This window comes from Nonomuraea wenchangensis (assembly GCF_900111685.1).
In the GTDB taxonomy this organism is placed as follows: Bacteria; Actinomycetota; Actinomycetes; order Streptosporangiales; family Streptosporangiaceae; genus Nonomuraea; species Nonomuraea wenchangensis.
On the sequence record NZ_FOHX01000001.1, the window covers coordinates 729,676 to 785,578 of the forward strand.

At 71.6% G+C, this 55,903-nt stretch carries 57 protein-coding genes and 1 tRNA gene (2 of these 58 running past the window's edge); 30 read left to right on the plus strand and 28 right to left on the minus strand.

All coding sequences use genetic code 11. The features are described from left to right. Together BMW85_RS03535 and BMW85_RS03540 are read left to right on the plus strand one after the other, a co-directional pair. Positions 1–573: the 3' portion of a sensor histidine kinase gene (locus BMW85_RS03535; RefSeq protein WP_177240467.1), read on the plus strand. 411 nt of this gene lie to the left of the window's left edge; only the last 573 of its 984 coding nucleotides appear in the window; its start codon lies beyond the left edge, outside the window; the stop codon is at positions 571–573. Beyond that, positions 570–1,247, plus strand: coding sequence for a response regulator transcription factor (locus BMW85_RS03540; RefSeq protein WP_091076694.1), 678 nt, complete (start codon positions 570–572; stop codon positions 1,245–1,247). Before BMW85_RS03535 ends, BMW85_RS03540 begins: the two co-directional genes overlap by 4 nt. On the opposite strand, the gene secY is transcribed toward BMW85_RS03540, so the two are convergent. Then, the gene (gene secY / locus BMW85_RS03545) at positions 1,228–2,538 is read right to left on the minus strand and encodes a preprotein translocase subunit SecY (protein ID WP_091077195.1); all 1,311 of its coding nucleotides are present in this window, start codon (positions 2,536–2,538) and stop codon (positions 1,228–1,230) included. The genes BMW85_RS03540 and secY overlap by 20 nt on opposite strands. A 94-nt stretch (positions 2,539–2,632) precedes the next feature. Between secY and BMW85_RS03550 the strand changes: the two genes are divergently transcribed. Next, complete coding sequence (locus BMW85_RS03550; RefSeq protein ID WP_091076697.1) at positions 2,633–3,223, plus strand: P-loop nucleotide/nucleoside kinase family protein; 591 nt, start codon at positions 2,633–2,635, stop codon at positions 3,221–3,223. Here BMW85_RS03550 and BMW85_RS03555 read toward each other — a convergent pair. After that, positions 3,208–3,987, minus strand: a complete 780-nt coding sequence (locus BMW85_RS03555) for a putative hydro-lyase (protein WP_218155634.1) — start codon at positions 3,985–3,987, stop codon at positions 3,208–3,210. The genes BMW85_RS03550 and BMW85_RS03555 overlap by 16 nt on opposite strands. An 86-nt stretch (positions 3,988–4,073) precedes the next feature. Here BMW85_RS03555 and BMW85_RS03560 point away from each other — a divergent pair, with 86 nt between their 5' ends. Beyond that, positions 4,074–5,705: a sodium:solute symporter family protein gene (locus BMW85_RS03560; RefSeq protein WP_245774586.1), complete on the plus strand. Its 1,632-nt coding sequence runs from the start codon at positions 4,074–4,076 to the stop codon at positions 5,703–5,705. Further along, a complete protein-coding gene (locus BMW85_RS49210) occupies positions 5,702–5,863 on the plus strand; it encodes a hypothetical protein (RefSeq protein ID WP_177240431.1) in 162 nt (53 codons plus the stop codon). The genes BMW85_RS03560 and BMW85_RS49210 overlap by 4 nt, the downstream gene beginning before the upstream one ends. A gap of 31 nt (positions 5,864–5,894) precedes the next feature. Here the strand turns inward: BMW85_RS49210 and BMW85_RS03565 are convergent, their stop codons facing one another. Then, positions 5,895–6,131: a helix-turn-helix domain-containing protein gene (locus BMW85_RS03565; RefSeq protein WP_091076701.1), complete on the minus strand. Its 237-nt coding sequence runs from the start codon at positions 6,129–6,131 to the stop codon at positions 5,895–5,897. After that, positions 6,128–6,355, minus strand: coding sequence for a DUF6158 family protein (locus BMW85_RS03570; protein ID WP_091076703.1), 228 nt, complete (start codon positions 6,353–6,355; stop codon positions 6,128–6,130). Before BMW85_RS03570 ends, BMW85_RS03565 begins: the two co-directional genes overlap by 4 nt. A 96-nt stretch (positions 6,356–6,451) precedes the next feature. On the opposite strand from BMW85_RS03570, the gene BMW85_RS03575 reads away from it, so the two are divergent. Continuing rightward, positions 6,452–7,384 carry a LysR family transcriptional regulator gene (locus BMW85_RS03575; RefSeq protein WP_091076706.1) on the plus strand — a complete coding sequence of 311 codons (933 nt, stop codon included), beginning with the start codon at positions 6,452–6,454 and terminating at the stop codon, positions 7,382–7,384. 196 nt (positions 7,385–7,580) lie between these two features. Next, positions 7,581–7,654, plus strand: a tRNA-Ile gene (locus BMW85_RS03580). A gap of 104 nt (positions 7,655–7,758) precedes the next feature. Here BMW85_RS03580 and BMW85_RS03585 read toward each other — a convergent pair. Then, positions 7,759–8,070, minus strand: a complete 312-nt coding sequence (locus BMW85_RS03585) for a site-specific integrase (RefSeq protein WP_342743377.1) — start codon at positions 8,068–8,070, stop codon at positions 7,759–7,761. Between the two features lie 13 nt (positions 8,071–8,083). On the opposite strand from BMW85_RS03585, the gene BMW85_RS03590 reads away from it, so the two are divergent. Beyond that, the gene (locus tag BMW85_RS03590) at positions 8,084–8,281 is read left to right on the plus strand and encodes a hypothetical protein (protein WP_091076709.1); all 198 of its coding nucleotides are present in this window, start codon (positions 8,084–8,086) and stop codon (positions 8,279–8,281) included. Positions 8,282–8,285: 4 nt separating this feature from the next. Here the strand turns inward: BMW85_RS03590 and BMW85_RS03595 are convergent, their stop codons facing one another. Further along, a complete protein-coding gene (locus tag BMW85_RS03595; protein WP_091076710.1) occupies positions 8,286–9,506 on the minus strand; it encodes an ROK family transcriptional regulator in 1,221 nt (406 codons plus the stop codon). 68 nt (positions 9,507–9,574) lie between these two features. On the opposite strand from BMW85_RS03595, the gene BMW85_RS03600 reads away from it, so the two are divergent. The 4 genes from BMW85_RS03600 to BMW85_RS03615 are packed head-to-tail and all read left to right on the plus strand — an operon-like array spanning position 9,575 to position 12,628. Beyond that, entirely contained in the window at positions 9,575–10,762 is a 1,188-nt protein-coding gene (locus BMW85_RS03600; protein ID WP_091076713.1) for an MFS transporter, read from the plus strand. Further along, positions 10,759–11,082 carry a hypothetical protein gene (locus BMW85_RS03605; RefSeq protein WP_091076714.1) on the plus strand — a complete coding sequence of 108 codons (324 nt, stop codon included), beginning with the start codon at positions 10,759–10,761 and terminating at the stop codon, positions 11,080–11,082. Before BMW85_RS03600 ends, BMW85_RS03605 begins: the two co-directional genes overlap by 4 nt. Further along, entirely contained in the window at positions 11,079–11,975 is an 897-nt protein-coding gene (locus BMW85_RS03610; RefSeq protein WP_218155635.1) for an HAD-IIB family hydrolase, read from the plus strand. The genes BMW85_RS03605 and BMW85_RS03610 overlap by 4 nt, the downstream gene beginning before the upstream one ends. An 11-nt stretch (positions 11,976–11,986) precedes the next feature. Next, positions 11,987–12,628 (plus strand): NAD(P)-dependent oxidoreductase, encoded by a 642-nt coding sequence (locus BMW85_RS03615; RefSeq protein WP_218155636.1) that lies wholly within the window; start codon positions 11,987–11,989, stop codon positions 12,626–12,628. Positions 12,629–12,636: 8 nt separating this feature from the next. Here BMW85_RS03615 and BMW85_RS03620 read toward each other — a convergent pair whose 3' ends face one another. Next, on the minus strand, positions 12,637–13,233 hold the full coding sequence (locus BMW85_RS03620) for a DUF1707 SHOCT-like domain-containing protein (protein ID WP_091076717.1): 597 nt from the start codon (positions 13,231–13,233) through the stop codon (positions 12,637–12,639). Positions 13,234–13,414: 181 nt separating this feature from the next. Here BMW85_RS03620 and BMW85_RS03625 point away from each other — a divergent pair, with 181 nt between their 5' ends. After that, positions 13,415–14,560: a mandelate racemase/muconate lactonizing enzyme family protein gene (locus tag BMW85_RS03625; protein ID WP_091076720.1), complete on the plus strand. Its 1,146-nt coding sequence runs from the start codon at positions 13,415–13,417 to the stop codon at positions 14,558–14,560. 51 nt (positions 14,561–14,611) lie between these two features. On the opposite strand, the gene BMW85_RS03630 is transcribed toward BMW85_RS03625, so the two are convergent. The 10 genes from BMW85_RS03630 to BMW85_RS03675 all read right to left on the minus strand — a co-directional run bounded on the left by BMW85_RS03630 (position 14,612) and on the right by BMW85_RS03675 (position 26,382). Then, entirely contained in the window at positions 14,612–15,619 is a 1,008-nt protein-coding gene (locus BMW85_RS03630; RefSeq protein ID WP_091076722.1) for a dihydrodipicolinate synthase family protein, read from the minus strand. Position 15,620: 1 nt separating this feature from the next. After that, complete coding sequence (locus BMW85_RS03635; protein WP_091076724.1) at positions 15,621–16,646, minus strand: NAD-dependent epimerase/dehydratase family protein; 1,026 nt, start codon at positions 16,644–16,646, stop codon at positions 15,621–15,623. Then, complete coding sequence (locus tag BMW85_RS03640; RefSeq protein ID WP_091076727.1) at positions 16,633–18,078, minus strand: beta-N-acetylhexosaminidase; 1,446 nt, start codon at positions 18,076–18,078, stop codon at positions 16,633–16,635. The genes BMW85_RS03635 and BMW85_RS03640 overlap by 14 nt, the downstream gene beginning before the upstream one ends. After that, complete coding sequence (locus tag BMW85_RS03645) at positions 18,075–18,845, minus strand: sugar phosphate isomerase/epimerase family protein (protein ID WP_091076729.1); 771 nt, start codon at positions 18,843–18,845, stop codon at positions 18,075–18,077. The genes BMW85_RS03640 and BMW85_RS03645 overlap by 4 nt, the downstream gene beginning before the upstream one ends. After that, positions 18,842–19,849, minus strand: a complete 1,008-nt coding sequence (locus BMW85_RS03650; protein ID WP_091076731.1) for a Gfo/Idh/MocA family protein — start codon at positions 19,847–19,849, stop codon at positions 18,842–18,844. The genes BMW85_RS03645 and BMW85_RS03650 overlap by 4 nt, the downstream gene beginning before the upstream one ends. A 27-nt stretch (positions 19,850–19,876) precedes the next feature. Next, positions 19,877–20,689 carry a carbohydrate ABC transporter permease gene (locus tag BMW85_RS03655; RefSeq protein WP_091076734.1) on the minus strand — a complete coding sequence of 271 codons (813 nt, stop codon included), beginning with the start codon at positions 20,687–20,689 and terminating at the stop codon, positions 19,877–19,879. Beyond that, positions 20,682–21,614: a carbohydrate ABC transporter permease gene (locus tag BMW85_RS03660; RefSeq protein ID WP_218155637.1), complete on the minus strand. Its 933-nt coding sequence runs from the start codon at positions 21,612–21,614 to the stop codon at positions 20,682–20,684. Before BMW85_RS03660 ends, BMW85_RS03655 begins: the two co-directional genes overlap by 8 nt. Then, positions 21,611–22,903 (minus strand): extracellular solute-binding protein, encoded by a 1,293-nt coding sequence (locus BMW85_RS03665; RefSeq protein ID WP_091076737.1) that lies wholly within the window; start codon positions 22,901–22,903, stop codon positions 21,611–21,613. The genes BMW85_RS03660 and BMW85_RS03665 overlap by 4 nt, the downstream gene beginning before the upstream one ends. Before the next feature lie 53 nt (positions 22,904–22,956). After that, positions 22,957–24,072, minus strand: a complete 1,116-nt coding sequence (locus BMW85_RS03670; RefSeq protein ID WP_218155638.1) for a GntR family transcriptional regulator — start codon at positions 24,070–24,072, stop codon at positions 22,957–22,959. Positions 24,073–24,174: 102 nt separating this feature from the next. Next, positions 24,175–26,382, minus strand: a complete 2,208-nt coding sequence (locus BMW85_RS03675) for a hypothetical protein (RefSeq protein WP_218155639.1) — start codon at positions 26,380–26,382, stop codon at positions 24,175–24,177. A gap of 852 nt (positions 26,383–27,234) precedes the next feature. On the opposite strand from BMW85_RS03675, the gene BMW85_RS03685 reads away from it, so the two are divergent. After that, positions 27,235–28,926 carry a carbohydrate binding domain-containing protein gene (locus tag BMW85_RS03685; protein WP_177240468.1) on the plus strand — a complete coding sequence of 564 codons (1,692 nt, stop codon included), beginning with the start codon at positions 27,235–27,237 and terminating at the stop codon, positions 28,924–28,926. Between the two features lie 130 nt (positions 28,927–29,056). On the opposite strand, the gene BMW85_RS48035 is transcribed toward BMW85_RS03685, so the two are convergent. From BMW85_RS48035 to BMW85_RS03715, 7 genes are all read right to left on the minus strand, one after another. Then, complete coding sequence (locus tag BMW85_RS48035) at positions 29,057–29,254, minus strand: hypothetical protein (protein ID WP_143082079.1); 198 nt, start codon at positions 29,252–29,254, stop codon at positions 29,057–29,059. Between the two features lie 440 nt (positions 29,255–29,694). Continuing rightward, a complete protein-coding gene (locus BMW85_RS03690; protein WP_143082080.1) occupies positions 29,695–32,337 on the minus strand; it encodes a phospholipase D-like domain-containing protein in 2,643 nt (880 codons plus the stop codon). Continuing rightward, positions 32,330–33,802: a hypothetical protein gene (locus BMW85_RS03695; RefSeq protein WP_091076744.1), complete on the minus strand. Its 1,473-nt coding sequence runs from the start codon at positions 33,800–33,802 to the stop codon at positions 32,330–32,332. Before BMW85_RS03695 ends, BMW85_RS03690 begins: the two co-directional genes overlap by 8 nt. A gap of 190 nt (positions 33,803–33,992) precedes the next feature. Then, entirely contained in the window at positions 33,993–34,682 is a 690-nt protein-coding gene (locus tag BMW85_RS03700; RefSeq protein ID WP_091076746.1) for an SDR family NAD(P)-dependent oxidoreductase, read from the minus strand. A 10-nt stretch (positions 34,683–34,692) separates the two neighbouring features. Beyond that, a complete protein-coding gene (locus BMW85_RS03705; protein WP_091076749.1) occupies positions 34,693–36,408 on the minus strand; it encodes an IlvD/Edd family dehydratase in 1,716 nt (571 codons plus the stop codon). 250 nt (positions 36,409–36,658) lie between these two features. Next, a complete protein-coding gene (locus tag BMW85_RS03710) occupies positions 36,659–37,270 on the minus strand; it encodes a GNAT family N-acetyltransferase (RefSeq protein WP_245774587.1) in 612 nt (203 codons plus the stop codon). Beyond that, positions 37,267–37,944, minus strand: coding sequence for an NUDIX domain-containing protein (locus BMW85_RS03715; protein ID WP_091076752.1), 678 nt, complete (start codon positions 37,942–37,944; stop codon positions 37,267–37,269). Before BMW85_RS03715 ends, BMW85_RS03710 begins: the two co-directional genes overlap by 4 nt. A gap of 121 nt (positions 37,945–38,065) precedes the next feature. Between BMW85_RS03715 and BMW85_RS03720 the strand changes: the two genes are divergently transcribed. Both BMW85_RS03720 and BMW85_RS03725 read left to right on the plus strand, forming a co-directional pair. After that, positions 38,066–38,815 carry a DeoR/GlpR family DNA-binding transcription regulator gene (locus tag BMW85_RS03720; RefSeq protein ID WP_091076754.1) on the plus strand — a complete coding sequence of 250 codons (750 nt, stop codon included), beginning with the start codon at positions 38,066–38,068 and terminating at the stop codon, positions 38,813–38,815. Positions 38,816–39,032: 217 nt separating this feature from the next. Then, on the plus strand, positions 39,033–39,572 hold the full coding sequence (locus BMW85_RS03725; RefSeq protein WP_091076756.1) for a hypothetical protein: 540 nt from the start codon (positions 39,033–39,035) through the stop codon (positions 39,570–39,572). A 77-nt stretch (positions 39,573–39,649) separates the two neighbouring features. Here the strand turns inward: BMW85_RS03725 and BMW85_RS03730 are convergent, their stop codons facing one another. Beyond that, positions 39,650–40,591 carry an acyl-CoA desaturase gene (locus BMW85_RS03730; RefSeq protein WP_091076759.1) on the minus strand — a complete coding sequence of 314 codons (942 nt, stop codon included), beginning with the start codon at positions 40,589–40,591 and terminating at the stop codon, positions 39,650–39,652. 211 nt (positions 40,592–40,802) lie between these two features. On the opposite strand from BMW85_RS03730, the gene BMW85_RS03735 reads away from it, so the two are divergent. The 13 genes from BMW85_RS03735 (at position 40,803) to BMW85_RS03795 (ending at position 52,795) form a co-directional block, all read left to right on the plus strand. Then, on the plus strand, positions 40,803–42,104 hold the full coding sequence (locus BMW85_RS03735; protein ID WP_091076760.1) for a cytochrome P450: 1,302 nt from the start codon (positions 40,803–40,805) through the stop codon (positions 42,102–42,104). 2 nt (positions 42,105–42,106) lie between these two features. Beyond that, positions 42,107–43,687 carry a peroxidase family protein gene (locus BMW85_RS03740; protein ID WP_091076762.1) on the plus strand — a complete coding sequence of 527 codons (1,581 nt, stop codon included), beginning with the start codon at positions 42,107–42,109 and terminating at the stop codon, positions 43,685–43,687. Then, positions 43,684–45,825, plus strand: a complete 2,142-nt coding sequence (locus BMW85_RS03745) for an alpha/beta hydrolase family protein (RefSeq protein WP_091076765.1) — start codon at positions 43,684–43,686, stop codon at positions 45,823–45,825. The genes BMW85_RS03740 and BMW85_RS03745 overlap by 4 nt, the downstream gene beginning before the upstream one ends. Before the next feature lie 10 nt (positions 45,826–45,835). Beyond that, a complete protein-coding gene (locus tag BMW85_RS03750) occupies positions 45,836–46,069 on the plus strand; it encodes a hypothetical protein (protein ID WP_091076768.1) in 234 nt (77 codons plus the stop codon). A 95-nt stretch (positions 46,070–46,164) separates the two neighbouring features. Continuing rightward, positions 46,165–46,500, plus strand: a complete 336-nt coding sequence (locus BMW85_RS03755) for a PadR family transcriptional regulator (RefSeq protein ID WP_091076770.1) — start codon at positions 46,165–46,167, stop codon at positions 46,498–46,500. Next, positions 46,497–46,913 carry a DUF1048 domain-containing protein gene (locus BMW85_RS03760; protein ID WP_091076772.1) on the plus strand — a complete coding sequence of 139 codons (417 nt, stop codon included), beginning with the start codon at positions 46,497–46,499 and terminating at the stop codon, positions 46,911–46,913. Before BMW85_RS03755 ends, BMW85_RS03760 begins: the two co-directional genes overlap by 4 nt. Beyond that, positions 46,910–47,674 carry an ABC transporter ATP-binding protein gene (locus BMW85_RS03765; RefSeq protein WP_091076775.1) on the plus strand — a complete coding sequence of 255 codons (765 nt, stop codon included), beginning with the start codon at positions 46,910–46,912 and terminating at the stop codon, positions 47,672–47,674. The genes BMW85_RS03760 and BMW85_RS03765 overlap by 4 nt, the downstream gene beginning before the upstream one ends. A 9-nt stretch (positions 47,675–47,683) precedes the next feature. After that, positions 47,684–48,448: an ABC transporter permease gene (locus BMW85_RS03770; protein ID WP_091076777.1), complete on the plus strand. Its 765-nt coding sequence runs from the start codon at positions 47,684–47,686 to the stop codon at positions 48,446–48,448. 71 nt (positions 48,449–48,519) lie between these two features. Further along, a complete protein-coding gene (locus BMW85_RS03775) occupies positions 48,520–49,749 on the plus strand; it encodes a cytochrome P450 (RefSeq protein WP_091076780.1) in 1,230 nt (409 codons plus the stop codon). A 7-nt stretch (positions 49,750–49,756) separates the two neighbouring features. Continuing rightward, entirely contained in the window at positions 49,757–50,026 is a 270-nt protein-coding gene (locus BMW85_RS03780; RefSeq protein ID WP_091076783.1) for a metal-sensitive transcriptional regulator, read from the plus strand. Between the two features lie 72 nt (positions 50,027–50,098). Next, positions 50,099–51,421, plus strand: coding sequence for an MBL fold metallo-hydrolase (locus tag BMW85_RS03785; protein ID WP_091076785.1), 1,323 nt, complete (start codon positions 50,099–50,101; stop codon positions 51,419–51,421). 15 nt (positions 51,422–51,436) lie between these two features. Then, complete coding sequence (locus tag BMW85_RS03790; RefSeq protein ID WP_091076787.1) at positions 51,437–52,003, plus strand: rhodanese-like domain-containing protein; 567 nt, start codon at positions 51,437–51,439, stop codon at positions 52,001–52,003. 42 nt (positions 52,004–52,045) lie between these two features. Then, positions 52,046–52,795 (plus strand): sulfite exporter TauE/SafE family protein, encoded by a 750-nt coding sequence (locus BMW85_RS03795; RefSeq protein WP_091076789.1) that lies wholly within the window; start codon positions 52,046–52,048, stop codon positions 52,793–52,795. Here the strand turns inward: BMW85_RS03795 and BMW85_RS03800 are convergent. Then, positions 52,792–53,619 carry a universal stress protein gene (locus BMW85_RS03800; protein WP_091076791.1) on the minus strand — a complete coding sequence of 276 codons (828 nt, stop codon included), beginning with the start codon at positions 53,617–53,619 and terminating at the stop codon, positions 52,792–52,794. The two genes, BMW85_RS03795 and BMW85_RS03800, sit on opposite strands and share 4 nt — an antisense overlap. 32 nt (positions 53,620–53,651) lie before the next feature. After that, positions 53,652–54,569: a universal stress protein gene (locus BMW85_RS03805; RefSeq protein ID WP_091076793.1), complete on the minus strand. Its 918-nt coding sequence runs from the start codon at positions 54,567–54,569 to the stop codon at positions 53,652–53,654. Between the two features lie 188 nt (positions 54,570–54,757). Between BMW85_RS03805 and BMW85_RS03810 the strand changes: the two genes are divergently transcribed. Then, entirely contained in the window at positions 54,758–55,636 is an 879-nt protein-coding gene (locus BMW85_RS03810; RefSeq protein ID WP_091076794.1) for an AMIN-like domain-containing (lipo)protein, read from the plus strand. An 11-nt stretch (positions 55,637–55,647) separates the two neighbouring features. On the opposite strand, the gene BMW85_RS03815 is transcribed toward BMW85_RS03810, so the two are convergent. Beyond that, on the minus strand, positions 55,648–55,903 hold the 3' end of the coding sequence (locus BMW85_RS03815) for a DUF305 domain-containing protein (protein ID WP_177240469.1). It continues 404 nt past the right edge of the window; only the last 256 of its 660 coding nucleotides appear in the window; the start codon falls outside the window, past its right edge; it ends in the stop codon at positions 55,648–55,650.

Sequence of the window (55,903 nt, forward strand, 5' to 3'; positions counted from 1 at the left end):
GCGCGGATCGCCGGGGAGGTGCATGACGCCGCCGGCCACGGCCTGGCGGCGATCACCATGCAGGCGGGGCTCGCGCTCGTGACCCTCGACGACGACCCCGAGCAGGCACGGGCGTCCCTGCGGGCGATCAAGGAGACGAGCACGACGGCGCTGGCCCAGCTCCGCGCCGCGCTCGACGGCATCGACCCGCCCGCGGGCGACCTGGCGGCCCTGATCGACGGCGTACGCGCCGCGGGCCTGCCGGTGGACGTCGAGCCCGCCCACCTTCCCCTCCCCCCGCAGCTCCGGGACACCGTCTACCGGGTGGTCCGCGAATCCCTCACGAACGTGCTGCGCCACGCGGGCCCCACCCGCGCCCTGGTCCGGGTGAGCGACGCCCCCGCCGCGTACGTCCTGGAGGTGGCCGACCGCGGCCCCGGCGCCGGGCACGCCGTCGAGGGGCGCGGCCTGCGGGGCATGCGGGCCCGCGTCACCGAGGCGGGCGGCCACTTCACCGCCGGCGCCCGCGAGGGCGGCGGCTTCCAGGTGACGGCCCGCTTCCCCCACCCGCCGCCGGATCAGGGGCAGGCATGACCGGGCACGGGCCGGTCCCGGACATCCGGGTCGCGATCGCCGACGATCAGGCCGTGGTCCGGATGGGCCTGCGGGCGCTCCTGGAGCGGGAGCCGGGCATGGAGTGCGTCGGCGAGGCCGTGGACGGCGCGGCGGCCCTGGCCCTGGTCCGCAGGACGCGCCCCGATGTGCTGCTGCTCGACATCCGCATGCCCGGCATGGACGGCCTGGCGGCGCTGCGGGCGATGGCGGAGGACCCGGAGCTGCGCGGCACCAGGATCGTGGTCGTCACGACGTTCGCCGTCGACGAGTACGTCTTCGCCGCCCTCCAGGCCGGCGCCAGCGGCTTCGTGCTGAAGGACAGCGCCCCCGACGAGCTGGTCAACGCCGTACGGGTGGTCGCCGCCGGGGAGGCGCTGCTGTCCCCGGCGATCACCAGGAAGGTCATCGGCCTGTTCGCCCGGCACGGCACGGAGCCGGTCGAGGGCATCGCCACGCTCACCCCGCGCGAGCGGGAGCTGGCGGCCTGGGTGGCCACCGGCCGCTCGAACGAGGAGATCGCGAAGGAGCTGGTGATCAGCCCCGACACGGTCCGCACCCACGTCAGCCGGGCCATGGTGAAGCTGCGTGCCCGTGACCGGGCGCAGCTCGTCGTGTTCGCGATGCGCGCCGGGCTCACGCTGCCGCCGGCGTGACCGGCTTGCGCAGGAACCCCTCGTAGTCGCGCTGCTGGAGCTGGGCCTCGATCTGCTTGACGGTGTCCAGCCCGACCCCGACCATGATCAGCACGCTGGTCCCGCCGAACGGGAAGTTCTGCTGCGTGCCGGGGTCGCGCAGGATCGCGAACGCCACCAGCGGCAGCAGCGCGAGCACCGCCAGGTAGGCGGCTCCGGGCGCGGTCAGCCGGGACAGCACGTACGCCAGGTGCCGCGCCGTGGGCTTCCCCGGCCGCAGCCCCGGCACGAACCCGCCGTGCCGCCGGATCCCGTCGGCCACCTCGTCCGGGTTGAAGGTGATCGACACGTAGAAGTAGGCGAAGGCGGCGATGAGCAGCGCGTACGCGCTCATGTAGAGCGGGTGCGCCCCGGCGGCGAGGTTGCGCTCCACCCACGCCTGCGCCTGTCCGCCGAGCAGCGGCGCCGCCAGCGCGGGCAGGTAGAGCAGCGACGAGGTGAAGATGACCGGGACGATCCCCGCCTGGTTGACCTTGAGCGGGATGTACGAGCCGCCCCCGCCGTACGCCCGCCGCCCCACCGGCCGCGCGTACCGGATCGGGACCCGGCGCTGCGCCTGCTCGACGAAGATCACGGCCGCCACCAGGAACAGCCCGGCCACCACCATCACCACGGCCCCGGCCGGCGTCATCACGAAGATCTTCGACATGTACCCGGGGAAGACGGCCACGACCTGCGTGAACATCAGCAGCGACATGCCGTTCCCGACCCCCCGGCCGGTGATCAGCTCGCCCAGCCACATGACCACGCACGCCCCGGCCACCATAGTCACGACGAGGACGGCCGACGGCAGCAGCCCGTCGTCCCGCAGCAGCGGCCGGGGGCAGCCGGGCAGGAGTCCGCCGCCGCGGGCGAGCGCGACGACGGTGCCGGCGTTCAGCACGGCGAGGGCGACGGTCAGGTAGCGGGTGTACTGGGTCATCCGCGCCTGCCCGTTCTGTCCCTCCTTCCTGAGCGCCTCCAGGCGCGGCACGACCACGGCGAGCAGTTGCAGGACGATGCTGGCGGTGATGTACGGCATGACGCCGAGCGCGAACACCGACAGCTGCAGCATCGCGCCCCCGCTGAGCATCTGCGCCAGGTCGAACAGCCCTCCGGAGGCCGACCCGGCGCACGAGCGCACCACGACCACGTCCACCCCGGGCGCGGGCACCACCTGCCCCAGCCGGAACAGCACGATGATCGCGAGCGTGAACAGCAGCTTCCTGCGCAGCTCCGGAATCCGGAACGCCCTGGCGAAGACGGTCAGCATGGGCACCGAGTCTGTCCGCCGCGCCGGGGCCGGGTCGTCCGCCGGGACGAGGCTCCGGCGTACGCGAATCCGCGTATCCCGTAGGTTGATCCCCATGACCGCGGTGTGGGTGATCAGCGGGCCGCCGGGCGCGGGCAAGTCCACGGTGGCCGCCGAGCTGCTGGCCCGCCTGTCCCCCGTGCCCGCCCTGCTCGACAAGGACACCGTCTACGGCGACTTCGTGGCCGAGGTCCTGCGCGCGCACGGCCGTCCCGGCGGCGAGCGCGAGGGCCCCTGGTACGACGAGCACGTCAAGCGCTTCGAGTACGCGGGCCTGACCCGGCTGGCCCGCCAGATCCGCGGCCACGGCTGCCCGGTGCTGCTCGACGGCCCGTTCACCACGCAGGTGCACGACGCGGAGCGGTGGGCGGAGTGGGTGGCGGAGCTGGGCGGCGCGCCGGTGCGCCTGCTGTGGGTGCGTTCCGACGGCCGGACGCTGCGGGCCCGCCTCACGGCCCGCGGCCACGCCAGGGACGCGGGCAAGCTGGCGGACTTCGCCCGCTACCTGCGCGACATCCGCGTGGACGAGCCGCCGGTGGTGCCGCACCTGGAGATCGACAACCGGCGCGGCGCGCGGCCGATCGCCGACCAGCTCACCGCCGCGGGCATCCGTCAGCCGTCCGGTGATCGTCAGCCCACGCGGTAGTCGTCGTCCCGCGCGTCCAGGATCGCCATGTGGCCCGGCAGGTGGCCGATCGCGTACTCGACGCCGCTCGCCATGACCGCCGCCTGCGGCGTCACCCCGCACGCCCAGAACAGCGGCACCTCCCCCTCGCGCACCTCGGCCGCGTCGCCGAAGTCCGGCCGGGCGAGGTCGCCGATGCCGAGCCCGGCGGGGTCGCCCACGTGCACGGGCGCGCCGTGCACGCGCGGGTAGCGGCCGCTCACCTCGACGGCGGTCGCGACCAGGTCCTCGGGCACCGGCCGCATCGACACCACCAGCGGCCCCGACAGCCTGCCGGCCGACCGGCACGGGACGTTCGTGACGTACATCGGCACGTTCGTCCCCAGCTCCAGGTGCCGTACGGGCACCCCCGCCGCGAGCAGCGCCCGCTCGAAGGTGAAGCTGCAGCCGATGAGGAAGGGCACGAGGTCGTCACGCCACTCCGCCGTCACCTCGCCGAGGTCGGCGACCGCCCGGCCGTCCCGGTAGAGCCGGTAGCCCGGCAGGTCGGTACGCAGGTCGCCGCCGAACAGCGCGGTCGACCACGCGCCCGGCTCCCCCACGTCGAGCACCGGGCAGGCCCGCGGGTTGTGGTGGGCGAACAGCAGCAGGTCGTAACGGAGCGCCGCGGGCACGGCGATGAGGTTGGCCTGCGTCCAGCCCCGGCACCAGCCGGCGGTGGGCAGCCGCTCGCCGGCGCGGAAGCGCTCCCGCGCCCGAGCGGGGCTCAGATCGGCGACGTCCACCCTTCGACAGTAGGTCCGCCCTGGTCATGCGGTCCACCGCGCGGACGGGCGTGAGGCCCGTGTTTTCCGGGGTAGCGGGTCTCGCCGTGCGGCTCGATGTGAACCTCCTCGACTATGTGCTCATCGCCCTCTACTTCGTGACCGTGCTCGCCATCGGCATCGCGGCCCGCAAACGGATCAGCTCCAGCCTGGACTTCTTCCTGGCCGGGCGCGGCTTACCTGCGTGGATCACCGGCCTCGCCTTCGTCTCGGCCAACCTGGGCGCGATCGAGATCCTGGGCATGGCGGCCAACGGCGCGCAGTACGGCGCGATGACCGTGCACTACTACTGGATCGGCGCGGTCCCCGCGATGGTCTTCCTCGGCATCGTGATGATGCCCTTCTACTACCGCTCCAAGGTGCGCAGCGTCCCCGAGTTCCTGCGCAGGCGGTTCAACGGCGCGACGCAGCTGCTGAACGCGATCACGTTCGCGGTGGCGCAGATCCTCATCGCCGGGGTGAACCTGTACGCGCTGGCGCTGGTGATGGAGCTGCTGCTGGGCTGGCCGCTGCCGGTGTCGGTGGTGGTGTCGGCGGTGATCGTGCTGTCGTACATCACCCTGGGCGGCCTCTCCTCGGCCATCTACAACGAGGTGCTGCAGTTCTTCGTCATCCTCGCCGGGCTGATCCCCCTCACCGTGCTCGGCCTGATCAAGGTGGGCGGGATCAGCGGGCTGGCCGACAAGATCCGCCAGGGCCCGCTCGGCGAGCCCGGCCTGCACACCTGGGCCGACACCGCCGGCCAGAACCCGATGCAGGCGCACTGGATCGGCATCGTGTTCGGGCTCGGCTTCGTGCTGTCGTTCGGCTACTGGACCACGAACTTCGCCGAGATCCAGCGAGCCCTGTCGGCCAGGAACACGAACGCGGCCCGGCTTACGCCGATCGTGGCCGCGTTCCCGAAGATCTTCATCCCGCTGGTGACGGTGCTGCCCGGCATGATCGCGCTGGTGCTCTTCAGCGACCTCGGCAAGGGGCAGGCGTACAACTACTCGATCCCGCTGCTCATGCGCGACCTGCTGCCGAACGGCGTGCTCGGGATCGCGGTGACCGGGCTGCTGGCCTCGTTCATGGCGGGCATGGCGGCCAACATCAGCGGCTTCAACACCGTCTTCGCCAACGACATCTGGGCGGCGCACGTACGTCCCGGCCGCGACGACCGGCACTACCTCAAGGTGGGCAGGATCGCGACCGTGGCCGGCGTCGCGCTCGGCGTCGGGACGGCGTTCATCGCGGCCGGCTACTCCAACATCATGAACTACCTGCAGGCGCTGTTCTCGTTCTTCAACGCGCCGCTGTTCGCCACGTTCCTCGTCGGCCTGTTCTGGCGGCGGATGACGCCGTGGGCCGGTTTCTGGGGGCTGCTGGCAGGGACGCTGGCGGCGTTCGCGTCGTACGTGCTCTACAAGGCCGGGGTGATCGACTTCGGCACCGAGCTGAACGCCAGCTTCTGGGGCGCGGGCATCGCCTTCGTCGTGGACGTGCTGGTGTCCGTGGTGGTCACGCTGGTCACCACGCAGAAACCGGAGGAGGAGCTGCGCGGGCTGGTGTGGGGGCTCAGCGCGGTGGACCTGGAGGACGACGCGCTGGCCGGTGACCGCAAGTGGTACCGGTCGCCGGTCGTGCTGGGCGTGGGCGCGGTCGTGCTGGCCGCCGTGATGTACGGGGTGATTCTGTGAGCGACATCCGCATGGTGATCGGCGGGCTGTTCCTGGTCTACGGCGTGATCCTGATCGTCGCCGGCGTGGTGGGCGAGGCGGTGAACCTCTGGACCGGGCTGGCCATGGCCGTCTTCGGCGGGCTGTTCGTGGCCTGGGCCCGCGCCCGCCGCATCTGAACGGGCCCGGGCCTCTCGCGGCTGGTCGACGTCAGTACTCGACCTCGAACGTGTGGGGCCCCAACCCGTAGCCGTCGCCCCTCGGGACGACGTACCCCTGCTCGATGAGCGTCGCCAGGCTCTCCCGCAGCTCGTCCTCCTCCAGGCCGGAGGTGTGCACCAGCGTGTCGAGCCGGGCTCCGCCGGTCTCGACCGCTTGGGAGGCGACGGCCTCGTACACGTGGATGTCGACGTCGGACAGCTCCTGGACGTCGTGGCCCTCGGTCATGACCGCTGCCTCGCTCCCTCGCGCAGCCGCTCCGGATCCACCTCCCGGTCCGGATACCTGCGCAGGTACTCGGACTCCAGCTCGTTCGTACGGGAGGTGTGGCGGGACAGGGCGTCGTCGGAGCCGTGGAAGAACGTGTCGCTCCGGGTGAGGTGGAGCTGGCGCAGCTCGCGGATCAGGTCGTCGTCTCCGAGCTGGGCCGGATCTATTCCCATGGTCGTCATGGGGTCCCCTCTACCCCGGAGTCCTCCGACAATATCTGTCACAATTCCTGACATTTAGGCATTGTCTGTAAGATGCCGCCGCTTTACCTTCCCGTTATGGACCTCGAGCTCCGGCACCTCAGGATCGTCCGCGCGGTCGCGGACGCGGGAAGCGTGAGCAAGGCCGCGTTGACGCTCGGGCTGGCACAACCGGCCCTGACCGCCCAGCTCAAGCGCATCGAGAGGGTGCTCGGCGGCGCCCTGTTCGAGCGCGACCGCCACGGCGCCCGGCCCACGAGGCTCGGCGAACTCGTACTCGCCCGCGCGCGAGTGCTCCTCCCGGCGGCCAAGGAACTGCAGGACGAGGCCGTACGCTTCGCCCACGCCCCCACCCCCGGCTACCGCATCGGCGCCACGAACGGCCCCATCCTCGGCGGGCTGGTGGACCGGCTGGCGGCGGAGCGGCCCGTCTCGACGTACACGTCCTGGTCGAGCCACGAGCTGACCAGCATGGTCGAGCTCGGCCGCCTCGACTACGTACTGACCGGCGCCTGCGGCGACTCCGGCACCCCCACCGGCTCGCTCGTCTGGGACACCATCAGCCTCGACCCCGTCTTCTGCCTCGTCTCCGAGAACCACCCCGCCGCCAAAGAGAAGGAGGTGGAGCTGTCCGACCTCGCCGACGAGCACTGGGCGGGGACGCCGGGGGACGGCTGCTTCGCCGACTGCTTCGCGATGGCCTGCGCCCGCGCCGGCTTCACCCCAGGAACGATCTACGAGACGGACGTGCCGACCTGCACCCACCTGGCGCAGGTGGGCCGCGCCGTCGTCCTCTGCCAGGCCACCCACCAGCCCGCGCAGGGCCTGGTCATGGTGCCGCTGGCCGGCGCCCCGCTGCGCTGGCGGCAACTCCTCGGCCGCCACCCGACGGCGGCGGACGCCGCATGGGTCCTCACCCAGGCCAAGGAGGCCCACCGGGACGCCATAGGCCGCAGCCCTACGTACAACGACTGGCTCACCCGCAACCCCGCCTACGGCACCACCCCCTGACCCCGTAGCACCCGACCTGCACTTCAGCCCTCCCCGATGATCGCCACCGCCCCCGGAACATGGAAAGATGTCCGCGGAGACCCCTCTCCCACCGGCTCAGGGCACCCACAACCGGTCCTGATGCTCTAGCCTTAGCCATGCACCAGGCTCAGCATGATCCACTCAGGACCACGCAACAGCCACACAACTGAATCCAGGGGCGGTAGCTCAGCCGGTCAGAGCATCGGACTCATAATCCGTGGGTCGTGGGTTCAAGTCCCACCCGCCCTACTCTTCTCATCACCGCGTCCCTGGCTTGAGCAGGGGTTTCGCGGGAATCTGGGTTACGCAGACAGGCAGCAGGAAGCAGCCGGGGTCCTTTGCCTTCCTCGCGCTCACTGCGACAGGGCCTCCAAGATCCGGCCGTTGGCGACCTCCCGCTGTCCGTCGATGCACTTGGCGTACACCTTGAGCAGCACATCCACCCCGTGCCCGGCGCGCTCGGCGGCTTCCGGGGCATGGACGCCGGCGTTGAGCCAGAGCGACACGGCGGCGTGCCGCAGGTCGTACGGCCGGGCAGCCAGCGGGGACACGACCTGATCGGGAGTGAGGGCGAAGGCCCGCGCCGCCTTCCACACCTTGGAGATGGTCGAGCCTGAGAAGACCTCACCGGTTCGAGTGCGGAACAGCCGGCCATCGTCCGCCACGCCGTGCTGTTCGATGGCTGAGCGGGCCGGGGGCGTCACGGTCGTCCCCACGGAGCCGGGCTCGTACGGGGTGTTCTACCAGCGGTTGCGTACGGCGCTGTGGGAGGGCGGGCCGCTGACGGTCGATCCGCACTCGACCGTCCCGGCCCTGGAGGTGATCGACGCCGCCGTGCGGTCGGCCCGGTCCCGCGTGGTGATCGCACTTTCGTGAGCGTTCACTGAGGCGGGCCGAACAGTTCGTCGTGGGCGTGGTCCAGAGCCGTCAGGACCGCCCCCGCGAGCACGGCGTTGTCGACGACCTCGCTGACCCGGATGCTCAGCGGGATCGGGCTCAGCCGGCCGACGGCGGCGGCGACCCTGGCGGCGAGCGCGGGACCGCCCGCCCTGCCGATCTCGCCGCCGAGCACCACGCAGCCGGGGTCCAGGACCACGCACAACGCCAGTACGCCGTCCGCGATCGTGGCGGCCAGCTCGTCGAGGAAGGGCTGACCGTCCCCCGCCGCCCGCGCCACCACCTCGGCGGCGGCCTGGACCGCGTCGCCGGAGGGCACGTCGAGCCCGTGCCGGCGGGCCAGCTCGCGAACGGGTTCCGCCCCCGCCAGCCCGTGCAGGCCGGGCAGCCGCTCCTGGAGGGCAGGCCGCTCCTCCAGAGACAGCCGCTCCCTGGCGGAGGCGCCGCCGGAACGGTCGGGCACGGCCAGGAAGCCGACCTCCCCGGCCCCGCCCGACTCCCCCCGGCGCAGCCGCCCGTCCAGCAGCAGGCCCGCGCCGACGCCGTGCCCCAGCCAGAGCAGGGCGAAGGTCTCCCGGTCTCGCGCGACCCCGAGCCGGTGCTCGGCGATGGCCGCCAGGTTCACCTCGTTCTCCACCAGCACGGTGGCGCGGAAGGCGGACCTCAGCGCGGCCACCATCTCCGCGTGCCACTCGGGCGGCCAGCCGGTGGAGCGCAGCGCGCCCGTGCCGGGGTCCACCACGCCGGGCGCGCCGACGGCGATGGTGTGCGGGTCCTGGTCGAAGGACTCCAGGGAGGTCCGCCGCACGACCTGTACGACGTCGGCGATGAACCCGCCCAGGTCACCGGTGCCGGCCAAGGGGAGCCTGCGGTCGGGCAGCCGGTTGCCCGCCAGGTCGGCGGCGCCTATGGAGACCGAGTCCGTCCTGGCGTCCACCCCGATGACGTGCGCGCGCCCGGCCTGTAGCTGGTAGAGGCGGGCGTTGGGGCCGGGCTGCACCGCGTCGGAGGCGCCGCGTACCTCGATCAGGCCGTCGTCCTGGAGGCGGGCGAGCAGGTCGGAGATGGTCGCCCGCGACAGGCCGGTGAGTTTCCTGACCTGGGCGGCCGTCATCGAGCCCTGCCGGTGCAGCAGGTCGAGGACGAGCCGGTTGTTGATGGTCCTGGCGGTGCGGGGGCTCGCACTCGCCTTCTCCGTTTTCATGGGGTCTGCCGCCTCTTCCCGGATGGCTCTATTTGTTCGGCTAGTAGCCTGATAAATTCCAGTCTGTCATGAATGAGATCTCCCGGGGCCGCGCGGCCGTCACCATGATCTTCGCCGTCCACGGCGCCGCGCTGGGCGCGTTCGCCACGCGGATCCCGTGGATCCGGGACCAGCTCGAACTCGACCCGGTCGCCCTGGGCGCCGCCCTGGTGGCGCCGGCGATCTCCGCCTGCTTCACGATGCCCATGTCCGGGCGGGTCACCCGATGGCTGGGCAGCCGCCGGGCCATCACGCTCATGTCCGTCCTCTTCAGCCTCGCCCTGATACCGCCCGTCCTGGCCACCTCCCTGCCGCTGCTGTGGCTGGCGCTGCTCGCGTACGGCGCCGCGACCGGCATCGCCGACGTGGCCATGAACGCGGGCGGCGTCGATGTCGAGCGGCGCCACGGACGCTCCATCATGTCCGGCCTGCACGGTTCGTGGAGCGTCGGCGGGCTGTTCGGGTCCGGTCTCGGCGCGCTGGCCACCTGGGCGGGGATGGACGCGCGGCTGCACCTGACGCTGATGGCGGCGCTGCTGGTGGCGGTGTCGATCGCCAGTGGCCGCCACCTCCTGGACGTACGGCCGCCCGCCAGGGAGGCGACCGCCACCGGCGGGTTCGTCTGGCCGGCCCGCGCAGCCATGGCGATCGGCCTGGTCGGCTTCTGCGCCCAGTTCGCCCAGGGGGCGGCGGGCAACTGGAGCGCGATCTACCTGGAGGACATCGCCGGGGCGTCGGCGGGCATCGCGGCGGCCAGCTTCACGGCCTTCAGCTGCACGATGGGGATCGTCCGGTTCTGCGGTGACAGGCTGGTCGGGCGCTGGGGCACCGAACGGGTGATCCGCTACTCGGGCGCGGTCTCCGTCGCCGGCGGGCTGCTGATCGTCATGGGGCGCGACCCCGCGCCGGCCATCGCCGGATTCGCGCTGCTGGGCATCGGCATCGCCGTCGTCGTCCCGCTCGCGTTCGCCTCGGCCGGTCACCACGGCGACGAGCCGAACCGCTCCATCGCCGGCGTCGCGACCGTCACCTATCTGTCCAATCTCGTCGCACCCGCGGCCGTGGGCGCGATCGCCGGGGCGACCTCGCTGGAGACGGCCTTCCTGCTGGTCACTCTCCTCCTGGGCTGCGTCGTCGCGGGCGCCAGGGCCTTCCGCGCTCCGGCGTCCGCCACGCACGGCGAGGCCCACACCACGGCGGAGCGGAGAAGCGCGTGAAGGGCCGGGCGACGGCGGCGGAGGCGGAGGACCGCGTGCAGGGCACGGGCTCGCCGCAGGAGCGCATCCGCGAGGAGTCCCCGCACGGCCGCACCCCGCGCCCCGGACGCCCGTCCTTCGTGGTACGTCCCGGCTCCGACGTCTACGTGCCGGCCTTCGACGTGCGCGCGGACGCCTGCACCGCGGCCCAGGTACGGCTGGGCGGCGACGTGCTCGACGGCCGCACCGTGCCCCTCTCCCCCTCCGACCCGGACACCGCGGCGGCGCAGATCGCACACGCCGGCCGGCTGCTCGGGCAGGCGGCGGAGCTGACCCGATGAGAGCGGGCCCCGCGAAAGCCGGCCCCGCGGAGGACGATCCCGCGGCGTCCGATCCCGCGGCGTACGATCCGATGGCGGGCGACCGGCCCCGGCTGGTCGCCACCGACCTCGACGGCACGCTGGTCAGGAGCGACGGCACGATCTCGGCCCGCACCGTCGCCGCCGTCAGGCGCGTGCTGAGCCAGGGCGCGGAGGTCGTCTTCGTGACCGGCCGCCCGCCCCGCAAGATGACCGACATCAGCCGGGTCTTCGGCGCGCGGGGACTGGCCATCTGCTCCAACGGCGCGCTGGTCCACGATCTGGCCACGCGCCGCCCGGTCATCGAACGGCTCATCGATCCCGCCACCCTCACCGAGGCCGCCGCCCGGCTGCGCGCGGCCGTACCCGGCATCGGCCTGGCCGTCGAGTACGCCACGGAGCTGGCCTCCGACGAGCGGTACGAGCCGTGGGAGTGGGACGCCGACGTGACGCTCCAGCGCCTGCCGGACGCCGAACTGCTGGCCAGGCCCGCCCCGAAACTGCTCGGCCGCCACGACCGGCTGCCGGCGGACCGCCTGGTCGAGCTGGCCGCGCCACACCTCGGCGACCTCGTCACCGTCTACCACTCCAACGGCCTGCGCCTCGTCGAGGCCATCGCCAAGGAGACGAGCAAGGCCACCGCGCTCGCGCACCTGGCCGCCGGGCTGGGCATCCACGCCGCCGACGTGGTGGCCTTCGGCGACATGCCCAACGACCTGCCCATGCTGCGCTGGGCCGGGCGCTCGTACGGGATGGCGAACGCCCACCCCAGTGTCCTGGCCGGCGTCACCAGCGTGATCGGCCGCAACGACGACGACGGGGTCGCGAAGGTGCTGGAACAGCTCTTCCCTCTCACAGCCACCCCCACCCCATGAAGGAGTGCGCGTTGAGCGAGCTCGACCACCTGGTACGCACCCGCATGCTTCCTGGCGCCTGCCGTTTCGGGATGACCAGGGTGTGGCGGGGACGGGTGTTCGGGCTGCTGTCCTTCGGCGCCATCGCCCGGCTCATCGCCGAACGAGCCAGAGCGTTCGGCGTCGAGGTCTGGGCGCACGACCCGTTCCTCGACGAGTCCGAGATCCGGGCGCACCAGGTGCGGCCAGTGTCCTTCGACCGCCTGGTGGAAGGCGCCGACTTCCTCGTGATCCAGGCGCCGCTCACCCCCGAGACCCACCACGCCTTCGACCGTACGACGCTCCGCAGGATGAAGCCGACCGCCGTCCTCATCAACACCGGTCGTGGCCCGATCGTGGAGGACGCGGCGCTCTACCAGGCGCTCGCCGAGGGATGGATCGCCGGCGCGGCGCTGGACGACCTGGAGGACGAGCCCGCGAAGCAGCGCGACTGGCGCCCCCGCAACCCCCTGTTCACCCTGCCCAACGTGATCATCACCCCCCATGCCGCCTACTACTCCGAGCAGTCCGTCACCACCGTGCGGCGCATCGCCGCAGAAGAGGCCGTACGGGTCCTGACCGGGCAACGTGCCCATAGCCCGGTCAACGACGTGACGGCCGGGGGCTCCGGGTGAGCCCGGACTCAACGTCCCTGAAGGCGCCGCTGCTTGCGGCGTTCCCAGCTGTTGGGGTGCCGGATGACCACCCCTCCCGCGCCGCCGGTGCCGGACAGGCGGATCAGCGGCGTCCTGGGGAGGCGCTGCGGCGTGGTCTTGTCCTTGAAACCCCCGAGGCCCCCCTCCATGCGGGACGTCTCCGCGGCCCAGCCGTCGGGGATGATGATCGTGACGCCGGCCATCTGACCTTCCGCCTCGATCTGGATCTCGGGCAGCCGGCATTCGGTCTCGGTGAAGTCGAGTTTGACGGCGCCCATGCCGCCGTACACGAGGATGCGCCCCGGCACGTCCCAGCGTCCCGAACGGGTCACGCCGTGCATGCCGCCCTTGAGGACCAGCGGCTCCTGGTTCACCGGGACGTCCGGCGGCAGATCGGCGGTGAGAGGCGCCAGGTCGGCGTACGTCTTGGCGTTCAACGCCAGCTCCAGCCGCGCGTCCAGCTCGCTGAGGTCGAGCCGGCCCTCGGCCGCCGCCGTGTTCAGCCGTTCCACCACCGCTTCGCGCTCGTCGTGCGAGACGCGCCACGCATCGCGGCGGACTGGTTCCGGAAGCCCTTCGTTCATGGGCCCAATGATAGGGAGACTTGGCGGGAGCAGAGCCGTCCGCCTGGGAGTCAGGGCTGCGAGCAGGTGCGGAAAGCGGGCGCATGAATTCATTCCGCTAATTCATGAATTATTTCCGGCGTGCTAGATTCAGGACGCTGGAAATATTCAAAGAGCATGAATTCCTGCCGCTTGGAGAAACATGGAATCGCTGGTCGTCGAGCGGATTGATGTATTCGTCGTGGAACTGCCGTCCATCCGGTCGTTCAGCATCTCCGGTGGAAAAGTCACCACTGAGGGAAAGCCCGCCGAACGGGTTCTCGTCAAGGTGACGGCCGGCGGGGTGACCGGCTGGGGAGAGGCGACGCCGACCCCCGCCTGGACCTACGAGACCGTGGAGTCGATCTCGACGACGATCGCCCGCTATCTCGCTCCCGCCCTGGTCGGACGCCCCGCGTGGGACCTGGACGGCGCCTGCGCGGTCTACGAGAAGGTGATCAACAGGGGGTTGACGATCGGGTCGCCCATCGCCAAGTCCGCGCTCGACATCGCGCTGCACGACCTGCTCGGCCGGGCGCTCGGCGTCTCCGTCGGCTTGCTGTGGGGGCAGCGCCGCCTCGACCGGATCACGCTCGGCTGGATCGTGGCCGGCCAGACGGCCGACGAGGTACGGCGGGCGGTCGAGGAAGGGCAGGCGAACGGCTACGGCGCGTACAAGGTCAAGGTGGGCCTGCACGACGAGGCGACGGACCTGTCCGTCGTCGCGGCGGTCAGGGAGGCCGCCCCGGACGCGCCCCTCTGGGTGGACGCGAACCAGGCCTACACGGTGGACGGCGCGCTGCGCATGGCGCGGCGGCTCGCGGACCTGAACGTGTCGGCGTTCGAGCAGCCGCTGCCCGCCAACGACGTCACAGGGCTGCGCCGGCTGCGCGACCACAGCCCGCTGCCGGTGGCGCTGGACGAGAGCCTGCGTCATCCGTCCGACCTGGCCACGTTCGTGAAGCTCGACGCCGTGGACATCGCCATCGCCAAGGTGCAGCGGTCGGGCGGCCTCACGCTCTCCCGCCGGTTGTGCCAGCTCGCCGAGGACGCCGGGCTGCGCATCATGGGGTCGGGGCTGACGGACACCGACCTGGGGTTCGCCGCCTCGCTGCACCTGTTCGCCGCCTTCGGCGTGGACACCCCGGTCGATCTCAACGGCCGCCAGTTCGTGCACTCGGCGTACGTCGGCGGCGAGACGGTGAAGGTCACCGCCGGGACGGCCCTGGTGCCCACCGGGCCCGGCCTCGGCGTCGAGGTGGACGAGGACGCCGTCCGCGCCCTGTCCACGGCCCACTGGACCATTTGACCACGAGCCCGGGCGGGGAATGTTCCCCGCCCGGGCTCGCCGGCCGAAGAGTCAGCGGAGCCAGTCGTCCAGGTGCGCGGCGACGAAGTCGTCGTCCACCAGCCACGGGTACGCCGCGCGCACCCGCGCGATCTCCGCGGCCTGCCCCGGCGACAGCCCCTCGTCCGGGTCGAGGCACCACGTGCCGGCCAGGAGCCCTTGGCCGCGCAGCACCTCGTGCACCCCGGCGATGCAGCCGTGGAAGCCGCCCGCCACGTCGAACACCGCGCCGTTGGCGTCGGTGAGGTCGGCGGCGCGGGCCAGCAGGGACCGCAGGACGTCGTCGTCCCCGGCCCAGGCCCGGCGCACCTCCTCGAACATGAGCACCGCCGCCCGCGTCCACACCGCCCACTGGCCGAGGAGCCCGCCGACGACGCGGCGGCCCGCTATGGGGGTGAGCAGGTCGGCCAGGATGTTGTCGTCGTTGCCGGTGTAGAGCGCGATGTCGTCGCCCCGCCCCGACGCCGCCACCGCGTTGACCACGTCGACGGTGCGGTACCGGTCGAAGGGCGCCATCTTGATCGCCACCACCGGCTCCTGCTCGCTCAGCGACCTCCAGAACGACGGGCTGAGCCGCTGCCCGCCCACCGCCTCCTGGAGGTAGAAGCCGACCACCGGCAGCACTTCGCCCACCGCCCTGGCGCGTGCCAGCAGCTCCGGCTCGCCCGCGCCCGGCACGTTCGGCGACAGCAGCACCGCGTGGTAGCCCAGCGAGGCCGCGAGCTCGGCCTCCGCCACGGCCTGCGCGGTGTCGCCGCACGCCCCCGCGACCAGGACGAAGGGCCGCCCGGCCTCCTTGGCCACGACCTCGGCGGCGATCTCCAGCACCGGCCGCAGCAGCCCCGCCTCGCGGATGGCGAACTGCGTCGTGTGCACCGCCACGGCCACGCCGCCCGCTCCCGAGGCGAGGTAGTAGCGGGTGAGCGCGCGCTGGCGGCGCTCGTCGAGCGTGCGTCCGCCGGTCAGCGCCAGGGGGTGGGCGGGGATGACCGTGCCCTCCCGCAGCAGGTCGAGCGACATCTCAGAACCTCCCGTCGCGTACCGCGAACTTGGTCGGCTTGCCCGACAGGGGCAGCCCGCGCGACAACCAGTCGGCCTGCCAGCTGATCAGCGTGTCCAGCGGCACGTCCGGGTAGCCGAACAGGCCGTGGCAGGCCGAGGCGTCGCTGAGCAGCGCGGTGCCGCTCTCGCTGCCGGCGAAGGACGCCTCGGTCCCCATGGCGGCCGCCAGCCGGCTCGCCGTGCGGCGGACCGACGCGGTCTCCGGCCCGGTCAGGTTGATCGTGAACGGCTCCGGGGCACGCGCGTGCCGCAACGAGCGCAGCGCGACCTCGTTGGCGTATCCCTGCCACACGACGTTGACGTGCCCGGTGGTGACGTCGACCGGCTCGCCGGCCGCCACCGTGACCGCGAGGTCGGCGAGCACGCCGTAGCGCAGGTCCACCGCGTAGTTGAGGCGCAGGATCGAGACCCGGGTGCCGTACGCGGCGGCGGCGTGCTCGAAGACGCGTTCCCTGCCGAGGCAGCTCATCGCGTACTCGCCGACCGGTTCCGGCCGGTCGTCCTCGGCGCTGCCGCCGGAGACCACGTCCACCAGCGGGTACACGTTGCCGGTGGAGAACACCGCGACCGACGAGTCCCGGTAGCGCCGGGCCACGGCGGCCGGCAGCGCCGCGTTGACCGCCCACGCCTGGTACGGCGCGGCCGACGTGCCGAACTTGGCCCCCACCATGAACACGACGTTCGCCGCGTCGGGCAGCCCGTCGAGGTCGTCGCCGGCGCTCAGGTCGTGGGCGACCACGTCCACGCCCTCCTCCGCCAGCGCCCGGGCCGCGCGGCCGTCGGACCAGCGGGACACGGCGTACACCCGGGCCGAGCCCCGGCCCGCCGCGTCCAGCGCGCGCCTGGCCAGCCGGACCAGGCTCGGCCCCATCTTGCCGCCCGCGCCGAGCACGACGAGGTCGCCGTCCAGCGCGCCGGCGTCGGCGACCAGCGCGGCCGAGGGGGTGGCCAGCCGGTCGTCGAGCTCCCGTTCAGAGGTGAACACGTGCCGCTCCTTGGTCGTACGGCCGCCGGTACGCCACACCCAGCCGGTCGAGGAGCGGCAGGTGGGCGGTCAGCCGCCGGGTGAAGTCTCCGAGGTCCCGGCCGGAGGACCAGGCCGCCTCGGCGACGGCGCACAGCCGGGGGAAGGCGTTGTAGTCGAGGCGCTCCTTCGTGGGCAGGTACTCGCCCCAGAGCTGCGCCTGCATGCCGAGGACGGCGTCGCCCGCGTCGAACCCGTACACGGTCTCCAGCGGCAGCGGGCCCGAGATGCTGACCGGCTCGCCGGGGGCGTCGGACTCGGCGTAGTCGAGGTAGGTGTGCGTGTGCGGGGCGGCGATGACGTCGTGGCCCGCCCGCGCCGCCGCCTCGATCCGGTCCACGCCCCGCCACGCCATGATCACCATGTCCTCCGGCGGGTCGTGGTCGAGCATGTCGTCCCAGGCCACGGCGCGGCGGCCGAGCCCGCGCAGGTGATCGGCGAGCAGCCGGCCCCACCAGCCGAGCAGCGCCTGCGGCCCGTCGAGCCCGGCGCTCGCCACCCGCCGCGCCGCCTCCGGGCTGGTCGCCCACGCGTCGCCGCGGACCTCGTCCCCGCCGATGTGCACGTACGTGGAGGGGAAGACGTCGCTCAGCTCGTCGAGCACGTCGCGGGCGAAATCGGCGGCGCGGTCGCTCACGTTGAGCACCTGCGAGGAGATGCCCCACGAGGTCCGCACCGTGACGGGCTCCGCGGACGGGTGTCCGAGCCACGGATAAGCCGCGATGGCGGCCTGCGAGTGCCCGGGGAACTCGATCTCGGGGACCACGGTCACCCCGCGCGCCGCGGCGTACTCCACCAGGTCGCGCAGCTCCCGCTGGGTGTAGAAGCCGCCGTGCGGGGTGCCGTCGGACCTGCCCTCCCGCGCGTGCCCGGCCGGGGACTCGGCGCGCCGGGCCCCGATCTCGGTCAGGCTCGGGTGCGCGCGCACCTCGAACCGCCAGCCCTGGTCGTCGGTGAGATGCAGGTGCAGGACGTTGAACTTGTGCAGCGCCAGCAGGTCGACGTACGAGCGCAGGAACGACACCGGCCGCCACCAGCGGGCCACGTCGATCATCACGCCGCGCCAGGCGTACCTGGGCACGTCGCGGACGGTGCCGCAGGGCACGCCGCCGGGCGCGTCGAGCTGGCGCAGCGTCTGCACGCCCCAGCCGAGCCCGGCGGCGCCCGCCGCGGCGATCACCGCCCGGTCCGGGGTGACGGTGAGGGTGTACCCTTCCGGGCCGAGCGACGGATCGGCCACGAGGCCGAGCACGACCTCGCCGGGGCCCTCGCCGCGCGCGTCCAGGCCGAGCAGCTCCCGTGCGAGGCCGGCGTGCGGGCCGCTCACCCGGGTGCCCGGGCCCAGCGGGAACCGCCCCTGGTCCGTACGCGCCGATGCGACCAGCGGGATCATCGCCCGAGCACCTTGCGGAAGGAGGTCAGGGCCTCGCCGATCGGCGGCGCGTCGGGATACCAGGCGCGCTCCCACTCCAGCGCCAGGTAGCCGGCGTACCCGAGGCGGCCGAGCTCGGCGAGCACGCCGGGCACCCCCACCGCGCCCTCGCCGGGCAGCACCGGCGCCAGGTCGGTCGGCGAGGCCGCGTCCTTGATCTGCACGTGCCGCAGGTACGGCGCCAGCGCGTCCGCGGTCGCGGCGGCGCTCTCGCCCGCCCGCCACGGGTTGACCACGTCCCACAGCGCGCCCACGCGCGGTGAGCCGACCCCGGCCAGCACGCCGGCGATCGCCTCGCCCGTCAGGAACACGTCGTGCGTCTCCAGCAGCACGTCCACGCCGTTGTCGGGCAGCCGCCCGGCCACGTCCGCGAGCCTCCGAGTCGCGGCGGCGGCCGGGTCGTCCTGCCCTTCGACACCGCCGAAGACCCGCACGTACGGCGAGCCGAGCGCTTCGGCGATCTCGACGTGGCGCAGCACCTCGGCCACCGGGTCACCGTCCGGCCTGGCCACGCGGGTGTAGGAGCACACGGCGACGATCTCGATCCCGGCGCCCGCGAACGTCCGGGCGATCGAGCGCAGCTCGCCTGCGGGGGTGTCCGGCGCGACGATCTCGCCTTCTGCGCAGCGCAGCTCGACGGCGGCGCAGCCGTACCGGGAGGCGGTGGCGATGACCTCCTCGGCCGGGGCGCCCGGCATGCCGAGCGTGCTGAACGCGAGCGGGTTCATGACTGTCCCTTCACGGTGACGGTGGAGCCCAGGCGGGCGGAGTCGTAGACGGCCAGGGCGACGTCGAGGACCGACAGGGCGTACTCGGCGGTGACCTCGGGGGCGGTACGGGCGGCGCAGGCGCGCGCGAAGTCGGCGAGCTGCGCGGCGAACGCCGTGGCCATCTCCCCGCTGCCGGGCGCGGCGACCTGGGTGGCCACGCCGCCGCGGAAGGACCAGACGCCCTCGCCGCGGCTGATGCGCAGCGCGCCCTCGCCGCACACGATCTCGGCCTCGTCGGTGAACGGCAGGCCGGTCCCGGTGACGGAGATCGTCGAACGGGTGCCGTCGGCGTGCCGGGCCAGGGCGACCGCCTCGGTCTCCACCGACCCACCGGCGGGCCCGGCGACGTGCGCGGTGACCTCGACGATCGGCGAGCCGACGAGCATCTGCAGCTTGTCGATGCTGTGGGTGCCGACGTTGAGCACGATGCCGCCGCCCGCCATGCCGGGGTCGAGGAACCAGCGGGGGCGCGAGGGGTCGCCGTAGTCGGCGGTGCGACGTTCGGAGGCCACCACGACCTGGCCCAGCTCGCCCGAGGCGAGGAACCCGGCCGCGGCGCGCAGCATCGGCACGAAGCGCAGGACGTGCCCGACGGCGAACACGACGCCGGCCGCGCGGCACGCCTCGATCATGCGGAGGGCGTCCTCACGCGTGGTGGCGATCGGTTTCTCCACGAGCACGTGCAGCCCGGCCGCGGCGGCGTCGAGGGTGATCGGGGCGTGCAGCGCGTGCGGGACGGTGATCACGACCGCGTCGAGGCCGCCGGCGTCGATCATCGACCGGTGGTCGGTGAAGACGCGGGCGCCGGCTTCGGCGGCCAGCTTCTCGGCCGCCTCGGCCCGTACGTCGCACACCGCGGTGACCTTCACCTGCCCGGCGCTCTGGCGGGCGGCGGCCACGTGGAACTCCGCGATGGTTCCCGCGCCGATGACGCCCAGGCGCAGCCCGGATGTTGTGGTCACGATTTCCTTTCTGACGGGAGGGGGCTGTCAGCCCTTGAGACCCGCGGACATGGTTCCGCGGACGAAGTAACGCTGGGCCAGCACGAACACGATCAGCATCGGCAGCAGGCTCATCATCGCCGCGGCCGTCACGAGCTGGTCGTTCCCGACGAACTGCCCCTTGAGGCTGAGGACGCCGACCGGCAGCGTGTAGTTCTCGGGTGAGGTGAGGTAGATCGTGGGCTCCAGCACGGCCTTCCACGACGTGGTGAAGGTGAAGACCGCGAGCGTGGCCAGGGCGGGCTTGGCCAGCGGAAGGTGGATGCGCCAGAACACCTGCCAGGGGTTGGCCCCGTCGAGGCCGGCCGCCTCCTCGAAGTCCTTGGGGATGCCGAGGAACGTCTGCCGCATCAGGAAGATCCCGATGGGCGTGGCCAGCCAGTACGGCACGATGAGCGGCAGCAGCGAGTCCAGCCAGCCCAGCGAGCGGAACAGCAGGAAGTTCGGGACGATCGTGATGACGGTCGGCAACATCATGGTGCCGAGCGCCATGGTGAGCAGCGCCTGCTTGCCCGGCAGCCGCATCCTGGCCAGCGCGTGCCCGACCATGGCGCTGGTGAGCACGTTCCCGACGACCGCGAGTACGGCGATCACGACGCTGTTGACCAGGTAGAGCCCGAACGGGGCGCGCCGCCACACCTCCGCGTAGTTGTCCCACTGGACGGGGTCGGGGATCCACGCGGGCGGGACCTGGATGTACTGGGCGAAGCTCTTGAGCGAGTTCCCGAGCGCGGCGACGAAGGGCAGCAGCATGACCGCGGCACCCGCGAGGACCAGGACGTACGAGACGGTCTTACGCATAGTGCACCCACCTGCGCTGGAGCCGGAACTGCACCAGGGTGAGCGCGAGCACCAGCACGAACAGCACCCACGCGATGGCCGAGGCGTAGCCCATCTGGAAGAACTGGAAACCCTGGCGGTAGAGGTAGAGCACGGTCAGCTCGCTCGCGCCGTGCGGCCCGCCCTCCGTCATCACGAAGACCTGCTCGAACGACTGCAGCGTCTCGATGGAGGTGAGCACCAGCACCAGGAACGTGGTGCCGGAAATGCCCGGCAGCGTGATGTACCGGAACCGGTTCCAGGCCGACGCGCCGTCGATCTTCGCCGCCTCGTAGCGCTCCTCGGGGATGGCCTGCAGGCCCGCCAGGAAGAGCACCATCATGTAGCCGACGCCCTTCCACACCGCGACCGCCGCGAGCGTGGGGATCACCAGCGCGGGATCCTGCAACCAGTTCTCGGCGGGCAGCCCGAACAGGCCGAGCACCTGGTTGGCGATGCCCGTCTGCGGGTTGAAGACGGCGTCGGCGACGTAGGCGACGACGACCCACGAGGAGACGACCGGGACGAAGTAGGCCGCGCGGAACAGGGCCATGCCGCGCAGCCGCTGGTTGAGCGCGATGGCCAGCGCCAGCGCCAGGGCCGTCTGGACGGGCACGAACAGCACCGCGAAGTACGCCGTGTTGCCGAGCGTGCGCCAGAAGACCGGGTCCTCGAAGAGCCGGGTGAAGTTGCCGAAACCGACGAACCTCGGCGAGGACATCAGGTCGTACTCGGTCATGCTGAAGAACAGCGAGGCCAGCAGCGGCCAGGCGGCCAGCGCGACCAGGTGGAGAAGGTAGGGCGAGGCGAACGCGAAGGCCCAGAGCCGCTCCCCCGCGTGCCGCTTCCCGGCGGGCGGCCGCTGCTCGGCGGCCACCTGCCCGGTACGCCTGGCGAGCAGCGTCACTGCGTCTTCCCGGCATAGAAGCGGTCGATGACCTCCTGGGCCTCCTTCTGCCCGGACTGAAGGGCGGCGGCGACGGGCGTCGCGCCCGACAGCGCCTCGTTCATGCGCTTGGCCAGCGCCTCGGTGTACTCCGACCACACGGCGTTGGTGCCGAGGTCGGTGGCCGCGTCGAGCGACTCCAGGAAGACCGGGCCGCGGTCGGGGGCGAGGGCCGTCGTGGCGACCTTCTTGTTGATCGGGATCGCCTCGCCGAGCTCGGCCCACTTGCGCTGCGGGCCCTCGCCGGAGAAGAAGGTGATCCACTTCCACGCCGCGTCGTTCTGCGCCGGGGAGGCGGCCTTGCTGACCACCCACGAGTTCACGATCGCGACGTTGCCGCGGCCGGACGGGCCCTTCGGCAGGGGCGCCACGCCGAAGTCGACGCCCGCGCTCTGCGCGGGCAGCGTGCGGGCGTAGATGCCGTACGACATGGCGACCCGGCCGGTGGCGAACAGCGTGTGCACGACGCCCTTGCCCATGGCCTCGGTGGTGACGTAGTCGGGGGCGAAGCCGTCCTTGCCCATGGCGCCCAGCATCCAGTCGAGCCCGGCCGTGGACTGCGGGCTGTCGATGACGACCTTGCGTCCCCCGTCGGTGACGATGTCGCCGCCGAACGCCTTGACGATGGGCCACCAGCTCTCGGTGAAGCCCGGCGAGTACGCGCGGAAGCCGTAGACGTCGGGCTTGCCGTCGCCGTTGGTGTCCTTGGTGAGCTTCTTGGCCGCCGCGGCGAGGTCGTCGTAGGTCCACTCGGCCGTCGGCTCGGCGACCTTGGCCTCGGCGAACATCTTCTTGTTGTAGAACAGCACCGGGGTCTGGGCGCCCTGTGGGAAGCCGAAGACCCGGCCCTGGGCGTCGCGGTTCAGCTCGATGCCGGAGTAGTCGGCGGCGTTGACGCTCTTCACCCGGTCGCTCAGGTCGGCGAGCGCGCCCCGGGCGGCGAACTCCTGCACGAGCACGCCGTCCGACAGCCACACCTGCGGCGCCTGGTTGCCGGCGATCTGCGTGCGGAGCCGTTCGAAGAACTTGACGTACGGCGCGACCTCGAGCTGCACCTTGATCGACGGGTTGGCGGCCTCGAACTCCTTGACGAGCTGCCGCATGGTCGTGTCGGCCGGGTCGCCGGCGGCGGCGTAGAAGCCGAGTTTCAGGGTGACGGCGCCGGAGTCGTCGGCCGAGCCGCCGCACGACGTCGTAGCGGCCATGGTGAGGACGGCCACCGCGGCAGCGGCGAGCACGCGCACTCTCATTGGGTCCTCCAACAGGAACGGAGAGGGGGGAGGGGTGAGGGGGGACGCCCGCGTCAGGAAGGGACGCGGACCTCGACCAGGCTGCCGGAGGCGGCTCCGCAGGAGGCGCGCACGGCCAGGCGGGGCTGCATGACGACCCGGCAGACCGGCGCGGCCGGGCCGAGCTCGATCCGGCGCAGCAGCAGCTCGGTCGCCATGCGGCCCACTTCGGCCTTCGGCGGCGAGACCGCGGTCAGCGGCACCTCCGACAGGTCGGCGACCTCGTCGTCGTAGGCCACCACGGCGATGTCGTCGGGCACCGTCAGGCCGACCCTGCGCAGGTAGGGCAGGAGCGCGGTGGCCTCGCGGTCGCCGAGGCACACCACCGCGCGCACCTTCTCGGCGACCAGCGAGTTGGCGTAGGCCAGCATGTCGGGGCCGGTCCAGACGGGCTGCCGGGCCACGGCCTCCGGGATCTCCGGAAGCCCGAGGTCGGCGACGGCCTGCCGGTATCCGGCGAAGACCTGTTCGGAGCTGGCGGTGCCGATCCGGCCGAGATAGCCGATCCGGACCCGGCCGAGCCCGCTGAGGTGCTGCACGGCCGCGTAGCCGCCGCCGTGCACGTCGGTGCAGACGTAGGAGGTCGGGTCGGCCGGGCGGGGGTCGGCCGGGCGGCGCTCCACCAGGACGTACGGCACGGGCAGCTCGCGCAGGCGGGCCAGGTGGGCGTCGGGGTCGGCGGTGAGGTGCAGGTTGGGCACCAGCAGCAGGCCGGCCACGCCGACGTCGACGAGCTGCTGGATCTGCCCGGCCTCGACGTCGGGGTCGTAGTTGGAGCAGGCCAGCACGAGCTGCACGCCGGCGGCGGACGCCGCCCGCTCGATGCCCTGCACGACCTGCGGGAAGTAGTAGGTGTTGGACGGAACCAGCGCGCCGATGAGACGCGGCCTGGCCCCCGGGGTGACGGAGCTGGTCACGAAGGTGCCCGACCCCTGCCGGCGTCGGACGAGCCCCTCCTCGACCAGGAGGTCGACCGCGCGGCGGACGGTGTTGACCCCGACCGAGTAGGTCTGCGCCAGCTCGGACTCGGTCGGCAGCCGGGCTCCGACCGGCCAGCGGCCCTGCACGATCTCCTGCCGCAGGCGGGCCGCAAGGGTGCGGAATCGCCTTCCCCTTGGGAGGGAATTCATTCCTTCAGGTGGCTCCATAACGGGATTCTTCTTGTCATGGAGAAGTGATGTCAACCCTTGATTCATTCCGTTATTCACCTCATATCAGGAATGAATTCACGCTTACCAGCGGGTGGTGGCGGCCTTGTCGCGGTCGTAGGCGGCGGCCCAGTAGTGGCCGGGAGCGGTGAGGCGGTGACCGGCGAAGCCGACCTCGCCGGTCGGCAGCTTCAGCGCCTCCGAGGTCGCTGTGGCCCAGCCGTCGGCGTCCGCGGTCACCGTCACGTACCGGCCGGCGGAGAACGTGAAACGCCCGCGTACGGTGGCGGCCACCGGCTGCCCGCTCTCCTTGTCCACGACGCGCAGCCGCACCCGCGCCGCGCCGCCCTCCAGCGTCACCGACATCGACTCCACGACCATGGGACGCAGGTCGGTGGCCCCGGTCGTCACGGTCACCGGATCGGAGGCGGGCCCGCGGTGCCCGGCCACGTCCACCGGCACGATCCGGTACCTGTAGGTGGTGCCGGGCAGCAGGCCGGTGTCGGTGTGGCTGAGCCCGCGCGCCTTCCCCGCGAGCGTGCCGGGGCCGGGGGTGAAGCCGGGTTCGGTCGAACGGTGCACCTCGTAGAAGTCGACCTCGGTGTCGTCGTACGCCCGCCCGTACGTCAGATCGACCGTGGCGTGGTCGAACGCCACCGCCTCCGGCGGCGAGGCCACGCCGGTGGGCGGCCCGGAGTCGGCGGGCGGCTCGGGCCACCGCGCCGCGGGGCCCCATACCGTGGGCAGCTCACGGTAGGAGTCGTAGTGGTGCAGCGCGATCCCGGCGAAGGCCGGGCTGCCCGAGAACGCCTGGCCGACCTTCGCCAGCTCCGCCTCCATCGCGTCCCTGCCCTCCTCGCGGAAGGTGATGGTGGCCGGGTCGCCGCTCGTCGCGATGTCGAGGGTCTCCACCCCGACGACCACGGAGAGCGGCTTGCCGATCCGCTCGGCGTAGGCGAGCTCGCCGGCCGCCTGCGCGATGATGCCGGCGCTGCCGTCCGCCTGGTCGCGGTAGTCCATGATCGCGATGTAGTCGCTGAGGTCCTGCACGTGCTCGGCCAGGGTGCGGGTGGTCCCGCCGTACGGGATGTCCGTGCAGCAGGCGGAGGTGTCCAGCCAGCGCGGCACGGCGGGACCGAACAGCAGGGGCTCCCCCGACGCGTCGCGCCGGGCGATCATCGCGCGGAGCGTGTCCAGCCACTGGATCTGCAGGTCGGGCTTGGAGCTGGTGAACCAGGGGAGGATGTACGGCTCGATGTCGACGTTGATCCCGTCGAACCGCTCGGCCGGCTTCGACGACAGGTTGTAGTCGATCACGCGCTCCATCTCCCCGACGGCGCGGTCGCGGTAGCGGGAGAGCGCCCCCAGGTAGGGCGGGCGCGTCCCGCCGGCCACGGTGGCGTGCACCTTCATGCCCCGGCCGTGCGCCCAGGCCACGAGGTCGCGCAGCTCCGGACGCGCGTCCTCGATGATGTCCCGGCCCATGTACGTGTCCACGCCCAGATACATGGTCGAACCGGGCGGCAGGACCGTCTCCAGCAGGCGGCGCGACCCCGGGTTGAGCACCAGGTTGTAGCTGGCCTTCTCCCAGATCCACATGGCCCGGTCCTGCCGGTGCGGCACGGGACGGCGCTTCTTCGCCGCGCCGAGGGCTACGTACCGGGTGGTCGACCTGGTGACGTGGCCGCGCGCGTCGACGGCCTCCGCCTCCAGGCTCGCCATGACGTCGCCGTGCTTGGCGGGGTTGACCAGCGTGACGTACCGGCCCGCGGCCCCGCTGGCGCGCTGCCAGGGGCCGCCGTTGACGCGGACCCGCACGGAGCGCACGTCCTTACCGGCGACGCGCACCCGGACGGGCGTGGGCCGGGTGAGCCGCACCCCGTCGGCCGGCTCGGTGATCTCCACCTCCGGCTTCCTGGCACTGGGGTTGTCCACGCGCAGGGTGAGCGGCGGCGACCAGGTGCCGTACCGCGTCTGCGCGACCGTCGCCTTCGTGTAGACCTCGATCTCGCCGTCCATCTCGCCGACGTCGAGGTCGTAGGCCCAGGTCCCGGCGTCGTCGGCGTCAGGGTCGCTGACCCTTGTTCGCTCGATCCGCTCCCCGTTCACCACGAGGGACACGTCGTACGCGCCGGCGAAGCGCCCGGCCAGCCGTACGACGCCGGGTCCGGACTCCGAGGAGTCGATCGTCACCGACGGCGGGTCGTCCGCCCGGGCGGCGCCCGGGACGGCCCCGACGAGCGGCACGGCGAGCACGAGCGCGCCGACGGTTCTCCACAGCCCTGCGGGCACGGAAGCCACCTCCATAGGAATGAATTGGTGCCGGAAACAGCCCGTTTCCGGCGCCCGATTCACGAGATGGCCGCAACGATAGCCCCGAAGTTGTCGGGGAAAAATGGCATGTATTCCATCCATACAGAGACGAGCCCGGCCCGGCCGGTCCCCGCGACGCGCCCCGGCTCCGGACAGCCGGACAGCCGGACAGCCGGACGCGAAGCCGAGGAGACGTCAGGAGACGGTGAGCGTGCCGTTCGCGTTACGTACGCACGTGACGATCGCGCGCGGCGCCGCGGCGTTGGGGTGCCACGACTCCTGGCAGGTCTGGAAGTAGGTGACGCAGGTGTTCGCCGCCCGCTGGATACCGATCTTGTCCCAGCCGGACAGTCTGGTGATGAACGTGCCGGAGGGCCCGTCCTGTCGGGCGGCAGCGGCCGGAGTGGATCAACGCTTGACCCTTGTATCCATTTCGCAAGGTTCTGAAATATTGCGAAGCCGGTTCCACCGGAGATCATCAGGACGAAGCGGCATGAAATCAGCGCTTTGTGCTGGCTGCTGCGCCTTCCATCCACGACAACAGGCGACGCCGGAAGACGAAAAACCAGGGAAAGGGTCCGCAAGGACCGCAGCGCTACACCGTGATAGATCAACGCATTATACGCATACCCGACATTTCTCTTCGCAAAAGCCTGCAAAGTATTGCATGACTCTTGGTCGCCGAGTAACTTCCAGGCAACACCGAGGAAACCCGCAAGCGGAGGTCCTGATGGTGCCTCCGGCAAGCAGGCCCGAAAGTAGAACGGGCCGGGTGTTGGCCCACCCAGCCCGTTGATGGGACCCCATCCTCACGTTTCTGGAGATCCCCGTATGAAACCCTACAAAGCAATCCTCGCCACCGCATTAGCGGCGGCGAGCGGCATCACCGTGCCCGTACTGGGCCAAGCCCCCGCCCAGGCCGCCTCCGACGTCGGCGTGATCGCCAACCTGTGGAACTGGAACTGGAACTCGGTGGCAAGGGAGTGCACCGAAGTGCTCGGCCCGGCCGGGTACGGCGCAGTGCAGGTGTCACCGCCCCAGGACTCGATGGCCAAGGGCGGCTCGGTCTGGTGGGACATCTACCAGCCCGCCCGCTACGAGCTGACCAGCAAGTTCGGTGACGAGGCCGCGTTCAGGCGCATGGTCGACACCTGCAGGGACGCCGGCGTGAAGGTCCAGGTGGACACGGTCATCAACCACATGACCGGCCAGGGCGCCACCAGCTACGGCGGCTACGGCTTCAGCAAGTACGATTACCCGGGGCTCTATTCCTCCCAGGACTTCCACCAGCCCACCTGCCAGATCAACCAGGGCGACTACCGCAATGACGCCTGGCGGATCCAGAACTGCGAACTGGTGGGCCTGTCGGATCTGAACACCGGGTCCGAGTACGTCCGAGGCAGGATCGCCGACTACATGAACAAGCTGACCTCGTTCGGCGTGTCCGGCTTCCGCATCGACGCCGCCAAGCACATCCACCCCGGCGACCTGTCCGCGATCAAGTCCAAGCTCATCGGGTCGCCTTACATCCACCAGGAGGTCATCCAAGGCGATCAGGAGGCCGTCCAGCCGAGCCAGTACACCGGCGTCGGCGACGTCGACGAGTTCGTGTACGGCCGTAAGCTGCGGGAACAGTTCACCGGCCAGATCAAGAACCTCCGCACCTTCGGGGAGAGTTGGGGCCTGTCGGTGTCCGGCGACAAGGCCGTGGCCTTCGTCGACAACCACGACACCGAGCGGGGCGGCTCCACGCTCACCTACAAGAGCGGCGACACGTACAAGCTGGCCAACCTCTTCATGCTCGCCTGGCCGTTCGGCACCCCCCAGGTGTACGCCTCCTACATCTGGAACAACAGCGAGGCGGGCCCGCCCTCGGCCAACAGCGGCCACGTCACCGACGTCAACTGCTCCAACGGCCAGTGGACCTGCTTCGACCGGCAGGTTTCCGGCATGGTGGGCTTCTACAACGCCGTCAAGGGCACCAGCGTCGCCAACTGGACCGACAACGGAAACAACCTGATCGCCTTCAGCCGGGGCGACAAGGGCTGGGTCGCCATCAACAACGAGAGCGGCACCGTCACCCAGACCTTCACCACCAACCTGCCTGCCGGTACGTACCCAAACGTAGCGGGCAACGGCACGGTGACGGTCGACTCCAGCGGCAGGGCGACGGTCACCGTGCCCGGCAAGAGCGCGGTCGCCATCCACACCGGCTCAACCCCCCAGCCGAATGACAAGGAAGCCACCGTCTACTACAGGACGGGTTGGACCACGGCCAACATCCACTACGGCATCAACGGCACCTGGACCACCGTCCCCGGCGTGCCCATGGAAACGGCCTGCACCGACTGGAAGAAGAAGACCATCACCCTCGGCAGCGCCAACAGCTTCAAGACCGTCTTCAACAACGGCTCAGGAACCTGGGACAACAACAACGGCAACGACTACACCCTCGGCACCGGCATCTCCACCGTCAAGGACGGCGTCGTCACCGCCAACGCGACCAACCCCTGCGGGAACTGATCCCCCGCCCTGTCCCTGTCCCGCCTGTCTCACAACGGGCGGGACGATCGCTGCCAACGCACCGGTCGCCTTGTGCGGAGGGCCACGCGACCGCAGACCGGCTTGCTTGCCTCCACGAAGTGGAGCGGCATCAAGGCTTGCGTTCCTTTCCGAAGCTCCTGGCGAATGCGACAAGCCCGATCACCAGGGTGGGGACTCCAAGTAACGCTGCACCACTCACCGTGAAAATGGTCACCCCATCGGCTCCCAGCGCATTGAGTATCAGCCAGGACACCAGTGCCGCAATGGCCCCGAAAGCTACCGACAAGGCGGCAATCAGCGCACCCATCCCCCAAACCTCCGCTGTGTAAGATCCGACTTCGTGGAGCCGGACCACAATGGAGCGTAAGACCCGGAGCAAAGAACCGGACCACGGCCGCTCTCCTGTCGTCCGGGACGCCTTCCGGGTACCCCCCACTGAACCGCCGCCATCGCCGGGAGTACGAACGCAAGGATTCGCGAGCTCGCATTGGTCCCGGTCCCACCCGAGCCCCAAGATCGTGAACGCGCGCACGTAATTCTGGTCCACTTTGGGCCGTATTGCAACACGGTTCAGCTAGAGAAGATGGCGTCAACCACGGTAATAGCCAATTTTTCTGAACATCGCTTCAAATCAGGCACAGAGCCCATCTCTCTTACGTCGCGGACCTGCCGGACGTCCTCGTGCAGGGAACGGCACACCTCGACAGCGAGCTGCCTACCAGGAAAGACGTTGTTTCCGCGCGGTGCTCAGCCCGACACGTGAGCGCAGTCAAGAGGAGGTCGGGGATCAGGAGGCAGGCCCAGGTCCGCCAGCACCGCGAGTGCCTCGGGAAACGGCCCACGCAGCGGGCCGTGCGACACCGTCGGGGCGCCGTCGAAGCTGCGCTGGGCGGCCAGGCTGCGGGGATCGCGAAGACCGGTGAGCCGGTAGTGGCGCCACAGGATGCGTGGCCCGGACTCGACGGTGAACAGATCCGGCCGACGCCAGACGACGAGTGCCCAACTGCCGTCGGACGAGGTGGCCCAGGCGCCGACGAGGCCGGCTGCCTGGGCGGCCGCGACAGCTTGGAGAGCGACGAGCCGTGCGTTGCCGAAGGTGCCGGTGACGTGCAGCAGGCGTCCGCCATGCCGATGCACGTCGCGACCCTGCTCCGCCAGCGTGCGCACAGCCTCCTCGTGGGGGTCGGCTTGGACGATCTCGGCGGCGAGCTTCAGCACTGCCTCCGGGCTCAACGCCGGGCCGAACGCCTCCCGCAGCAACTCGCAGTACTGCTCGACGTACTCAAGTTCGGCGGCGGGAAGAAGGTGATCCACGACGGCGGCGGATCTGTTGAAGGCGACTGTGGTGGCGGTGCTGACGTGGCGGGGCGCGTGGGCGCGGAGCACCGCGAGACCGACCGCTGCCAGGCTGCCTACCTGCGGTTCCACCTCGGCGGGCGGTGTGTCAGCATCCAGTTCGCGTACGGCGTCCGCCAGAAGGCCGAGCCATGCCTGGTCGTCGCGGTCCCAGGCACCCGCCGCGGCGGTCCAGAGCAGGAGCCTGGTGACGAGCATCTTCTCCGGCAGTCCCAGCGTCGGCGCGATCCGGGTGAGGCGATCAGCCCACCGCTGGTAGCGACGCCGTACCGCGGCGCCGGCAGCGCGCAGGTCGGGAGGTGGCGTGACGGCAGCCGGTGGGTCGGCCACCGTCTCGAGGTCGTCGTCGAGGCCGTCGTCGTCGAGGCCCGGCTCGGCGTCGTCCGCGAACTGCTCGTCCCAAGAAACCGGCAGCAACTCCTCGTAGGCAGCTTCTTGCTCGGCCGGAAGCGCGGACAGTCCAAGAGCGAAACGCAGCAGAGGCGTCCCAAGACGTCCGGCACATTCGTCGAGATAGGCGGCCCATCCGCCGGATCGATCGGCGACAACTCCGGCACGCGCGGTCTCGGCCGGCACCGTAGCCGAGAGCGCGCCGGCCGAAGCAGGAGGCCGGGTCAGCGTGGCGGCGAGTGCGCTGAGATCGGCGAGGAACTTATTGGCCAGTTGCTCATCGGCGAACAGCTCGCCAGGCCTGGTCGTCGGTGCTGGGGTACCGCTGAGACCGTACCGTTTCTGTGAGTGAAGGGGGTCGACGACGAAGACGATGTTGCTGAGACTTGCCTGGCCGTCCACGGTGGTGACAAGGCGAAGTCGGCTGCCGCCGTCGGCGGCCTGCGTCAGCAGGACGTCGGCGACGTCGGCAGGCACCTCGCCGACGCGCTCCCACGTCTCGGGCGGGGCCGCCGCGGCGGACAGCTCCAGGTAGCCGCCGGTGCGCAGCTTGCGCGCGAACATGACGTGCAGACCCTGCTGGACCCGGGTGGCACCGAGCAGGAGCGGGCCTTTCCGCTCTGCGCGCGGGCGGATCGAGAACTTCAGCGGCCGTAGATCGACGGTGGGCACGGTCGCGCCTTCGGGAATGAGGGAGGCGCGGATCGGCGCGATGAGGCCGAGTTCGCAGTTGCCCCCGTTCTCCAGGGACGTGGACAGCGCAGCGGCCGAAAGGTTGGGACTGCCGGTGAGCGCGTACCGGCGGCCCTCGACCACCCATTCGATGAGCTTGCCGTGCCGGTAGCGGGGTTCATCGTCGAGGCGGACGTCGGCGTCGAGTTCGGTGACGAGATCGGCGAGTGCCTGGCCGTCGAGCTCCGTGAAGCCGGGTTGGAAGCTGACGATCAGCCGCCGCGGCCGCATGTGCTCGACCAGGCGGCGCAGGGTCACGGCACCGGGATCGTGGAACGGCGCGCACACCGCGAGTTCGTCGACCGGGCCTGTGGGGAGCTGGTCCATGATGGGCCGTTCGCTCGATGACACCAGCCGGAGACGGGGATGCACGGCCTCAGCCCGCTCGTGCAGCGCCGCGAGACCGGCGGCGACCCTGCGCAGCGCCTCCGGCACGCCCTTGGAGAACCGGACGCGGTCCGGCAGCCCGGACAGCCACAACGCGAGCTCACCGAACAGGTCAGGGACGTGGTGCTGGTCTGCCCGCAGCACGGTCCACAACTCCGCGTTGGCCTGCCAGCCGGCGAGCGTGGCGTTGCCGGAGCCTATGGCGACAGTGGCCCGCTGGGGGCCCACCAGCGCCATCAGTTTGGGGTGGAAGGCTCCGCCGCATACGGCCTGGCCGGGCAGGTAGGCGCGTCCGGCACGGCGTACGGCTCTCGGGTCGATCGTGCTCATCGCAGCGTCGCCGACCAGGCTCACCCGTGCCCCGGTCATCTGTGCGACGCCCAGCGCGACCGTCTCGAAGAAACCGAGGTCGGTGGTGAAGCTGAGGAACAAAGCCTCCTCAGCTTGTCGGTCTCCGTACCGTTCCTCCTCCATCAGGAGCGTCAGCGGGGAGGCGAGTTCCAGGTCCACCAGCGGCTCAATCAAGGAGCACCTGTCCGGCATCGGTCACGCGCCAGGTTTTGCCGGCCATTTCGAGCACCCCGGCACCGGCCAGCACGGTGGTGAGCTGCGCCAGCCTCAGGCCCACGTCGCCACGCCCTTCCTGGCTGGTCCGAAAGAGCAACCCCTCGCGTTCGTGGAGACGGGTCGGCAGCCACAACGTCCCGTCCGACCGCCGGCGGGCCTTCGAGAGCGCCACACGTCTGCTGCGGGTCAGCAGGTCGTGGGTGAGCCGCCGAACGAAGTCACGTGAGGAGCCGGACCTCGACTCGGCCAGCCGCCACGCCATCCACTCGGGGCCGAGCTCGACGCCGCGTTGCCCGAGGAAGGCATCGCGTACCCGGCCGGACAGTTCCCGCACCCGCCGAGCGTTGACGATCAGAATCGCCAGCTCGCTCACTGGGTCGACCGGGCCGCTCGGCCTCAGTTGCTCCTCGGCCGGGGCGGGAGCTCCGGTCGGGGTGGTAGTGGCCGGCAGCCCATCCATGAACGCGGCCAGAGCTCCGTCCGGCATCTTGTCGGCGAACCGCTCGGCCAGGTCGTCGGCGGGCATCAGGCCGTCGACCTCGGACACGAGCCATGACCAGAGGCGTCGCCAGGCGCTGACCGCGTAGTTGCGTAACATCACCCCGCGCCAGACCGGAGCCGTCTCCAAGGTAGCGGCGACGGGGTCACTCCTCAGGAAGTCGCCGTACGCGATCAACGGTCTGACGTCGTCGGTGACGTCGCCGATCTCGTGGGTCCGCATCAGCCGCGTAAGCAGGCGGATCGTGTTCCGTCTGCCGCGCCCGGCGGATTCGGCGGGCTGCTCACCGGGCAGGCACAGCAATTTCGCCAGCCATGTCCCGTCGGCCGCGCCGCCACCGGCGCACACGCACAGATGGGGATGGCCGCGCAGTTCGTCCACGCCCAGACTCCGGCGGGCCGCCAGCTCCAGGATGCCGTCGAGCCCCGCCGTTACTTGCCCGGCCGCGCAGGCTGGGCCCGGAGTCGGCATGCTTGCGGGCACGAGGATGCCGAGGGAGACCTCCGAGGCCGCGTACGGACTCCAAAAGCCCCACACGTTACGTACGTAGCCGCCCTTCACCGGCTGCGCCGCCTCGGCCATGACGACCTCGCCGCCCTGCAACCGACCCGCGAGGGCATCGAGGCCATGGGCACGCGGCAGCCCGGTCTCGCCGTGGTCATGTGCGTACGACACCGCTGCCATGACGACTTCACAACGACGCAGTAGATCTTGCGCTGCCGGCAGAGACAGGCCGCGACGTTCGGCCTCAATGGCGACCAGGGCGTGCAGGCTGTAGTAGCGGGCGTGCGGTGTCACCGTCGTCACACCCGGCACCAGCAGGTCGGCCATCCGCATCACGTGCCGCTCGATCGACAGCGGATACCTGCCCGCGGCGACGTCGAGCCCGCTGGTGCTCCATGCAGGACCCTGCGCCGTATGCATCGAGTCTCCCTGGATCTTCACGCCGTGAGACGCCGACACTATCGAGCATGTCCGCGCGATGACAGCAGATGGTGACAAGAATGTCACTCTGAGAAGATGATGCGGATGCGCGCCTGGCCACCGGCGGTTGTTCGTTCGCCTTTCGACGCGCCGGGGCGCAGCGTCCTGCCACGCTCAACACGGTCACCGGTCAGTACGTGGCCCGGCCGCCGCTGATGTCGTAGACGGCGCCGGTGGAGAAGCTGACCTTGTCGGAGGCCAGCCAGGCGATCAGCTCGGCGACCTCCTCCGGGCGGCCGACGCGGCGCATCGGGATGAGGCCGGTGATGTGGGCCAGCGCTTCGGGCTCGGTGTCGGCGTTCATCGGCGTCTCGATCACGGCCGGGGCGATGGCGTTGGCCAGGACGCCGCTGGTGGCCAGCTCCTTGCCGAGCGACTTGGTCATCGCGATGACGGCGGCCTTGGTGGCGGAGTACGGCGACATGTTCGGGTTGCCGTCCTTACCGGCCATGCTGGCGATGTTGACGATGCGTCCCCAGCCGCGCGCACGCATCCCCGGGGCGAAGGCGCGGCAGGTGTGGAAGGTGCCGTCGACGTTGACCGCGAAGGTGCGCCGCCAGCCGTCGAGCGGAATCTCCCACAGCGGTGCGTTGGGCCCCACGACGCCGGCGGAGTTGACCAGGATGTCGATCGGGCCGATCTCGTCGGCGGCGGCCCGGACGGCGGCGGCGTCGGTGACGTCCACGATCACGTCCGCGCCGTCGGCGATGTCGAGGGTGACGACGCTGACGCCGTCGGCTTCCAGGCGCAGGGCGGCGGCCCTGCCCAGGCCGCTCACGCCGCCGGTGATGACGGCGGTACGTGTACGGGAGGAGGTCACAGGAGTCCTTTCAGTGAGATTCGCGCGCCTCGTGGTCACCGCTGGAGCCGACGAGGAAGTCCAGGTCGGCGCCGGTGTTGGCCTGCTGCACGGTGTCGACGTAGAGCCGCTGCCAGCCTCGGGACGGGCGGGCGAACGCCTTCACGGCGGCCTGCGCGGGCTCACGAGCGGCGAGGTCGATGTCGGCGAGGTCGATGTCGAGACGGCGGCCGGGAACGTCAAGGACGATGATGTCGCCGGTGCGCACCTTGGCCAAGGGTCCCCCGGCGGCGGCCTCGGGGGCGACGTGCAGCACGACCGTGCCGTAAGCGGTGCCGCTCATCCGTCCGTCACAGATGCGGACCATGTCGCGTACGCCCTGGGCGAGCAGCTTGGGCGGCAGCGGCAGGTTGGACACCTCCGGCATGCCCGGGTAGCCCTTGGGGCCGCAGCCGCGCAGGATCAGCACCGAGTCGGCGGTGACGTCCAGGTCAGGATCGTCGAGGCGGGCGCGCAGATCCTCGACGGAGTCGAAGACGACGGCCGGGCCCCGGTGCCGGAGCAGGTGGGGCGAGGCGGCGGCCGGCTTGATGACCGCTCCGTCCGGCGCGAGGTTGCCGTACAGCACCGCGATCCCCGCCTCCTCCCGCAACGGCTGCCGGCGGGGACGGATGACCTCGGCGTCGTGGATGCTCGTGTTGCCCAAGGTGTCGACCAGCGGGCGGCCGGTGACCGTGATCGCCTCGGGGTCGAGCAGGTCACGTACCTGCTCCAGCACCGCGTGCAGGCCGCCCGCCCGGTACAGGTCGTCCATGAGGAAGCGGCCGGCGGGCTGCAGGTTGACCAGCAGGGGCACGCCGGAGCCTGTACGGTCGAAATCGTCCTGCGTCAGCTCCACCCCGACCCGCCCGGCGATGGCCAGCAGGTGCACCACGGCGTTGGTGGAGCCGCCGAGCGCGGCCAGGGCGACGATGGCGTTGAGGAACGAGCCGCGAGTGAGCACCGTGCTCGGACGACGCTCCGCGGCGACCAGTTCGACGACGAGGCGGCCGGTCTCGTGTGCGCCTTCCAGCAGGCGGCTGTCAGGAGCCGGGGTGCCGGCGAGGCCGGGCAGCGTCATGCCCAGGACCTCGGCGAGCAGGCCCATGGTGGAAGCGGTGCCCATGGTGTTGCAATGGCCCTTGCTCCGGATCATCGACGACTCCGAACGCAGGAACTCCGCCTCGCTGAGCGTCCCGGCCCGGACCTCCTCGCTCAGGGCCCACACGTCGGTGCCGCAGCCGAGCGCCGTACCGCGGAAGTGACCGGTGAGCATCGGCCCGCCCGGCACGACGACGGCGGGGAGGTCCACCGAGGCGGCGGCCATGAGCAGCGCGGGGATGGTCTTGTCGCAGCCGCCGAGCAGCACCACGCCGTCGATCGGGTTGGCGCGCAGCATCTCCTCCGTCGCCATCGCCGCCAGGTTGCGCCACAACATGGCGGTCGGCCGGATCTGCGTCTCCCCGGGCGAGACCACCGGGAGGTTCAGCGGGATCCCGCCCGCCTCCCACACGCCCCGTTTCACGTGCTCGGCGACCTCGTTCAGGTGCGTGTTGCAGGGGGTGAGGTCGGAGGCGGTGTTGGCGATGGCGATGTGCGGGCGGCCGTCGAAGGCGTGGGGCGGCAGGCCGCGTCGCATCCAGGCACGGTGGATGTAGGCGTTGCGATCAGTGCCGCCGTACCAACTGGCGCTCCTGTTCAACGCCATCACGATCGCGCCTCCTCAATATTCCAATAATTGGAATTTATTCCTTCTATACGGAATTCAATGCGAGAATAACGGACATTTCTCCTCGGAGGAAGTCGCCAACGAACAACAACTTCCTACTTTCGGAACAAGGGTCTATCTTCCGGAAGCTCAGTGGACGCGCGCCCGCTCGTCGCCGCCACCGTCGGCCTGACCGAGGCCGTATGGCGTCGCGCGGGCGAAGACCGCCACGAAACAACACCTGGTACGTCTATCGGCCCGGGCCGGGGTGACCGGAGGAGGTCGGACGGCGGTCGCGCCAGTGGGACGCGGTCAGGCGGTACAGCACATGGCGGCGGAGCCGGTGGCCCGGCGGCAGGACCGGATGGTCGAAGTCGCCGACCGAGTCGTGGATCATGCCGAGGCGTTCCATGACGGCGCTCGAGCGGGTGTTGACCGTCGCGGTGAAGGAGACCACCTCCTCCAGGCCGAGGCGGTCGAAGGCGAAATCAAGCGCGGCGGTGGCGGCTTCGGTGGCGTACCCGTGGCCCCAGGACCGGCGGCTCAGCCGCCAGGCGATCTCGACGGCCGGCAGGAACGGCGCCTCGAACGCGGGCCGGTGCAGGCCGGTGAAGCCGATGAACTCGCCGGTCTCCTGGAGCTCCAGCGCCCAGCGTCCCCAGCCCTGGCGCGCGATCGCGTCGTCACTGGCGGCCGCGAGACGGTCGCTCTCGGCGCGGCTGAGGATGGCGGGGAAGTGTTCCATGACGGACGGGTCGGCGTTGAGCGCGGCGAAAGGCTCCAGGTCCGAGGGGCGCCAGGGGCGCAGCAGCAGCCGCGCGGTGCGCAGCTCGGCCGGCGGCAGGAGGATGGGAAGGTTCACCGGGACAGATCCTCCGTCTCAGGGGAGAAGGGGCCGTGCAGCGCGGCCCACTGCAGCAGCATGATGGTCTTGGCGTCGGCGATGCCGCCGTCGCGGACGAGGCGGAGGGCGTGGTCGAAGCCGAGCTCGACGACCTCGATGTCCTCGCCCTCCTCGGCGATCCCGCCGCCGCGCGAGGTGCGGGTGGTGGGGCCGTAGGGGGCGGCGTAGAAGTGCAGGCGTTCGGTGACCGAGCCGGGGCTCATGTAGACGGTGAAGACGTGCTCGACCTCGCCGATCGCGTGGCCGGTCTCCTCCGCGGCCTCGCGGCGGATGGCCGCCTCCGGGGTCTCGTCGTCGAGCAGTCCGGCGGCGGTCTCCAGCAGCATGCCGTCGGCGTGCCCGTTGACGTAGGCGGGGTAGCGGAACTGGCGGGTCAGCAGCACGGTACGGCGGGCGACGTCGTACAGCAGGACCGTCGCGCCGTTGCCGCGGTCGTAGGTCTCCCGTTCCTGCGTGCTCCAGCGGCCGTCGGCGTGGCGGTAGTCGAAGGTGGTGGTGCGCAGGACGTACCAGTTGCAGGACAGGAGCCGCACGTCGCGCACCCGGACCCGGGCGTTGCCGGTGAGGCCGCGTCCCGCCTGGTCCAGGCCGGTGCGACCGCGGCGGTCCGGCTCGTCGAGTCCGGCGGTCATGATGCTCTGCCGGGAGGACTGGCGGCCATGCCGCCTCCCGACCGGTGGGGACTTGCGATGAGAATCGACACGTGGCAGAACTATAATCAGAAAAAGTCGGCACAAGCAAGGAGAAACGTGCATGCTGGCCGCGCAACGCAAGGACCTGCTGCTGGCACGCCTCCAGAGGGACGGCCGGATCATCGCCAAGGACCTCGCCGCCGAGCTCGGCCTGTCAGAGGACAGCATCCGTCGTGACCTGCGCGACCTGGCCGCGGCCGGCCTGTGCCAGCGCGTGTACGGCGGCGCGCTGCCCGCCTCTCCCGCGATCGCCGACTACGCCACCCGCCAGGGCGTCGAGGTCTCCGGCAAGCAGCGCGTCGCCGCCGCCGCTGCCACGCTCATCGAGCCCGGCAGCACCGCGATACTCGACGGCGGCACCACGGCCCTCGCGGTCGCCCGCGCCCTCCCGCCCGACCTGCGCGCCACCGTCGTCACCCACAGCCCGACCGTGGCCTGCGCCCTGGCCGGCCACCACGACGTGGAGGTCTACCTGATCGGCGGGCGGCTGTTCAAGCACTCGATGGTGTCCTGCGGCGCGGCGGCGGTGGAGGCGGCCCGCGGGGTGCACGCCGACCTCTTCCTGCTCGGCGTGACGGGCGTGCATCCCGAGACCGGGCTGACCACGGACGACGCCGACGAGGCCGCGATGAAGCGCGCCCTGGCGCGGCAGGCCGCCGACACCTACGTGCTGGCCAGTTCGGAGAAGATCGGCGCGGCGTCCCGGTTCGCCGTCATGCCGCTGACGCAGGTGGCCGGCGTCGTCACCGACGCCGACGCGGGCAACGCCACGGTGCGGGCGCTCGGCGTGCCGGTCATCCAGGCCACCTGACCGGCCGCGCCAGAGCCGTCCTGCATGATTCTGCACGTTTCGGTGCGTACGGGCGGGCACTGAAGGATCGGACCCCACCAGGACAGCAGATATCACCCAGCGTGTTGACAAGGTACGAATCTGCAACCTTCATGGCCATATCGAGAAGCCGCGATGGAGGCTGTCATGTCTTCGTAGCTCCAGTGGTTCCCTTCATCCCCCGACAGGGAGAGCCCCGGTGACCTTTCGTTCCTCTCGGCCGAGCCGAAGCATCCGCGTCCTGACGACCCTTCTGGCCGTCACCGCCCTCGTCATGGTCGACCCGGCCGCGCGTCCGGCCCACGCGGCCGTGCCCACGCAGTGCCAGGGGACCGAGACCGTCACCTACAGCCCGGGGGTCACCTTCACACCGCAGAACATCCAGATCACGGTGAGCGGGCGGTTCGGCTCCTGCCTCGGCGGCACGGGCCAGGTGACAAGCGGTACGTACGGGGAGCAGTTCACCATCTTCGTCGGCTGCAACGACCTCTTCGACGGGTTCGAGAGCCAGCGGGTCGTCGAGTGGAACACCGGTGACAGCAGCGTCATCGAAGGCACCGGCAGCAGCACCGCCGCGGCCGGCCAGGTCGTCACCACGTTCACCGGCACGGTCGTCCAAGGCCGCTTCCAGGGCGCGTCCGCGGTGCAGACGGTCACGCTCGTGCAGCCGGGGTTGCTGCAGTGCCTCACCACCGGGTTCACCAAGGCGACCGGGCTGACGACGCTCACCGTCGTCTGAGCCTCAGTCTGGCGACCGGCGTGCCCGCGACCTAACGGTCTGTACGCGAGCACCACTTCGTTACGGCCGTCGTTCGATCAGCCGGAATCGCGTCCGGCGCGGAGGGTCGTCAGGCGGTCGGGGCTCGGCCAGCGCACGCCGTGGGCCCAGCCCGCCCGCTCGAACCAGCGGATCAGCCGCGCGCTGGGGTCGAGCTGGCCCTTGAGCACGCCGTGCCGGGCGCAGGTCGGCTCCACGTGGTGCCAGTTGTGCCAGCCCTCGCCGAGCGTCAGCATCGCCACCCACCACACGTTGGACGAACGGTCCCTGGTGCGGAACGGGCGGTCGCCGAAGGTGTGGGCGATCGAGTTCACCGACCAGGTGACGTGGTGCACCACGGCGTAGCGGACCAGGCCGCCCCACAGCAGCGCGCTCCACGCGCCCGCCCACGACATCGACCACAGCCCGCCGGCGGCGGCCGGGAGCGCGAACGACAGGAGGACGACCGCCGGGTAGGCGGCGTCGAAACGGCGTACGTCCGGGTCGTTGAGCAGGTCCGGCACCCAGTGCCGGCGGCTGGAGCGGCGGTGGGCGGTGTAGAACCAGCCGATGTGGGCGTGCAGCATGCCGCGCAGCAGCGCCAGGCCGCTGTCGCCGTAGCGCCACGGCGAGTGCGGGTCGCCTTCGCGGTCGGCGTACTTGTGGTGACGGCGGTGCTCGGCGGCCCACAGCGTGAGTGGGCCCTCGACGGCCATGCCGCCGGCCAGCATGAGCGCGATCCTGAGCGCCCGGTTGGCCTTGAAGGCGCGGTGGGTGAAGAGGCGGTGGTAGCCGATGGCGATCCCGAAGATGCTCACCAGGTACATCACGACCGCGATGACCAGGTCGCGCAGGCCGACGCCCCAGCCCCAGGCGGCCGGCACCGCGAGGCCCAGCAGGACCACGGGCAGGAGGACCAGGACGATCAGGTAGGCGAGGCGGCGGCCGGTGGTGACCGTCACCGTCTCCGCCGTGGCCGGCCGCGGCATGGGTGAGGTCACGTTTTCCTCCCGAGCGGTTCGAGGACGATCCGGCTCCTTATTCAACGACCAGGCCCATGGAGTGCGACAATGACCCGACAGTAACGGAACGATTACTCTCGGGAAGCAAAACAGTGGTCTCGGCTGCCACGAGGAAGAGCTGTGATCTAGATTGTGATTGCACATTGCGATCATCCATGCACGCTCCGATATCAGGCGGAAGGTCCACGGAATGGGTGCTGTCGATCAGGCGACCACGGGCGGCCATCTGGAGAGATACGAGGAGGCGCTGGCCAGGGACCCGATGTCCGCGTTCGGCCTCGTCCGGGAGTGGATGCGCACCGACTGGCGGAGCCTGTTCGCCGAGTTGCGCGAGCACCGCCCCATCTTCGTCACGCCCGCCTTCACTGTGGTGACCCGCTTCGCCGACGTCACCGAGGTGCTCGCCCACGAGCAGGTCTTCTCGGTACGCGCCTTCGGCCCGCGCCTCGACGCCGCGCTGGGCGCCCCGTTCATGCTGGCCAGGGACGCCACGCCGATGAACTGGCGGGAGAAGGGCCTGATGCGGCTCATGCTCGACCCGCGGGACGCGGCCGGCGTGCGCGAGCTGGCCGGCCGTCTCGCCGACGAGCTGCTCGACGCCGCCTGGCCGGACGGGCGCGTCGAGGCGGTGGGCGGGCTGTTCCGCCCCGTCGCCCTCGGCGTGTGCGCGCGATACTTCGGCGTTCCCGGCCCCGATCCGCAGACCCTGGGCCGGTGGACGCGGGCCGTCGTCTCCGACGGCTTCGCCAACTTCCTCGGCGATCCGGAGCTCCAGGCCGCGTCCGTCAGCGCGGGCGCCGAGCTGGTCGCCTACCTGAAAGACCGCCTCGCCGAGCTGCGGGCCACGCTGCGGGCCGGGCGAGACCTCCCCGACGACGTCTTCGCCCGCCTCGTCCGCTCCACCCTGCCCGCCGGGGCCGGCGTGACCGACGACCGCATCGTGACCAACATGGCCGGGCTGCCGCTGGGGTTCGTGGAGAGCGCGCCGGGGGCCATGGTCGAGGCGGTCGAGCAGCTCCTGCTGCGCCCGGCGGTGCTCGCGGAGGCCAGGGCCGCCGCCGGGGACCCCGAGCGCTTCGACCCGTACGTCTGGGAGGCGCTGCGGTTCAGCCCGTTCTTCAAGCTGCTCCCCCGGCTGTGCGAACGCGAGCACGTCCTGGCCGCCGGCACCCCACGCAGCACGGTGATCCCCGCGGGCACGTTCGTGCTCGCGGCACCGGCCTCCGCCATGTTCGACGCGGACGTGGTGCCGGAGCCCGGCGAGTTCCGCCTCGACCGTCCTCGCCACCACCAGCTGTTCTTCGGCTCCGGGCATCACGCCTGCCTCGGCGTGCACGTGGCAGGACCGGTGATCGCCGAGACCGTACGCCGCCTGCTGCTGCGTCCCGGTGTCCGCCTGCTCCCGCCACCGGAGGGCCGGGTCGAGCGGGCACTCGGGATCTTCCCCGACACCTTCCGGCTCGGGCTCGGCGACGACGGGCGGGAAGGCTGACGATGGCGCGGAGCCGAGCACGCAGCATCGCCACGGACGGTCTGAACAACCGGCTCAGGTTCCTGGCCCTGACCAACGGCCGCCCGTTGTGGGACCTCGTGCAGACGAGCCGGCCGCTCCGGAGCCGGGTCAACGCCTCGCTGATCGACCACGCGATCCGCGAGATGCCGCCGCGCCCCGAGCCGCTGAGCACCATGGCCGGCTACACCTCGTGGGCCTCCCTGACCGATCGCACCTACAGCGGCAGGCACCTGCCCCCGGTCCCCGCCGGCGAGGGGAACCGGCCCACTCCCGAGGTCGCCGGCGGCCTGTTCGCGCGCGGCGAGTCCATGATCCCGTGCCCGCGTTCCACGGTGCTCTTCGCGTACTTCGCGCAATGGTTCACCGACGGTTTCCTGCGCGGCGACACCAACATCCCGCGCGACCCGCGCAAGAACAGCTCCAACCATCACATCGACCTCAACCAGGTGTACGGGCTCAACGAGGCGGCGACGGCCGCACTGCGCACGTTCGACGGCGGGCTGCTCAAGAGCCGGCTGATCAACGGCGGCGAGTTCCCGCCCTACTTGTGCGAGAACGGCACGATCAAGCCGGAGTTCGCCCCGCTCAGCGTCATCCGCTTCGACCGGCTCTCCGCCGCGCAACGCGACACGCTGTTCGCCACCGGCAGCGACCGGGGCAACGGCCAGATCGGCTTCACCATGCTCACGGTGCTGTTCCTGCGCGAGCACAACCGGGTAGCACGGCTGCTCGCCCTCGAACATCCGCGCTGGGACGACGAGCGGCTGTTCCAGACGGCCCGCAACATCCTCATCGTGCTGCTGATCAAACTGGTCGTCGAGGAGTACATCAACCACATCACCCCCTACCACTTCCGGTTCACGCTGGACCCGGGGCTGCCGGCGCGGCTGGACCGCGCGCCCTGGCACCGCCAGAACTGGGCCTCGGTGGAGTTCAATCTCGTCTACCGCTGGCACAGCCTGATCCCGTCCCATCTGGCGGTCGGCGGGCGCGAGCTGCCGATGGCCGAGACCTTCTTCGGCAGCGCGCTGATCCCCGGCCCAGGGCTCGGGCGGCTGTTCGAGGACGCCTCCTGCCAGCGGGCGGGCCGCATCGGCCTGTTCAACACCGACCCCGTCCTGCGCGAGATCGACGTGGCCAGCATCGCCGACTCCCGGGCGCTCGACCTGGCCCCGTACAACAGCTACCGCGAGCACTGCCGCTTCCCCCGGGTCCGGGCCTTCGAGCAGATCTCCGGCGACCGGCGGGTCAGCGGCGCGCTGCGCGAGCTCTACCGCGACGTGGACGACCTCGACCTGTACGTCGGGCTGTTCGCCGAGGAGCCCGGGTCCCCCGCCGCGATCCTGCCTCCGCTGCTGACCAAGATCATCGCTATCGACGCCTTCTCCCAGGCGCTCACCAACCCGCTGCTGGCCCCCCGGATCTTCAACGCGGCCACGTTCTCCCCTGCGGGCATGCGGGTCATCGCGGCCACGCGCACGCTGTCGGACGTGGTGCAGCGCAACACGCCGGAGGACCCGAGCCCCCGCCTGGTCAGCATGTCCCGGCGGATCCGGCGATGACCGGGCGGGACGATCCGGACCCTGAGCGCTTGCGCGCCGCGGCCCGCGAGCTGGTCGACGTCGCGCTCACGATCCAGGACGCGGCGGCGCACGCGACCGCCGCCCTCACCGACGGCGCGCTGCTGCGCGCCCTGCCGCGCGCTCCCTCGGCGGCCCGGCCCGCCTACCGCGCGCTGCTGCGGGCCACGACGAACGGCCAGGGCCTCGGGTGCGCGTTCACCGGCGGCGGCCGGCTGTCCACGGCGGCCGGCAAGGCCGGCGCCATGCTGGGGGCCGAGAGCCTGGCCGTACGCGTGCTGGCCACGTCGCTGCGGTTGCGCGTGGCGGCCGTGGCGGTCGCCCACCCCGAGCTGACCGGCGACCCCATGCTCGCCAGGCTCATCGACGCGGCCGCCGCCGACCGCGATCTGGAGGCCGTACGGGCCCTGCGCGCCCTGCTCAAGGACCGTGGCGCGGTGCGCGCGCTCAGCCAGCTCGCCCCGGTCTTCGGCGAGGTCCTCGCGCTGCGCGCGCTGCTCGACGAGAACCCGCTCAACGACGCCGCCGCCTGGCTCATCGCGACCGGCAAGGGCTTCGCCACCGCCGATCCGATCACCGGGATGAGCAACAGGGCCATCGCCGTCCTCGACACCGGCGAAGGGGCCGCGCGCCGGGTCGAGCTGACCGCGGCCGAGTCGGCCCGGCTGTGCACGCGGGGGTCGCTGCTCGGCTTCCTGGGCAACATCAGCACGCTCGGCACCACCGGGCGGGCCCTCATCCAGAGCGTCGAAGGTCCCGACGGGGTGATCCGCCACGTCCTCCAGGCGCCCGGCATGCGCGCGGGACGTCCCGACGGCGAGTCGCCCCAGGACCTGCTCGGCGCGTTCAGCAGCGCCGTCCTGGCCAGCAGCCCCTACAGCCGCGCCCTGGCCGAGGCCGTCGCCGACTACGGGCTGCCTCCGGGCGCCGAGCTGGCGCTCGTCGGGCACAGCGCGGGCGGGGCAGCGATCATGAACCTGGCGCAGGACGCCGACTTCTGCGCCAGGCACACGGTCACCCACGCCGTCGCCGTCGGCTCGCCCGTCGACTTCAAACGCCCCGCCGACCCGCGCACCTGGGTGGCCAGCGTCACCAACCAGCACGACATCATCCCCACCCTCGACGGGCAGGGCGCCGGCACCTGCTTCGACCTGCACCCCGACTGGTACGTCGTCGACTACGGCGACGCCACCCACCTGTTCCCGCTCTGCCACGGCATCGAGCACTACCTCGCCAACCTCGCCGACGACCTGCCCGAGGCCCGCGAGCACATCGACGGGCGGCTCACGCCGTTCCGGGGACGGGTCGTGCGGTCCCAGGCGTACCTGCTGTTCGACCGCCCGCCCGACCCGGAGGGGTTCCCCTTCCTGACCGTGCCCACCCGCGCCGTGGACGGTCCCGAGGGAAGCGTCGAGCTGCCGATCAGGTGCCGCGACGGCGACGCGCTCACGGCGTACTTCGCCGCGCATCCGGCAGTGGCGGCCGGCCTGCTGGAGGGCACCGGGCTCGGTCCGGCCGTACGGGTGGCGGGCCGCGCGCTGGTCGCCGTGCACGCCGCCAGGAACCGGCACACCACGGCGGGCGGCTACGGCGAGCTGCAGGTCGGCGTCGTCGTGCCCGGCCCGTCCCGCCGGCGCTCGCGTTCTCCCGTCTGGCCCGACCTGCTGCGGGCGGCGGACCTGCGCCGCTCCGGCAGCTTCCTCGTCGGCTCCGCCGTCGACGCCACGACCGTTCGTGCCCTCGGCCCGCGGTTGTGGGGCGGCGAGACGTACCTGACGTCCCTGGACGTCCGGCTCGGCGCCCGGTCCGCCCACGTCAGCGCCGACCTGATCCTCACCCTGCGGGGGCGGCTCGGGCCTGGACTGCCCCTGAACGATCCCGGTCTGGTCGGCTATGCCCGCGAGGCCGGCGCCGTGCTGCGGTCCTGCGTACGGACCCGCGGGCGGGCCCGGCTGCACGCGGCGCCGTCGCTGCGGCTGGCCGTCGCGCCTCGGTCGGCCCATCCGCTGGCCGACCGGCTCCGCGAGCTGGGGCTCGACGGCGCCCGCCCGCTGCTGTGCCTGTCCGCCACCACCCGCCAGGCGCTCCGGGACGCCGCCGTCCCGGTGCCGCCGGGCTGACGGAGGAGCCATGTCCGCCGAGATCGCGGCCCACGCCGAAGTCCTGCGTACGGACGCCCGCGCGCTCGCCGCCTGCGCCGAGCGCCTGCGCGCGATCGAGGCGGAGCTGAAGGCCGGGGGCGGGGCGCCGGACTGGCTGCACGCGTCGGTGACCGCCCACCTCGCGGCCTGCGCGGTGGCCGCCGCCGACCTGGAGACCGCCGCGCGGCGCCTGAGCCGCTACGCGGACACGGCGACCCCCTGACTCCGCGCTCGCTATTCGGTGTTGCTAGGTACTAGTAGTCAGTGTTACTTTGTACCGGTAGTCAGCAATACCGAGTAGCCGGAAGGAGGTGTTCCATGGGCAAGCTCGTCACGGAGATGCTCAAGGGAACGCTGGAGGGCATCGTCCTCGCGGTCCTGGGCGGCCGGCCCGCCTACGGCTACGAGATCACGGCCTGGCTGCGCGACCAGGGCTTCTCCGACATCGCCGAGGGCACCGTCTACGCCCTGCTGGTCCGCATCGAGCAGCGCGGCCTGGTCGACGTACGGAAGGTCCCGTCGGAGAAGGGGCCGCCGCGCAAGGTCTACTCGCTCAACGCCCAGGGACAGGCGTATCTGGAGGAGTTCTGGAGAACCTGGAGCTTCCTCGCCGAACGACTCGAACAACTCCGAGAGGAAGGCCCGCAGACATGACCGCGGAATCCGGCGAACCCAAGAGCCGCTACCTGCACTACCTGGAGATCCTCACCGGATCCCTGGACGAGAAGAAACGCTGGCGCCAGTACAAGGCGCGCGTCAAGCAGCTGCCCGACAACTACCGCGTCGCGGTCGAGGCCATGGAGCGCTACCTGATGCACTTCGGGCCGGCCGACGGGGCCGGCGCGATGACCATGTACGAGGACCTGGCCGACCTGTTCGAGCAGGGCGCGGCCGACGGCACCCCGATCCGCGACCTCTTCGGGGACGACCCCATCGAGTTCGCCGAGGCGTTCATGGCCAACTACCCCCTCGGCCAGTACCGCGCCCGCGAGCGTGCCCGCTTCACCAGCGCCGTCGCCCGCGCCGCCGGCGACGACACCCCGCGACGAGACAGGACGGACAGATGACGAACCAGCAGGGCCCGGCGATCCAGGTCAACGGTCTGGAGAAGTCGTACAAGGAGCTGCGCGTGTTGCGCGGCGTGAGCTTCGAGGTGGCGCGGGGCAGCATCTTCGCCCTGCTCGGCTCCAACGGGGCGGGCAAGACCACCGCCGTGAAGATCCTGTCCACGCTGCTCAAGGCCGACGCCGGCACCGCCCGCGTCAACGGCTTCGACGTGGCCGCGCAGGCCGCGGACGTACGCGAGTCCATCAGCCTCACCGGGCAGTTCGCCGCCGTGGACGAGATCCTCAGCGGGCGGGAGAACCTCGTGCTGGTCGCCCGCCTGCGGCATCTCAAGGATCCGGGCGGGATCGCCGACGACCTGCTCCGCCGGTTCTCGCTGACGGAGGCGGGCGGGCGGAGGGTGGCCACGTACTCCGGTGGCATGCGCCGCCGCCTCGACATCGCGATGAGCCTGATCGGCGAGCCGCCGGTCATCTTCCTCGACGAGCCCACCACCGGGCTCGACCCGCAGGCCCGCATCGAGGTCTGGCAGGCCGTCAAGGACCTCGCGGCGGGCGGCGCCACGGTGCTGCTGACCACGCAGTACCTGGACGAGGCCGAACAGCTCGCCGACCGGATCGCGATCCTCCACGAGGGCCGCATCATCGTCAACGGCACCCTCGCCGAGCTCAAGCGGCTGCTCCCGCCCGCCAAGGTCGAGTACGTCGAAAAGCAGCCGTCCCTCGAGGACGTCTTCCTCTCCCTCGTCGGCACGAAGGCATAAGGAACCACCATGGCCAAGCACTTCTTCGGCGACACCACCGTCCTGCTGGGACGGTCCCTGCGCCACATCACGCGCAGCCCCGACACCATCATCACCACCGCGATCATGCCGGTGGCCCTGATGCTGATGTTCGTCTACGTGTTCGGCGGCGCGATCAGCACGGGGTCGGGCACGCCGTACGTGAACTACATGCTGCCCGGCATCCTGCTCATCACGGTCGCCTCGGGCATCGCCTACACCGCCTACCGGCTGTTCATGGACCTGCAGGGCGGCATCTTCGAGCGTTTCCAGTCCATGCCGACCGCGCGCTCGTCGGTGCTGTGGGCGCACGTGCTGACCTCGCTGGTCGCCAATCTGGTCTCGCTCGTGGTCGTGATGCTGGTGGCCCTGCTCATGGGCTTCCGCTCGGCGGCGGGAGTGCCGGCGTGGCTGGCGGTGGCGGGCATCCTGACGCTGTTCACCCTGGCGTTGACCTGGATCGCCGTCATCCCCGGCCTCACCGCCAAGACCATGGAGGGCGCGAGCGCGTTCTCCTACCCGCTCATCTTCCTGCCCTTCCTCAGCTCGGCCTTCGTGCCCACCGGCACCATGCCCGGCCCGCTGCGCGTCTTCGCCGAGAACCAGCCGGTGACCTCCATCGTCAACGCCGTCCGCGCCCTGTTCGCCGGGCAGCCGGTCGGCGACGACATCTGGGTGGCGCTGGCCTGGTGCGCCGGCATCCTCGTGGTCGCCTACGGCTTCGCCATGAGGGTCTACCGCCGCAGGATCACCTGAGCCCCTGGCTCCGGTCCACGCGGGATCCGAATGCCCCAAGACGCGATACATCTCGAACGAGGAGAGAGAGCATGCCTGAACCCCTGCACACCATCACCGCGATGCCCACCGCCCGCCGGCCGGGCTGCCCCTTCGACCCGCCGGAGGAGCTGATCGAGGCCCGCGCCCGGAGCCCGATCAGCCGCTTCCCCTTCCCCGACGGGCACCAGGGCTGGCTGGTCACCGGCTACGACCTGACCCGCGCGATCCTCGCCGACCCTCGGTTCAGCTCCCGCAAGGAGCTCATGAAACACCACCCGACCGTCGACTACGGCGACATCGAGGTCCCCCCGGCGCCGCCCGGCGAGTTTCTCCTCATGGACGAGCCCCGGCACAGCCGCTACCGCAAGCCGCTGGTCGGCAAGTTCACCGTCCGACGCATGCGGCTGCTCACCGAGCGCGTCGAGCAGATCACCGCCGAGCACCTGGACGCCATGGAGCAGGCCGGCCCGGCGGCCGACCTGGTCACCGCCTTCGCCAAGCCCATCCCCGCCGTCGTCATCTGCGAGCTGCTCGGCGTGCCGTACGAGGACCGGGACCGTTTCCAGGACAACATCGACACGTTCCTCGCCGGGGAGGCCGGCGACGAGGAGCTGATCGCCGCCTACCTCGCCACCCAGCGGTACCTCGCCGAGCTGGTGGCCGCCAAGCGCGCGAACCCCACCGACGACGTGCTCAGCGACCTGCTCGACAGCGACCTGACCGACGAGGAGCTGCAGGGCATGGCTCTGATCCTGCTGTCGGCCGGCTTCGACACCACCGCGAACATGCTGGCGCTGGGCACCTTCGCGCTGCTGCGGAACCCGGAGCAGCTGGCCGCGCTGCGCGCCGATCCCGGCCTCGTCGACCAGGCCGTGGAAGAGCTGCTGCGCTACCTGAGCGTCGCCAAGCAGTTCCACCGGGTCGCGCTGGAGGACGTCGAGTTGGCCGGCCACACCATCGAGGCCGGCGCGACCGTCATCCTGTCCCTGAGCACCGCCAACCGCGACCCCGAGCGCTTCCCCGACCCCCACACCCTCGACCTGCGCCGGCAGGACGGCGCCCACCTGGCCTTCAGCCACGGCATCCACCAGTGCCTGGGCCAGCAGCTGGCCCGCGTCGAGCTGCGGGTCGCCCTCCCCGCCCTGCTCGACCGTTTCCCCACGCTCCGCCTGGCCGTGCCGGCCGAGGAGGTGGCCCTGCGCCCGGAGTCCGCCGACATCTACGGGGTCAAGAGCCTCCCGGTCACCTGGGACGCGACCAGGGTACCCCCTGGGGTATAGTGGGCGCATGGAGCTGAACGAGAGCATGGTGGGCGATGCGCTGACCCGCCTCAAGCGGGCGCACGGCCAGCTCGCCGGGGTCATCGCGATGATCGAGGCAGGCGAGGACTGCACGAAGGTCCTCACCCAGCTCGCGGCCGTCTCCAAGGCGCTCGACCGGGCCGGCTTCAAGATCGTCGCCACCGGCCTGAGGCACTGCCAGGACAGCGAGAGACGCGGTGACGAGCCACCCATGAGCGTCGCGGAGCTGGAGAAGCTCTTCCTGGCGCTCGCCTGACACCCTGCGGCCACGGGACCCGCCGTGGCCGCATCCTTTTGACCGTCATATACCCCGGGGGGTATTAAGACCATGGATGTCCTGTCGTTCCGTACGCCCGGCCTGGGCGACCAGACCTACCTGCTGATCCACGAGGGCCGCGGGGTGCTCGTCGATCCGCAGCGCGACATCGGCCGCTTTCTCGACGCCGCCGCCGAGCGGGGCGTCGAGCTGCGGTTCGTGCTGGAGACCCACCTGCACAACGACTACGTCTCCGGCGCCGGACAGGCCGCCCTGCGCACCGGCGCCGAGCTGGTGATGCCCGCCGCCGCGGCCCCCGCCTACCGGCACACTCCCGCCTTCCACCTGGAGGACCTCGACGGCGGCGGCGGCCTGACCCTGCGGCCCGTCCACACGCCGGGCCACACCCCCGAGCACACCAGCTACCTGGTGCTCATCGACGGCGCGCCGGTCGCGCTGTTCTCCGGCGGCAGCCTGCTGGTCGCCTCGGCCGGACGGCCCGACCTGCTCGGGCCCGAACGCGCCCGTTCCCTGGCCCGCCTGCAGCACCTCTCGCTGCGCCGGCTGGCCGCGCTGCCGCCCGGCACCGCCCTCTACCCCACCCACGGCGAAGGCTCCTTCTGCACGGCGACCGGCGCGGGCCGCCTGACCTCCACCATCGGCACGGAGCTGACGGACAACCCGCTGCTGGCCATCGACGATCCGGACGAGTTCGCCGACACCCTGCTGGCCGCTCCGATGCCCATCCCGGCCTTCTACCGGCACATGGGCCCGGCGAACACGCTCGGCGTCCCGCCCATGCCGCCCACCGGCGTGCCCGAGCTCAGCGAGCCCGCCGGTCAGGTCGTGGACCTGCGCCCGCGCCGCGTCCAGGCCGGGGGCATGCTGCCCGGCTCGTACGGCATCGAGATGGACGACGACTTCGGCAGCTGGACCGGCTGGCTGCTCCCCCGCGGCGAGCCGATCACGCTGGTCGCCGAGCCCGGCCAGGAGATCGACGAGGCCGTCACCCAGCTCGCCCAGATCGGTCTCGACACCGTCCAGGGCGTCGTACGGGATCTCGGCGAGCACGCCACTCAGACCTACCGGCTCACGGACCTCGACGGGTTCGTCCGGCTCCTGCGCGAGCCGGACGCCCAGTTCCTGGACGTGCGGATGCCGGCCGAGTGGGAGCAGGTCCGGCTCCCCGGCGCGGTCGAGCGTTTCCTGCCCGACCTGTTCGCCCAGGGCCTCCCCGCCACCCTCGACCCGGAGCGGCCGGTGCTGGTCGCGTGCGCCTCCGGGCGACGCGCGGCCATCGCCGCCGCGTACCTCGCCCGCGAGGGCTACCGGCCGATCGCGCTCGACGGGGCGGGCGTTCCCGACGTCGCCGCCACCCTTGACAAGCTCAACTAGAAGGAGAGAACAGAGTTGTCCCACATCGACACCGCCGCGGCCCGCTCGCTGATCGCGGCCAACCCCGACGTCCTCGTCGTGGACGTGCGCACCCCGGCCGAGTACGGCACGGCGCACATCGACGGCGCCGTCAACCTGCCGCTCGACCAGGTCGACGCGCATCTGCGGCGGATCGTCGCGGACGCGGGCGGCCGGCTGCTGCTCGTCTGCCAGTCAGGCAGCCGCGCCGAACGCGCCCGCACGGCGCTGAGCGACGCCGGGCTGCCGGACGTCGTGGTCCTGGACGGCGGCATGAACGCCTGGATCGCCTCCGGCGCGCCCGTCAACCGGGGCCGGGCCCGCTGGCCCCTGGAGCGCCAGGTCCGGCTCGCTGCCGGGAGCATCGTGCTCACCTCGGTCGTGGCGAGCCTCTGGGTCCCGGCCACGGTGCTGGTGGCGGGGTTCGTCGGGGCGGGCCTCACGTTCGCGGCGCTCACCGACACCTGCGCCATGGGGATGCTGCTGTCCAAGCTGCCCTACAACCGGGCCGGCGGCGTGGACGTCGAGGCCGCGCTGACCCGCCTCTCCCGGGCGAGCGGTTGAGCGGGGCTTCCCCATGACCTGTCGATACCCCCGGGGGTACTGATGATCGTCCTGACCCTGTCCGCCGCCGCGCTGATCGGCGTCACGCTCGGCCTGTTCGGCGGCGGCGGGTCGATCCTCGCCGTGCCGGTGCTGGTCTACCTCGCCGGCGTCCCCGCCAGGCAGGCCATCGCCATGTCCCTGCTCGTCGTGGCCGTCACCAGCGCGGTCAGCGCGATCGGGCACGCCCGCGCGGGGCGGATCCGGTGGCGTACCGGGCTCGTCTTCGGCGCGGCCGGCATGGCGGGCGCGTACGTGGGCGGGCTGATCGGCCCGCACCTGCCCGAGGCGCTGCTCATGGCCGCCTTCGCGGCCATGATGCTCGCCACGGCCATCGCCATGATCCGCGGCCGGCGCACCCCACGCGTCGCGCCGGCCCGCGACGAGCTGCCGGTCCTCCACGTGGTCGCCGAGGGTGTCGCCGTCGGCGCGGTCACCGGGCTCGTCGGCGCGGGCGGCGGCTTCCTGGTGGTGCCCGCGCTGGTCCTGCTCGGCGGCCTGCCCATGGGCGTGGCGGTGGGCACCTCGCTGCTCGTCATCGCCATGAAGTCCCTGGCCGGACTGGCCGGTTATCTGCACAGCGTGCCCATCGACTGGTCGCTGGCGCTCCCGGTGACCGCGGCGGCCGTCGTCGGCGGGCTCGCCGGCGGCTCACTCGCCGGCCGGATCGACGGTCAACGGGCGCGGGCGGCGTTCGGCTGGTTCGTGCTGGCCATGGGCGTCTTCGTACTCGTCCAGCAGGTGCGGGCCTAGCGGGGCCGCACCACCGCGACCGGGCACGTCACGTGGTGCAGCACGCCCCGGCTGACGGAGCCGAGCACCGCGGCGGCCAGGTCCCCCCGCCCGCGCGAGCCCACCACCACCAGGTCGGCCGCGGCACCCGCCCTGGCCAGGACGCTCACCGGATGCCCGGTGAGCACCTCGTCGGTGATCTCCACGTCGGGGTTCTTCTCCCGCCACAGAGCCACGCTCTCGGACACCGCGCCCGTCTCCTCCTGGTAGACGCTCACCAGGACGGCGTTGTAGGCCGCCATGTACGGGGAGAAGACCGGCGTCTGCCAGGCGTGCACGACGTGCAGCGCGACGCCGCGCGCCCGCGCCTGCTCGACGGCGTACTGCAGGGCCGCCTCCGAGTGGGGCGAGCCGTCGTAGCCGGCGACCACCCGGCCGTACGTCTGCGCGGCGGGACCGCGCACGACCACGACCGGCCCCGCGGCGTGCCCGGCCACGGCCATGCCGACCGAGCCGACCAGCAGCCCGGCGAACCCGTCGAGTCCCCGGCTGCCCAGGACCAGGCTGTCGGCGTAGCCGGACTCGCCGATCAGGACCTCGGCCGGGGTTCCCAGCATCAGCTCGGTGCCGACCTCGACGCCGCCGGCCAGCTCGCGGGCCCGGTCGCCCGCGGTGGCGAGCGCCTCCGCGCAGAACTCCGTGGCGTACTCGTCCCTCGGGCACTGTCCGCACACGTGCACCAGCCGCAGCGCCAGGCCGCGCCGGGCGGCGTCGGCCGCGGCCCACTCCACGGCCGCCGTCGCCGGGGCGGAGCCGTCCACGGCCACGAGGATGTGTCTGTTCATCGCACACCTCCGCTCCTTCGGATCTGTCACGCTCAGCGTCGCGCGGGAGTCCGGATCACGCCGGAGTACGAGGTCCCCGGCAGGAGTGTCTTTGGTCCTCCGGGGTCGGCGATCTCGCCGTGCACCACCGCGACCGGGCACGGGGCGTGGTGCACCATGGCCTGGCTGATCGAGCCGAGCAGCAGGCCGCGCACCTCGCCGAGCCCACGCGCGCCCACGACCAGGAGGCGCGCCTCGCCGGCCCTGCCGAGCAGAACGGGACGCGCCGGCTCCTCGGCGTACTCGACGTCGCCCCGGAGCTCCGGATACCGGCGCTGCCAGAAGTCGAGCTCCTCCCAGGCAAGCCCCACCGTCTGCAGGCCCGGCTCGCCCGCGCCCTCGTCACGGCCTCTGCCGCCGGTGGCGATCAGCGCCGTGAGCGGCGCGGCCAGCCTGTGGGCCTCCTGCGCGGCGAAGCCGAGAGCGGCGGCGGACGCCCGCGAACCGTCGAAGCCGACCAGCACCTCACCGGCTCCGCCCGCCTCCGGCCGGCCACGCGTGACGATCACCGGGCAGGCGGCGCGTACCGCGACGGCGGTGCTCGTGGAGCCCGCGACCAGCCTTTCGAGACCGCCGTGGCCGCGGGTCCCCACCACGATGAGCGCCGCCTCCGGCGACAGCTCCGCGAGGACCGCGGCCGGCGATCCCCGATCGGTCAGGGTGTTCACGGGCACGCCCGGGTAGTGCCGCCTGATCCAGGCGGCGGTGGCCTTGACCAGCCGCTGCGCCGGTCGGCGTACCAGTTCGAGCGGCACCAGTTCGCCCGGCCACTCGTGGTAGGGCCATTCCCAGGCGTGGCACACGGTCAGCGGGAGCCCTCTGGCGGCCGCTTCGGCCGCGCCCCAGCGCAGGGCCCTGCCCGCCGACCGGGACTGGTCATATCCGACGACGACGCCGAGCTCGTTGTCCATCACTGCCTCCCGTGGGCTCCCCTTCACCTTCGCCCGGGGGGACGCGAGCGGTCAGGGCCGTCCCTCTCTGTTTCGTGAGGCTTTGGTCCCGTCGCGACGAAAGGCCCGGCAAACAGCGACATTTGCCGCTATCTTCCTGCGGCGTCGTGGTGCACGCTGAGATCACAGGAGCACTCACGGGGAAAGAGATGATCGCCATGCTCCCGGTCCGCCCCCTCATCGCCACCGCGATGGTCGCCGCTTCCACGGGTCTGCTCGCCGTACCCGCGCAGGCCGTCCAGCGGCCGGCCGCCACGCCCGTCCTGGTGGGCGTCCGCGCCGCGCATCACGACGGCCTGGATCGGCTGGTCTTCGAGTTCCGGGGCCGCGTCCCCGCGCAACGGGACATCCGGTACGTGTCCGAGCTGATCGCCGACGGCTCCGGCCGGCCCGTTCACGCCACTGGAAACGCGCTGCTGCAGATCCGCTTCGGCCAGGCCGTCGGCCACGACCGGCGCGGTGACGTCACGTACGGGCCGGCGCGCCGGACGTACGCGCTGCCCGGCGTCATCCAGGTGGTCAACACCGGCGACTTCGAGGCGACGCTCACCTTCGGGGCCGGACTGGCCAGGCGCGTGCCCTTCCGGGTCCGCGCGCTGACCGGGCCGAGCCGCGTCGTCATCGACCTCGCGACCCCCTACCGTACGGTGCCGGTCCGCGCCTACTTCGCCGGCCGCCGTCCGCACGCCACGGCGGTGACACGTCCGGTCGCCGCGCCCGCCACCGCGTACGGCGCGCTGCAGCGGCTGTTCGCCGGCCCGACGCAGGCGGAGAAGGCGCAAGGGCTGCGTTTCGTCAGCTCCGGCGCCACCGGCTTCAGCAAGCTCACCATCAAGGACGGCGTCGCCCGGGTCCACCTGACGGGCCGGGTCGCCGGCGGCGGAGCGGCGTTCACCGTGGCCGACGAGATCAGGCCGACGCTCAAGCAGTTCCCGTCCGTCAAGTGGGTGAAGATCTACGACGCGGCGGGCACGACGCAGCAGCCGAACGGCCCCACGGACTCCGTCCCTCCGTCCCTGGAGCCGTGACCGCGCAAACCTCAGCCTGGGACAGGGCCTGGCGGCCCTGGCGTCATGCCGGGCATGGGCATGCCGGGTCCTCGCGGCAAGCAGGGCAGGTTCTGCTCACCGAACCACTGCGTCAGGTAGCGCCACATCGTCCGGACCTCCGCCCGCTGGTCGTCGCGCACCTTGCGGGCGAAGCCGGCGACCTCGGCATGCTGCGCCTCACCGTGCATCAGGAGCTGCTGCGACATCATGACCGCCATCATGTGGTGCGGGATCATGGAGCGCAGG

Coding starts and splice junctions, on each gene's coding strand:
- BMW85_RS03540 (WP_091076694.1), top strand. CDS start 570: ATGACCGGGCACGGGCCGGTCCCGGACATCCGGGTCGCGATCGCCGAC.
- secY (WP_091077195.1), bottom strand. CDS start 2,538: ATGCTGACCGTCTTCGCCAGGGCGTTCCGGATTCCGGAGCTGCGCAGG.
- BMW85_RS03550 (WP_091076697.1), top strand. CDS start 2,633: ATGACCGCGGTGTGGGTGATCAGCGGGCCGCCGGGCGCGGGCAAGTCC.
- BMW85_RS03565 (WP_091076701.1), bottom strand. CDS start 6,131: ATGACCGAGGGCCACGACGTCCAGGAGCTGTCCGACGTCGACATCCAC.
- BMW85_RS03570 (WP_091076703.1), bottom strand. CDS start 6,355: ATGACGACCATGGGAATAGATCCGGCCCAGCTCGGAGACGACGACCTG.
- BMW85_RS03575 (WP_091076706.1), top strand. CDS start 6,452: ATGGACCTCGAGCTCCGGCACCTCAGGATCGTCCGCGCGGTCGCGGAC.
- BMW85_RS03590 (WP_091076709.1), top strand. CDS start 8,084: ATGGCTGAGCGGGCCGGGGGCGTCACGGTCGTCCCCACGGAGCCGGGC.
- BMW85_RS03595 (WP_091076710.1), bottom strand. CDS start 9,506: ATGAAAACGGAGAAGGCGAGTGCGAGCCCCCGCACCGCCAGGACCATC.
- BMW85_RS03600 (WP_091076713.1), top strand. CDS start 9,575: ATGAATGAGATCTCCCGGGGCCGCGCGGCCGTCACCATGATCTTCGCC.
- BMW85_RS03610 (WP_218155635.1), top strand. CDS start 11,079: ATGAGAGCGGGCCCCGCGAAAGCCGGCCCCGCGGAGGACGATCCCGCG.
- BMW85_RS03620 (WP_091076717.1), bottom strand. CDS start 13,233: ATGAACGAAGGGCTTCCGGAACCAGTCCGCCGCGATGCGTGGCGCGTC.
- BMW85_RS03625 (WP_091076720.1), top strand. CDS start 13,415: ATGGAATCGCTGGTCGTCGAGCGGATTGATGTATTCGTCGTGGAACTG.
- BMW85_RS03630 (WP_091076722.1), bottom strand. CDS start 15,619: ATGTCGCTCGACCTGCTGCGGGAGGGCACGGTCATCCCCGCCCACCCC.
- BMW85_RS03640 (WP_091076727.1), bottom strand. CDS start 18,078: ATGATCCCGCTGGTCGCATCGGCGCGTACGGACCAGGGGCGGTTCCCG.
- BMW85_RS03645 (WP_091076729.1), bottom strand. CDS start 18,845: ATGAACCCGCTCGCGTTCAGCACGCTCGGCATGCCGGGCGCCCCGGCC.
- BMW85_RS03655 (WP_091076734.1), bottom strand. CDS start 20,689: ATGCGTAAGACCGTCTCGTACGTCCTGGTCCTCGCGGGTGCCGCGGTC.
- BMW85_RS03665 (WP_091076737.1), bottom strand. CDS start 22,903: ATGAGAGTGCGCGTGCTCGCCGCTGCCGCGGTGGCCGTCCTCACCATG.
- BMW85_RS03670 (WP_218155638.1), bottom strand. CDS start 24,072: ATGAATTCCCTCCCAAGGGGAAGGCGATTCCGCACCCTTGCGGCCCGC.
- BMW85_RS03685 (WP_177240468.1), top strand. CDS start 27,235: ATGAAACCCTACAAAGCAATCCTCGCCACCGCATTAGCGGCGGCGAGC.
- BMW85_RS48035 (WP_143082079.1), bottom strand. CDS start 29,254: ATGGGTGCGCTGATTGCCGCCTTGTCGGTAGCTTTCGGGGCCATTGCG.
- BMW85_RS03695 (WP_091076744.1), bottom strand. CDS start 33,802: ATGCATACGGCGCAGGGTCCTGCATGGAGCACCAGCGGGCTCGACGTC.
- BMW85_RS03705 (WP_091076749.1), bottom strand. CDS start 36,408: ATGGCGTTGAACAGGAGCGCCAGTTGGTACGGCGGCACTGATCGCAAC.
- BMW85_RS03715 (WP_091076752.1), bottom strand. CDS start 37,944: ATGACCGCCGGACTCGACGAGCCGGACCGCCGCGGTCGCACCGGCCTG.
- BMW85_RS03720 (WP_091076754.1), top strand. CDS start 38,066: ATGCTGGCCGCGCAACGCAAGGACCTGCTGCTGGCACGCCTCCAGAGG.
- BMW85_RS03735 (WP_091076760.1), top strand. CDS start 40,803: ATGGGTGCTGTCGATCAGGCGACCACGGGCGGCCATCTGGAGAGATAC.
- BMW85_RS03740 (WP_091076762.1), top strand. CDS start 42,107: ATGGCGCGGAGCCGAGCACGCAGCATCGCCACGGACGGTCTGAACAAC.
- BMW85_RS03745 (WP_091076765.1), top strand. CDS start 43,684: ATGACCGGGCGGGACGATCCGGACCCTGAGCGCTTGCGCGCCGCGGCC.
- BMW85_RS03750 (WP_091076768.1), top strand. CDS start 45,836: ATGTCCGCCGAGATCGCGGCCCACGCCGAAGTCCTGCGTACGGACGCC.
- BMW85_RS03755 (WP_091076770.1), top strand. CDS start 46,165: ATGGGCAAGCTCGTCACGGAGATGCTCAAGGGAACGCTGGAGGGCATC.
- BMW85_RS03760 (WP_091076772.1), top strand. CDS start 46,497: ATGACCGCGGAATCCGGCGAACCCAAGAGCCGCTACCTGCACTACCTG.
- BMW85_RS03765 (WP_091076775.1), top strand. CDS start 46,910: ATGACGAACCAGCAGGGCCCGGCGATCCAGGTCAACGGTCTGGAGAAG.
- BMW85_RS03770 (WP_091076777.1), top strand. CDS start 47,684: ATGGCCAAGCACTTCTTCGGCGACACCACCGTCCTGCTGGGACGGTCC.
- BMW85_RS03775 (WP_091076780.1), top strand. CDS start 48,520: ATGCCTGAACCCCTGCACACCATCACCGCGATGCCCACCGCCCGCCGG.
- BMW85_RS03780 (WP_091076783.1), top strand. CDS start 49,757: ATGGAGCTGAACGAGAGCATGGTGGGCGATGCGCTGACCCGCCTCAAG.
- BMW85_RS03785 (WP_091076785.1), top strand. CDS start 50,099: ATGGATGTCCTGTCGTTCCGTACGCCCGGCCTGGGCGACCAGACCTAC.
- BMW85_RS03795 (WP_091076789.1), top strand. CDS start 52,046: ATGATCGTCCTGACCCTGTCCGCCGCCGCGCTGATCGGCGTCACGCTC.
- BMW85_RS03800 (WP_091076791.1), bottom strand. CDS start 53,619: ATGAACAGACACATCCTCGTGGCCGTGGACGGCTCCGCCCCGGCGACG.
- BMW85_RS03805 (WP_091076793.1), bottom strand. CDS start 54,569: ATGGACAACGAGCTCGGCGTCGTCGTCGGATATGACCAGTCCCGGTCG.
- BMW85_RS03810 (WP_091076794.1), top strand. CDS start 54,758: ATGATCGCCATGCTCCCGGTCCGCCCCCTCATCGCCACCGCGATGGTC.